General features: G+C 71.3%; 58 protein-coding genes (1 of these 58 cut by a window edge). 29 read left to right on the forward strand and 29 right to left on the reverse strand.

Translation table 11 applies throughout. The features are described from left to right. Window positions 1-99 precede the first annotated feature (99 nt). Window positions 100-948, reverse strand: a complete 849-nt coding sequence (locus ACGFYU_RS30425) for a helix-turn-helix transcriptional regulator (protein ID WP_393830522.1) — start codon at window positions 946-948, stop codon at window positions 100-102. 151 nt (window positions 949-1,099) lie between these two features. Between ACGFYU_RS30425 and ACGFYU_RS30430 the strand changes: the two genes are divergently transcribed. The 9 genes from ACGFYU_RS30430 (at window position 1,100) to ACGFYU_RS30470 (ending at window position 8,606) form a co-directional block, all read left to right on the forward strand. Continuing rightward, window positions 1,100-1,888: an alpha/beta fold hydrolase gene (locus ACGFYU_RS30430; RefSeq protein WP_393830523.1), complete on the forward strand. Its 789-nt coding sequence runs from the start codon at window positions 1,100-1,102 to the stop codon at window positions 1,886-1,888. A gap of 95 nt (window positions 1,889-1,983) precedes the next feature. After that, window positions 1,984-2,637: an HAD family hydrolase gene (locus ACGFYU_RS30435; RefSeq protein WP_393830524.1), complete on the forward strand. Its 654-nt coding sequence runs from the start codon at window positions 1,984-1,986 to the stop codon at window positions 2,635-2,637. A 43-nt stretch (window positions 2,638-2,680) separates the two neighbouring features. After that, window positions 2,681-3,889, forward strand: a complete 1,209-nt coding sequence (locus ACGFYU_RS30440) for an MFS transporter (protein ID WP_393830525.1) — start codon at window positions 2,681-2,683, stop codon at window positions 3,887-3,889. Next, a complete protein-coding gene (locus ACGFYU_RS30445; protein ID WP_393830526.1) occupies window positions 3,840-5,009 on the forward strand; it encodes an acetoin utilization protein AcuC in 1,170 nt (389 codons plus the stop codon). Before ACGFYU_RS30440 ends, ACGFYU_RS30445 begins: the two co-directional genes overlap by 50 nt. A gap of 64 nt (window positions 5,010-5,073) precedes the next feature. Further along, window positions 5,074-5,904, forward strand: coding sequence for a phosphatase (locus tag ACGFYU_RS30450; RefSeq protein ID WP_393830527.1), 831 nt, complete (start codon window positions 5,074-5,076; stop codon window positions 5,902-5,904). A gap of 114 nt (window positions 5,905-6,018) precedes the next feature. Continuing rightward, complete coding sequence (locus ACGFYU_RS30455) at window positions 6,019-6,228, forward strand: helix-turn-helix domain-containing protein (RefSeq protein ID WP_008738568.1); 210 nt, start codon at window positions 6,019-6,021, stop codon at window positions 6,226-6,228. Window positions 6,229-6,349: 121 nt separating this feature from the next. Next, window positions 6,350-6,448: a 30S ribosomal protein bS22 gene (locus ACGFYU_RS30460; protein ID WP_003948845.1), complete on the forward strand. Its 99-nt coding sequence runs from the start codon at window positions 6,350-6,352 to the stop codon at window positions 6,446-6,448. A gap of 95 nt (window positions 6,449-6,543) precedes the next feature. Then, the gene (locus ACGFYU_RS30465) at window positions 6,544-7,623 is read left to right on the forward strand and encodes an NAD-dependent epimerase/dehydratase family protein (protein WP_393830528.1); all 1,080 of its coding nucleotides are present in this window, start codon (window positions 6,544-6,546) and stop codon (window positions 7,621-7,623) included. Then, window positions 7,623-8,606, forward strand: a complete 984-nt coding sequence (locus tag ACGFYU_RS30470) for a lysophospholipid acyltransferase family protein (protein ID WP_393830529.1) — start codon at window positions 7,623-7,625, stop codon at window positions 8,604-8,606. Before ACGFYU_RS30465 ends, ACGFYU_RS30470 begins: the two co-directional genes overlap by 1 nt. Before the next feature lie 51 nt (window positions 8,607-8,657). Here the strand turns inward: ACGFYU_RS30470 and ACGFYU_RS30475 are convergent, their stop codons facing one another. The 3 genes from ACGFYU_RS30475 to ACGFYU_RS30485 all read right to left on the reverse strand — a co-directional run bounded on the left by ACGFYU_RS30475 (window position 8,658) and on the right by ACGFYU_RS30485 (window position 12,175). Beyond that, window positions 8,658-9,863, reverse strand: a complete 1,206-nt coding sequence (locus ACGFYU_RS30475) for a DUF5667 domain-containing protein (protein WP_393830530.1) — start codon at window positions 9,861-9,863, stop codon at window positions 8,658-8,660. A gap of 212 nt (window positions 9,864-10,075) precedes the next feature. After that, complete coding sequence (locus ACGFYU_RS30480; RefSeq protein WP_393830531.1) at window positions 10,076-10,891, reverse strand: ECF subfamily RNA polymerase sigma factor, BldN family; 816 nt, start codon at window positions 10,889-10,891, stop codon at window positions 10,076-10,078. Between the two features lie 318 nt (window positions 10,892-11,209). Next, complete coding sequence (locus ACGFYU_RS30485) at window positions 11,210-12,175, reverse strand: HAD family hydrolase (protein WP_393830532.1); 966 nt, start codon at window positions 12,173-12,175, stop codon at window positions 11,210-11,212. Between the two features lie 80 nt (window positions 12,176-12,255). On the opposite strand from ACGFYU_RS30485, the gene ACGFYU_RS30490 reads away from it, so the two are divergent. From ACGFYU_RS30490 to hemB, 6 genes are all read left to right on the forward strand, one after another. Next, window positions 12,256-12,534 (forward strand): glutaredoxin family protein, encoded by a 279-nt coding sequence (locus tag ACGFYU_RS30490; protein WP_393830533.1) that lies wholly within the window; start codon window positions 12,256-12,258, stop codon window positions 12,532-12,534. A gap of 273 nt (window positions 12,535-12,807) precedes the next feature. Beyond that, on the forward strand, window positions 12,808-13,617 hold the full coding sequence (locus tag ACGFYU_RS30495; protein ID WP_393830534.1) for a redox-sensing transcriptional repressor Rex: 810 nt from the start codon (window positions 12,808-12,810) through the stop codon (window positions 13,615-13,617). Further along, complete coding sequence (locus tag ACGFYU_RS30500; RefSeq protein ID WP_393830535.1) at window positions 13,614-15,371, forward strand: glutamyl-tRNA reductase; 1,758 nt, start codon at window positions 13,614-13,616, stop codon at window positions 15,369-15,371. Before ACGFYU_RS30495 ends, ACGFYU_RS30500 begins: the two co-directional genes overlap by 4 nt. Beyond that, window positions 15,368-16,333, forward strand: coding sequence for a hydroxymethylbilane synthase (hemC, locus tag ACGFYU_RS30505; protein ID WP_393830536.1), 966 nt, complete (start codon window positions 15,368-15,370; stop codon window positions 16,331-16,333). The genes ACGFYU_RS30500 and hemC overlap by 4 nt, the downstream gene beginning before the upstream one ends. Further along, window positions 16,330-17,997 carry a uroporphyrinogen-III synthase gene (locus ACGFYU_RS30510; RefSeq protein WP_393830537.1) on the forward strand — a complete coding sequence of 556 codons (1,668 nt, stop codon included), beginning with the start codon at window positions 16,330-16,332 and terminating at the stop codon, window positions 17,995-17,997. The genes hemC and ACGFYU_RS30510 overlap by 4 nt, the downstream gene beginning before the upstream one ends. A gap of 338 nt (window positions 17,998-18,335) precedes the next feature. Next, a complete protein-coding gene (gene hemB, locus ACGFYU_RS30515; protein ID WP_393830538.1) occupies window positions 18,336-19,337 on the forward strand; it encodes a porphobilinogen synthase in 1,002 nt (333 codons plus the stop codon). Here the strand turns inward: hemB and ACGFYU_RS30520 are convergent. Further along, window positions 19,288-20,193 carry a proline iminopeptidase-family hydrolase gene (locus tag ACGFYU_RS30520; RefSeq protein ID WP_393830539.1) on the reverse strand — a complete coding sequence of 302 codons (906 nt, stop codon included), beginning with the start codon at window positions 20,191-20,193 and terminating at the stop codon, window positions 19,288-19,290. The genes hemB and ACGFYU_RS30520 overlap by 50 nt on opposite strands. 103 nt (window positions 20,194-20,296) lie before the next feature. On the opposite strand from ACGFYU_RS30520, the gene ACGFYU_RS30525 reads away from it, so the two are divergent. Beyond that, on the forward strand, window positions 20,297-20,569 hold the full coding sequence (locus ACGFYU_RS30525; protein ID WP_393830540.1) for a DUF1876 domain-containing protein: 273 nt from the start codon (window positions 20,297-20,299) through the stop codon (window positions 20,567-20,569). A gap of 47 nt (window positions 20,570-20,616) precedes the next feature. Here the strand turns inward: ACGFYU_RS30525 and ACGFYU_RS30530 are convergent, their stop codons facing one another. Then, complete coding sequence (locus ACGFYU_RS30530; protein WP_393830541.1) at window positions 20,617-21,372, reverse strand: ABC transporter permease; 756 nt, start codon at window positions 21,370-21,372, stop codon at window positions 20,617-20,619. Further along, window positions 21,369-22,295, reverse strand: a complete 927-nt coding sequence (locus tag ACGFYU_RS30535; protein WP_393830542.1) for an ATP-binding cassette domain-containing protein — start codon at window positions 22,293-22,295, stop codon at window positions 21,369-21,371. The genes ACGFYU_RS30530 and ACGFYU_RS30535 overlap by 4 nt, the downstream gene beginning before the upstream one ends. 105 nt (window positions 22,296-22,400) lie before the next feature. Between ACGFYU_RS30535 and ACGFYU_RS30540 the strand changes: the two genes are divergently transcribed. Next, a complete protein-coding gene (locus tag ACGFYU_RS30540) occupies window positions 22,401-23,156 on the forward strand; it encodes a TetR/AcrR family transcriptional regulator (RefSeq protein ID WP_393830543.1) in 756 nt (251 codons plus the stop codon). Here the strand turns inward: ACGFYU_RS30540 and ACGFYU_RS30545 are convergent. Further along, complete coding sequence (locus tag ACGFYU_RS30545; protein WP_393830544.1) at window positions 23,140-23,385, reverse strand: DUF397 domain-containing protein; 246 nt, start codon at window positions 23,383-23,385, stop codon at window positions 23,140-23,142. The genes ACGFYU_RS30540 and ACGFYU_RS30545 overlap by 17 nt on opposite strands. After that, window positions 23,382-24,161 carry a Scr1 family TA system antitoxin-like transcriptional regulator gene (locus ACGFYU_RS30550; RefSeq protein ID WP_393830545.1) on the reverse strand — a complete coding sequence of 260 codons (780 nt, stop codon included), beginning with the start codon at window positions 24,159-24,161 and terminating at the stop codon, window positions 23,382-23,384. The genes ACGFYU_RS30545 and ACGFYU_RS30550 overlap by 4 nt, the downstream gene beginning before the upstream one ends. Before the next feature lie 158 nt (window positions 24,162-24,319). On the opposite strand from ACGFYU_RS30550, the gene ACGFYU_RS30555 reads away from it, so the two are divergent. Beyond that, on the forward strand, window positions 24,320-24,718 hold the full coding sequence (locus ACGFYU_RS30555; RefSeq protein ID WP_393830546.1) for an ATP-binding protein: 399 nt from the start codon (window positions 24,320-24,322) through the stop codon (window positions 24,716-24,718). Here the strand turns inward: ACGFYU_RS30555 and ACGFYU_RS30560 are convergent. From ACGFYU_RS30560 to ACGFYU_RS30570, 3 genes are all read right to left on the reverse strand, one after another. Next, on the reverse strand, window positions 24,715-25,497 hold the full coding sequence (locus ACGFYU_RS30560; RefSeq protein ID WP_393830547.1) for a hypothetical protein: 783 nt from the start codon (window positions 25,495-25,497) through the stop codon (window positions 24,715-24,717). The two genes, ACGFYU_RS30555 and ACGFYU_RS30560, sit on opposite strands and share 4 nt — an antisense overlap. An 88-nt stretch (window positions 25,498-25,585) precedes the next feature. Then, window positions 25,586-26,545, reverse strand: a complete 960-nt coding sequence (locus ACGFYU_RS30565; protein ID WP_393830548.1) for a hypothetical protein — start codon at window positions 26,543-26,545, stop codon at window positions 25,586-25,588. Between the two features lie 85 nt (window positions 26,546-26,630). Beyond that, window positions 26,631-27,026: a hypothetical protein gene (locus ACGFYU_RS30570; RefSeq protein ID WP_393830549.1), complete on the reverse strand. Its 396-nt coding sequence runs from the start codon at window positions 27,024-27,026 to the stop codon at window positions 26,631-26,633. A 187-nt stretch (window positions 27,027-27,213) separates the two neighbouring features. Here ACGFYU_RS30570 and ACGFYU_RS30575 point away from each other — a divergent pair, with 187 nt between their 5' ends. Then, on the forward strand, window positions 27,214-27,708 hold the full coding sequence (locus ACGFYU_RS30575) for a hypothetical protein (RefSeq protein WP_393830550.1): 495 nt from the start codon (window positions 27,214-27,216) through the stop codon (window positions 27,706-27,708). A gap of 65 nt (window positions 27,709-27,773) precedes the next feature. Here the strand turns inward: ACGFYU_RS30575 and ACGFYU_RS30580 are convergent, their stop codons facing one another. The 5 genes from ACGFYU_RS30580 to argS form a co-directional block, all read right to left on the reverse strand. Next, complete coding sequence (locus tag ACGFYU_RS30580) at window positions 27,774-28,571, reverse strand: VOC family protein (RefSeq protein WP_393830622.1); 798 nt, start codon at window positions 28,569-28,571, stop codon at window positions 27,774-27,776. Between the two features lie 53 nt (window positions 28,572-28,624). After that, window positions 28,625-29,101 (reverse strand): DUF3995 domain-containing protein, encoded by a 477-nt coding sequence (locus ACGFYU_RS30585; RefSeq protein WP_393830551.1) that lies wholly within the window; start codon window positions 29,099-29,101, stop codon window positions 28,625-28,627. Window positions 29,102-29,166: 65 nt separating this feature from the next. Beyond that, on the reverse strand, window positions 29,167-29,634 hold the full coding sequence (locus ACGFYU_RS30590) for a hypothetical protein (protein ID WP_393830552.1): 468 nt from the start codon (window positions 29,632-29,634) through the stop codon (window positions 29,167-29,169). A 518-nt stretch (window positions 29,635-30,152) separates the two neighbouring features. Next, complete coding sequence (locus ACGFYU_RS30595; RefSeq protein ID WP_393830553.1) at window positions 30,153-31,595, reverse strand: hypothetical protein; 1,443 nt, start codon at window positions 31,593-31,595, stop codon at window positions 30,153-30,155. A gap of 140 nt (window positions 31,596-31,735) precedes the next feature. Further along, complete coding sequence (gene argS, locus ACGFYU_RS30600; RefSeq protein ID WP_393830554.1) at window positions 31,736-33,505, reverse strand: arginine--tRNA ligase; 1,770 nt, start codon at window positions 33,503-33,505, stop codon at window positions 31,736-31,738. Between the two features lie 179 nt (window positions 33,506-33,684). On the opposite strand from argS, the gene lysS reads away from it, so the two are divergent. Further along, the gene (lysS, locus tag ACGFYU_RS30605; RefSeq protein WP_393830555.1) at window positions 33,685-35,424 is read left to right on the forward strand and encodes a lysine--tRNA ligase; all 1,740 of its coding nucleotides are present in this window, start codon (window positions 33,685-33,687) and stop codon (window positions 35,422-35,424) included. A 66-nt stretch (window positions 35,425-35,490) separates the two neighbouring features. On the opposite strand, the gene ACGFYU_RS30610 is transcribed toward lysS, so the two are convergent. The 3 genes from ACGFYU_RS30610 to ACGFYU_RS30620 form a co-directional block, all read right to left on the reverse strand. After that, window positions 35,491-36,816 (reverse strand): DUF2637 domain-containing protein, encoded by a 1,326-nt coding sequence (locus tag ACGFYU_RS30610; RefSeq protein WP_393830556.1) that lies wholly within the window; start codon window positions 36,814-36,816, stop codon window positions 35,491-35,493. 153 nt (window positions 36,817-36,969) lie between these two features. Next, a complete protein-coding gene (locus tag ACGFYU_RS30615) occupies window positions 36,970-37,698 on the reverse strand; it encodes a DUF3558 family protein (protein ID WP_393830557.1) in 729 nt (242 codons plus the stop codon). A 137-nt stretch (window positions 37,699-37,835) separates the two neighbouring features. Beyond that, window positions 37,836-38,696, reverse strand: coding sequence for a DUF3558 domain-containing protein (locus tag ACGFYU_RS30620; protein WP_393830558.1), 861 nt, complete (start codon window positions 38,694-38,696; stop codon window positions 37,836-37,838). A 166-nt stretch (window positions 38,697-38,862) separates the two neighbouring features. Here ACGFYU_RS30620 and ACGFYU_RS30625 point away from each other — a divergent pair, with 166 nt between their 5' ends. After that, on the forward strand, window positions 38,863-40,056 hold the full coding sequence (locus ACGFYU_RS30625; RefSeq protein ID WP_393830559.1) for an RtcB family protein: 1,194 nt from the start codon (window positions 38,863-38,865) through the stop codon (window positions 40,054-40,056). A gap of 64 nt (window positions 40,057-40,120) precedes the next feature. Here ACGFYU_RS30625 and ACGFYU_RS30630 read toward each other — a convergent pair whose 3' ends face one another. Continuing rightward, window positions 40,121-40,258 carry a hypothetical protein gene (locus ACGFYU_RS30630; protein WP_393830560.1) on the reverse strand — a complete coding sequence of 46 codons (138 nt, stop codon included), beginning with the start codon at window positions 40,256-40,258 and terminating at the stop codon, window positions 40,121-40,123. Between the two features lie 100 nt (window positions 40,259-40,358). Beyond that, on the reverse strand, window positions 40,359-41,105 hold the full coding sequence (locus ACGFYU_RS30635) for a hypothetical protein (RefSeq protein ID WP_393830561.1): 747 nt from the start codon (window positions 41,103-41,105) through the stop codon (window positions 40,359-40,361). A 207-nt stretch (window positions 41,106-41,312) separates the two neighbouring features. On the opposite strand from ACGFYU_RS30635, the gene ACGFYU_RS30640 reads away from it, so the two are divergent. Further along, window positions 41,313-42,401, forward strand: coding sequence for a hypothetical protein (locus tag ACGFYU_RS30640; protein ID WP_393830562.1), 1,089 nt, complete (start codon window positions 41,313-41,315; stop codon window positions 42,399-42,401). Between the two features lie 41 nt (window positions 42,402-42,442). Then, window positions 42,443-43,117: a polysaccharide deacetylase family protein gene (locus tag ACGFYU_RS30645; RefSeq protein WP_393830563.1), complete on the forward strand. Its 675-nt coding sequence runs from the start codon at window positions 42,443-42,445 to the stop codon at window positions 43,115-43,117. 109 nt (window positions 43,118-43,226) lie between these two features. Here ACGFYU_RS30645 and ACGFYU_RS30650 read toward each other — a convergent pair whose 3' ends face one another. Then, window positions 43,227-43,994 carry an SDR family NAD(P)-dependent oxidoreductase gene (locus ACGFYU_RS30650; protein ID WP_393830564.1) on the reverse strand — a complete coding sequence of 256 codons (768 nt, stop codon included), beginning with the start codon at window positions 43,992-43,994 and terminating at the stop codon, window positions 43,227-43,229. A gap of 61 nt (window positions 43,995-44,055) precedes the next feature. Continuing rightward, the gene (locus tag ACGFYU_RS30655) at window positions 44,056-44,391 is read right to left on the reverse strand and encodes a YnfA family protein (RefSeq protein WP_393830565.1); all 336 of its coding nucleotides are present in this window, start codon (window positions 44,389-44,391) and stop codon (window positions 44,056-44,058) included. Between the two features lie 126 nt (window positions 44,392-44,517). Here ACGFYU_RS30655 and ACGFYU_RS30660 point away from each other — a divergent pair, with 126 nt between their 5' ends. Then, on the forward strand, window positions 44,518-44,997 hold the full coding sequence (locus ACGFYU_RS30660) for a hypothetical protein (protein ID WP_393830566.1): 480 nt from the start codon (window positions 44,518-44,520) through the stop codon (window positions 44,995-44,997). A gap of 188 nt (window positions 44,998-45,185) precedes the next feature. Here the strand turns inward: ACGFYU_RS30660 and ACGFYU_RS30665 are convergent, their stop codons facing one another. Then, window positions 45,186-45,920 carry a Mut7-C RNAse domain-containing protein gene (locus tag ACGFYU_RS30665; RefSeq protein ID WP_393830567.1) on the reverse strand — a complete coding sequence of 245 codons (735 nt, stop codon included), beginning with the start codon at window positions 45,918-45,920 and terminating at the stop codon, window positions 45,186-45,188. A gap of 41 nt (window positions 45,921-45,961) precedes the next feature. Next, entirely contained in the window at window positions 45,962-46,378 is a 417-nt protein-coding gene (locus ACGFYU_RS30670; protein ID WP_393830568.1) for a winged helix-turn-helix transcriptional regulator, read from the reverse strand. Window positions 46,379-46,523: 145 nt separating this feature from the next. On the opposite strand from ACGFYU_RS30670, the gene ACGFYU_RS30675 reads away from it, so the two are divergent. Further along, window positions 46,524-47,420 (forward strand): NADP-dependent oxidoreductase, encoded by an 897-nt coding sequence (locus ACGFYU_RS30675; protein ID WP_393830623.1) that lies wholly within the window; start codon window positions 46,524-46,526, stop codon window positions 47,418-47,420. Between the two features lie 357 nt (window positions 47,421-47,777). On the opposite strand, the gene ACGFYU_RS30680 is transcribed toward ACGFYU_RS30675, so the two are convergent. The 3 genes from ACGFYU_RS30680 to ACGFYU_RS30690 form a co-directional block, all read right to left on the reverse strand. Beyond that, a complete protein-coding gene (locus ACGFYU_RS30680) occupies window positions 47,778-49,142 on the reverse strand; it encodes a chloride channel protein (protein ID WP_393830569.1) in 1,365 nt (454 codons plus the stop codon). Further along, entirely contained in the window at window positions 49,139-49,666 is a 528-nt protein-coding gene (locus ACGFYU_RS30685) for a potassium channel family protein (RefSeq protein WP_393830570.1), read from the reverse strand. The genes ACGFYU_RS30680 and ACGFYU_RS30685 overlap by 4 nt, the downstream gene beginning before the upstream one ends. 153 nt (window positions 49,667-49,819) lie before the next feature. Continuing rightward, entirely contained in the window at window positions 49,820-50,257 is a 438-nt protein-coding gene (locus ACGFYU_RS30690; protein WP_393830624.1) for a hypothetical protein, read from the reverse strand. A gap of 307 nt (window positions 50,258-50,564) precedes the next feature. On the opposite strand from ACGFYU_RS30690, the gene hemL reads away from it, so the two are divergent. The 4 genes from hemL to ACGFYU_RS30710 form a co-directional block, all read left to right on the forward strand. Then, window positions 50,565-51,887 (forward strand): glutamate-1-semialdehyde 2,1-aminomutase, encoded by a 1,323-nt coding sequence (hemL, locus tag ACGFYU_RS30695; protein ID WP_393830571.1) that lies wholly within the window; start codon window positions 50,565-50,567, stop codon window positions 51,885-51,887. After that, window positions 51,884-52,573, forward strand: a complete 690-nt coding sequence (locus ACGFYU_RS30700) for a histidine phosphatase family protein (RefSeq protein WP_393830572.1) — start codon at window positions 51,884-51,886, stop codon at window positions 52,571-52,573. The genes hemL and ACGFYU_RS30700 overlap by 4 nt, the downstream gene beginning before the upstream one ends. Before the next feature lie 159 nt (window positions 52,574-52,732). Next, window positions 52,733-53,956: a hypothetical protein gene (locus ACGFYU_RS30705; RefSeq protein WP_393830573.1), complete on the forward strand. Its 1,224-nt coding sequence runs from the start codon at window positions 52,733-52,735 to the stop codon at window positions 53,954-53,956. 77 nt (window positions 53,957-54,033) lie between these two features. Continuing rightward, window positions 54,034-54,649, forward strand: partial view of a TlpA family protein disulfide reductase gene (locus ACGFYU_RS30710; protein ID WP_393830574.1) — the 5' portion only. 20 nt of this gene lie beyond the right edge of the window; only the first 616 of its 636 coding nucleotides appear in the window; its start codon is at window positions 54,034-54,036; its stop codon lies off the right edge, out of view.

Raw genomic sequence — 54,649 nt, forward strand, 5'->3', positions numbered from 1 at the left:
GGGGACCCTGTGGGAGAGTAGGACGCCGCCGAACAATCATTGTGGGAAAGCCCCGCACCGGATCTCTGATCCTGGTGCGGGGCTTTTCTGCGTTCTGGGTCAGGAAGCCGCGAACTGGCCGTTGCCCACGACCTTGAGGAGGGCGAGGCGTTCGGCGGTGTCGCTGCCCACCGGTGGGGTGTACAGGACCACGCGCTGGTCGCCCTCCGGGGCCAGGAGGACCTGGCAGTCCAAGTCGACCGGGCCGATCAACGGGTGCAGGACGCGCATGCGGGAGGCCCGGAGTACGGCGACCTCGTGCAGCTCCCACAGGGCGGTGAATTCCGCGCTGGCCGCTTTCAGCCGCTCCACCAGCCGGGTCGCGGCGGTGTCGCCGGCGCGTCGGGCGACGGCCGCACGCAGGTCCGCCACGTGCAGTCGGCCGTAGTGGTCGTGCTCGGCGTCCGGGTAGGCGGTGCGCTGGGCCGGGTCGGTGAACCAGCGCCAGACCACGTTGCGCCCGTGCTCCGATACGGAGCACACCCCGCCCAGCAGGGCCTCGGCCATCGCGTTCTGGGCCAGGACGTCACCGAGGTCGCTGATGACCTGGACCGGGGTGGTCGGCAGCTGGTCCAGCAGGTGCAGGAGTCCGGGGCTGACGTGGTCGCCCGTCGTCCTGGCGGCGGGCGGGCGCCGGCCGGCGAGGAGGTGGAGGTGGTCGCGTTCGTCGTCGGAGAGGCGCAGGGCACGGGCCAGCGCCGTGAGCATCTCCGGTGAGGGCTGTGGGCCGCGGGCCTGTTCCAGGCGGATGTAGTAGTCGGCGGACATGCCGGCGAGTTGGGCGACTTCCTCGCGGCGCAGGCCGGGGGTGCGGCGGCGGGGGCCGACGGGCAGGCCCGCGTCCTGCGGGCGCACCCGGGCGCGGTAGCGGCGCAGGAAGTCGGCGAGTGCGTCACGGTCGATCTTCATGCGGTCATCCTGCCGGAGGGTCCGGGGCTCATCCAGGGACCGCCGATCCCAGGGTCGAGAGGGCTCTCCCCGGCGTTGCTCTCCGGCGGCACTGTGGGTCTGGCCGGAGCACGAACGTCCCGGTCACACCACATGAGCAGGGAGCATTTCCATGGCCACCATCACCGTCAACGGCGCCCAGGTCCACTACGAGAAGACCGGCTCGGGCCCCGCCCTCGTCCTGGTCCACGGCACAGGCTCGGCCGGTTCCGCCGTCAACTGGGGGCAGACCACACCGAGGTTCACCCCGCATCGCACGGTGATCACCCCCGACCTGTCCGGCACCGAGGCCACCCTCGACGACGGCGCGCCCCTGACCTCCGAGGGCCTCGCGGCCCAGGTGATCGCCGTCATCGAGGACGCCGCCGACGGGCCGGTGGACCTGCTGGGCTTCTCCATGGGCTCCACCGTCGCCGCCACCGTCGCCGCCCTGCGGCCCGACCTCGTACGCCGGCTGATCCTGGTCGCCGGCTGGGCCCACACCGACGGCGACGAGTACCTGCGCAGCCTCTTCACCCTCTGGCAGGACCTCGGCACCTCCGACCCCGCGTCCTTCGGCCGCGCCGTCGCCATGACCGGCTTCAGCCGCGGCTTCCTCAACTCTATCGGCCGCACCCAGTTCGAGGCCCTGATCCCCAACATGCCGCCCACCGCGGGCACTCTGCGCCACATCGCCTACGACCTCGGGGTGGACATCCGCCACCTGCTCCCGCGCATCGAGGCCCCCACGCTGGTGATCGGCGGCACCCAGGACATCACCGTCCCGGTCGAGCACAGCCGCGGCCTCCACGCCGCGATCGCCCACAGCTCCTACGCCGAGATCGACGCGGGCCACGTCATGTTCTTCGAACAGGAGGACGTCTTCGTCAAGCTCGTGACCGACTTCGTCGAAGCCCCCTGAGCCCCCTGCGCCCCCCTGAGAATCTTTCTCCGTTCGTCCGTTCACCAGCATCGGGTTGCCGTGGACCTGTGCTGACGGCTCGTAGGGTTGGGGGTATGGGCTATGACCTCGTCATCTTCGACAACGACGGCGTGCTGGTGGACAGTGAGCCACTCGCCAACAGCATCCTCGCCGCGTACCTGACCGAGCTGGGGCACCCGACCACCTACGAGGACTCGCTCCGCGACTACATGGGCGCCGCCGTGCACCGGGTGCACGACCTCGTGCTCGAGCGGACGGGGAAGCGGCTGCCGGACGACTTCGAGGAGCAGCTGAACGCGCGGACCTTCGCCGCGTTCGAGCAGGAGCTGCAGCCCGTGCCCGGGGTGGAGGAAGTGCTCGGGCTGTTGACGGCCCATGGTGTCGGCTACTGCCTGGCCTCCTCCGGGAGCCATGCGCGGATCCGGGTCGGGCATCGGGCGGCCGGCCTCGACGGGTGGTTCGAGGAGGAGTGGATCTTCAGCTCCGAGGACGTCGGGCAGGGGAAGCCGGCGCCCGATCTGTTCCTGCACGCGGCCCGGCAGATGGGTGTGGAGCCCTCGCGGTGCGTCGTCGTGGAGGACAGCCCGCGCGGGATCGAGGCCGCCCGCGCGGCGGGCATGGACGTGTACGCGTTCACCTCGATGATGCCCGCCGACCGGCTGCCGGGGGCCACCGGCTACTTCGGCGACATGAAGCAGCTCCCGGGGCTCCTGCAACTGCCCCTGTGATCTCTCTACCCACCGGTAGCCCCGGGGCCTACGCTGTGCCGCCATGACGGTTGATGTGCGGCTGCGGTACGGGCGTGGCGCTCTGGGGTTCAGCTTCTTCGCGCAGGGTGTCGCCTTCGCGCTGCTCGTGACGCGCATCCCGGCGATCCAGGACCGGTACGGGATATCCGACGGGCTGCTGCCCGCCTTCCTCGCGGCCGTGCCGATCCTCGCGGGGGTGTCGAGCGTCGCCACCGAGCACCTCGTGAAGCGGGTCGCGCCCAGTGCGGTGCTGCGGTGGGCGCAGCCGCTGGTGCTGCTGTCGCTGCTGGGGGTCGGGGCCGGCACGCAGATGTGGCACGTGGCGGTGGCCCTGGGGGCGTTCGGGCTGTCGGTGGGTGCGCTGGACGCCTCCATGAACATGCTCGGGGTCAGCCTCCAGCGGGCGTACGGGCGCAGCATCATGCTGGGTTTCCACGCGGCGTACAGCCTCGGCGGGATCCTGGGGGCCTCGGCCGCGTGGGCCGGGGCGCACTGGCACCTGGATCTCTTCGTGAGCTACCTGCCGGCGGTGGCGGTGCTGCTGCCGCTCGGGCTGGTGGGGAGCCGGCGCTACGTCGACGCGCCCGCCGAGGCGCACGAGAAGGGGCTGGGGGCCGGCGGGGGCAAGCTGCTGCTGCCGCTCTGCCTGGTGATGGCGTGCGCGTACATCGGGGACTCGACGGTGGCGAACTGGAGTGCCAAGTACCTCCAGGACGTGCTGGGGAGCTCCGAGCAGCTGGCGACCGTCCCGTACAACGTCTACATGGTGACCACCCTCCTCGGGCGGGCCGTCGGGGACCTGGGCGTGCGGCGCTTCGGGGCGGCGGCCGTGGTGCGGGGCGGGACGCTGGTCGCGGCGTCCGGTTTCGCCGTCGTGGCGGCTGCGCCCGGCGCGTGGGTGGGGATGCTCGGGTTCACGCTGCTGGGGATCGGGCTGTGCGTGATCGTGCCGCAGACCTTCGCGGCCGCGGGGAGGTTGTTCCCCGGGGCGTCCGATACGGCCATCGCGCGGCTGAACATCTTCAACTACGTGGGTTTCCTCATCGGGTCGCCGCTCGTCGGGGGGATCGGGGACGCGTGGAGCTACCGGGGGGCGATGCTCGTGCCGATGGTGCTCGTGCTGATCACGCTGTTCCACGCCCGCTCGTTCGGCTCCGACCGGGCCCGATACGGTGTCGGGCATGAGCGGCCGCGGGTTGTTGATGTGGGACGAGGCGGTAACGGGGTATGACTTCGGACCGAGCCATCCGATGGATCCGGTACGGCTGGAGCTGACCATGGGCCTGGTGCGCGCCTTCGGGCTGGACCGGGTGCTGGAGGTACGGGCGGCCCCCGCGGCCGGGGATTCCACGCTGCGGCTCGTCCACCGGGAGGACTACGTCGCCGCGGTGCGCGAGGTGTCCGCGGACCCGGGGATCGCCGACGGGTCGTACGGGCTGGGGACCATGGACGATCCGGCCTTCCACGGGATGCACGAGGCGTCCGCGCTGATCGCCGGGCAGTCGGTGGCGGGCGCGGAGGCGATCTGGCGCGGCGAGGCCGAGCACGCCGTGAACTTCGCCGGCGGGCTGCACCACGCGATGCCGGGCGGGGCGGCCGGATTCTGTGTGTACAACGACGCGGCGCTGGCCATCGCGCGGCTGCTGGAGCTGGGGGCCGAGCGGGTCGCGTACGTGGACGTCGACGTGCACCACGGGGACGGTGTGCAGGCGGCCTTCTGGGACGATCCGCGGGTGCTGACCGTGTCGCTGCACGAGCATCCGCGGACGCTGTTCCCGCAGACGGGGTGGCCCGAGGAGACCGGGGGGCCGGCCGCCGAGGGGTCGGCGGTGAACGTCGCGCTGCCGGCCGGGACCGGGGACGAGGGGTGGCTGCGGGCCTTCCACGCGACGGTGCCGGAGCTGTTGGCGGACTTCCGGCCGCAGGTGCTGGTGACCCAGCACGGGGCCGATACGCACTTCGAGGACCCCCTCGCCCATTTGGCGGTGTCCCTGGACGCGCAGCGGGCGGTGCAGGAGGCGTGCCACTCGCTGGCGCACGAGTACGCGGGCGGGCGGTGGCTGGCACTGGGGGGCGGCGGGTACGCGGTGGTGGACGTCGTACCGCGGTCGTGGACGCACCTGGTGGCCATCGCCGGGCATCGGCCGGTGGATCCGGAGACGGTGGTGCCGGCGGCCTGGCGGGACGCGGTGTACGCGCGGACCCGGGGGGTGGCGCCCGCGCGGATGACGGACGGGCGGAGCCCGGAGTGGCGGGACTGGGAGGCGGGGTACGACCCCGCGGACCGGACCGATCAGGCGGTGCTGGCCACGCGGCGGGCCGTGTTCCCGTTGCGGGGGATGCTGACCTGAGGCCGAGCCCCGCGGAACCCCGCGCCTCAAGCGTCGGTGAGGCTCGATGGGGGAGCATCGGAGGGTGTTGAGCACCGGCGCGTTGCGTGCGCATCTGCTGGCCGCCCGGTTGGCCGGGACCGTCGCTACCTCGCGGGAGGAGAGCCTGCGCAGTTACCGGCTGTTCGCGGCGCGCGATCCGCGGGTGTTACTGGGGCTGGATCCCGAGTGGGACTGGGGCGAGGGTGACCTGCTGAGGCTGATGGCGGACAGGTGCGGGGTGTCGGGGGATCCCGCGCACGTCAGCGGGCCGGACGTGATCGATCCGGAGCTGACGGTGGCCGCGCTGGAGGCGTTCGCGGGGCGGCTGCGGGCGGCGGTCGCGGCGCGCTCGCCGGTGTTGTTCGGGACGGGCCACCCGCACCGGCTCCTGGGGTTCTACGCCGCGTTGGCCGAGGCGATGTCGGCGGCGGGATGTGTTGTCCTCACTCCGGCGCAGGGGACGAGTGTCGACATGGCGACCCGGTTCGGCGTACGCCCGCACAGCATCGATTACGTAGGAGGGGTCGCACTGGTGCGGGAGCCCGGCGTGCGGCCGCCGGGGAGTGCCACCGGCGCACACACCCATTCGCCGCTGCCGGTTCGGATCGCGCTGGGGGCCCTCGCGGAGGCCGGCGGGCCCCTTCCGGAGCTCGTGGTGGGGGATCACGGGTGGGTCTGCGGCGCAGGTCAGTTGGGTGTGGAGGCCATCGGGCTGGCGGATACGGATGATCCCGCGCTGTTCGTGGGAGAGGCCGAGGGGCGGGTCTCGGTGGTCGTTCCGGTTGATGACGCGGTGCGTGCGGATTACTACCGACCGCTTATTCGCTACGTGCTCGGCCGGGCGCGCTTGCCGGACGGGCAGGAGTGGCTGTAGCTCCTCTTCCCCACTCGTATCACGCGCCCCTACTCTGGGGAGTGAGCGTGCGACGACGAGGAGTAACCGGAGGGGAAGCCGGTGCCCGTCATGCGCGGAAGGTCAAGGTGTGTCATGGCTGCTGGCGAGAGGCCTCTCAGTGAGGTTCAGTTCCTGACCGTGGCGGAGGTCGCCTCGGTGATGCGAGTGTCGAAGATGACCGTGTACCGCCTGGTGCACAACGGTCATCTGCCCGCAATCCGGGTGGGCCGGTCCTTCCGGGTCCCCGAGAACGCGGTCCACGAGTACCTCCGAGAGTCCTATGTGGGGGTGGAGTCGGCCTGAGAGTGACCCCGCGACACCTCTCGGATTACAAGCTCAGAGCTGGGGCGGGTAGGCTAGGCCGACGTAGGTCGTGTGGGCCCAGACGCCCCGCACCAGTGAAGAGAAGTGAGCGAGGGTAGTCGTGGGCTCTGTTATCAAGAAGCGGCGCAAGCGGATGGCTAAGAAGAAGCACCGCAAGCTGCTCAAGCGCACCCGCGTCCAGCGCCGTAACAAGAAGTAAACGGCAGCTGTACGTGTTCTCCGCAGCCCCTCCACCATCCTTGGTGGAGGGGCTGCGGTGCAGCCGGGGTACTTCTCGAGGGAGGCGCTGAACTCGTGGGGAAGGTCGTACTCGTCACCGGGGCTGCCCGGCAGCTGGGCGGCCGCTTCGTGCGCCGCATCCAGCGCGACCCGGAGGTCGAGCGGGTGATCGCGGTGGACGCGGTGACGCCGCCGCACCGGCTCGGATCGGCCGAGTTCGTCCGTACGGACATCAGGCAGTCGTCGATCGCCCGCGTGCTGGCCGAGCACGCCGTGGACACGGTGGTCCATCTGGCGGTCACCGGGGGCAGCGCGGGGACGGGCGGTGCGCACAGCACCGTGAAGGAAACGAACGTCATCGGGACGATGCAGCTCCTCGGGGCCTGCCAGAAGTCGCCTACGGTACGGCGGCTCGTGGTGAAGTCCAGTACCAGCGTGTACGGGGGCACCTCGCGGGATCCGGCCGTCTTCACCGAGACCACGGAGCCGAAGTCGCTGCCGGCGGGCGGCTTCGCCAAGGACGCCGCCGAGGTCGAGGGGTACGTACGGGGCTTCGCGCGCAGGCGGCCGGACGTCGCGGTGTGCGTGCTGCGGTTCGCGAACATCCTGGGGCCCTTCGCGGACTCGGCGCTCGCCGAGTACTTCTCGATCCCCGTGATGCCGACGGTGCTCGGCTACGACCCGCGGCTCCAGTTCGTCCACGAGGACGACGTGCTCGACGTGCTGCGGCTGGCGGCGCAGGAGCCGCGGCGGGGAACGCTGAACAGCGGGACCTTCAACATCGCGGGCGACGGGGTCCTGCTGCTGTCGCAGTGCGCGCGGCGGCTGGGGCGGCCGACGCTGCCGATGCTGCTGCCCGCGGTGACGTGGGTGGGGTCGGCGCTGCGGGCGGTCGGGGTCACCGATTTCTCGCCGGAGCAGATGAGGCTCCTGACGCACGGCCGGGTCGTGGAGACCACCCAGATGCGGGAGGTGCTCGGCTTCGAGCCGATGTACACGACCGTCGAGACCTTCGCGGACTTCGCGCGGAGCCGGGGGAGCGGGCTGCTGCCGCCCGAGCGGATGGGGCGGGCCGTGGAGCGGGTGGCGGCCCTGCTGGATGTCGACGCGGGTGCGTCCGCGGACGCGGATGCCGATGAAGGAGCGAAGCGATAGTGGCGGACGCCAAGGTCATTCCGTTCGACGAGGACCGGCCGAGACGGCGGTCGCCGCGCAGGGTGCGGGCGGTGTCCGCGCCCGAACCGGCGGTGGAGCCCGTGGAGCCGGCCGCTCCCGAGCCGGGCCCGGTCCGGCCCCGCGGCGGCTGGGACCGGCGGATCGCGGGCGGGCTGTCGTTCCTGCGGCGGCGGATCACCGGGGAGTACGAGGTCGACGAGTTCGGCTATGACAAGGAACTGACGGACCAGGTCCTGATGTCCCTGATGCGGCCGCTGTTCGACAAGTACTTCCGGGTCGAGGTGAAGGGGATCGAGAACATCCCAGCCGAGGGCGGGGCGCTGATCGTGGCGAACCACTCCGGGACGCTGCCGCTGGACGGCCTGATGATGCAGGTCGCGGTGCACGACCACCATCCGGCGCAGCGGCACCTGCGGCTGCTGGCGGCGGACCTGGTGTTCATGCTGCCGGTGGTGAACGAGCTGGCGCGGAAGGCCGGGCACACCCTCGCCTGCGCGGAGGACGCGCAGCGGCTGCTGGAGGCCGGGGAGCTGGTCGGGGTGATGCCGGAGGGCTTCAAGGGAATAGGGAAGCCGTTCGGAGACCGGTACAAGCTGCAGCGGTTCGGGCGGGGCGGGTTCGTGTCGACGGCGCTGCGGGCGGGGACGCCGATCGTGCCGTGCTCGATCGTGGGGGCGGAGGAGATCTACCCGATGGTCGGCAACGCGAAGACGGTGGCGCGGCTGCTGGGGATTCCGTACTTCCCGATCACGCCGACGTTCCCCTGGCTGGGGCCGTTGGGGGTGCTGCCCCTGCCGACGAAGTGGACGATCCAGTTCGGTGAGCCGATCGCCACCGCGGGGTACGCGGCTGAGGCGGCGGATGATCCGATGCTGATGTTCAACCTGACGGATGAGGTGCGGGAGCGGATCCAGCACTCGCTGTACAAGCTGCTCGTGCAGCGGCGGTCCGTGTTCTTCTGACCCGCACGTCGAACGCCGGCGAGGCCGAATGGCCTCGCCGGCGTTCGCGCACTACTCCGCGTCCTCCGCGTTGATGCCCAGGCCTGGGAGGAGGCCGGGGAGGAGGGGTGGGAGGGTGATGTCCGGCTTGGGCTGGTCCGGGGTGCCCGGAGAGGGCTGGGCGGACTGGCCCGTCGGCGGATTGAGGAGCTCGCCCGCGCCACCGATCAGGCCTCCGGGGGCCGGGGGCCTGCTGCTGCCCGAGGGGGACGGCGTGGGGCTGCCCGACGCGGTGCCGGCGGCGGGCGCCGACTGGTGCTTGGCGCCGGGGGCACCCGGTGTGGCCGAGGTGCCGGGCGAGCCGGAACCTCGGGTCTGCTCCGGTGGCTTGGGGAGCAGACCCTGGAGCGGCGCCACGTCTTGGTCTATGGCCTGGAACACCATCTCCACCTCGCCGCCCACGTCCGTGAGCTGCGGGGGAAGGTTCGACCGCAGCTGCCCCCACGTGTCGCGGTGGGAGCGGGAGAACGCGGACAGCGCCTTGATCGGGTCGAGCGAGCCGTCCCGTTCGTAGGCCGCCTGGAGGAGCCGGTGGCCCTCCTCGGCGTCGTGCTTCATGCCCGCCAGTGCTCGGCGGATGGCGCCCAGGGCCTCGTGGTCCAGGGTGTTTCCGCCCTTGCCGCGCTCCATCAGCCTGCGGGCTTCCGACAGGCGGTTCGAGGCCTGGTCGAGATAGAGCTCGCCCCGGTCCGAATCGTCGTCGGCCATCCCGAGCTTGATGTCCTCCATGCCCCGCTTGATCGGGTAGAGGGAGTCACCGGGCAGGGCGTCGGTGCTGGCAGCGGCCACTCCGCTGAATGCCCCTGCGGCCACACCCACGGTGAGTCCGCCCGCTGCGATGCCCTTGGACCAGCGGGAGCGGGGCCGCAATTTCCGGAGCGAGGTCGCCCGGTGGGCGCCGCGGCCGGTCCGCTGTTCGGGCACCTGAGGGTCCGATGCGGCACCGCCCCCGGCCCTCTCCTCGAGCACCATGGCCTCCATGGCGGCAACGAGCTGCGCTCGCTGCACCACTTTGACCTCGGGGTCCAGCACCGGGCGCGGCATACGTTCGCCGAGCACGCTCGCCAGGGCCAACAACCGGTCGTGGTCGGCAGGTTCGGCAGGTGCCTCGGACTGCTCGGCCGCCGGTTCCGGTTCCGAAAGGTCGGACGGGGTCCGATCCTCCAGGGCCTGGGCGAAGGCGTTCGCCCGCCGGTGCGGAGTCACGTTCGCGATCACTGGCGGCACCTCCTCTCGTCATGACGATCGACTCCCCAAGGTGTCCGGAAGGTTGCCTTCCTTGAGCACATCCACACTTTCGAGTGAGCGGCTTCGGGCAGGGCGTGTCCACAGGGAGCCTGCATTCCGCACAACGAGCGTCGCGGCACTTGGGTTACGGACGAAGGATGATCGGACCACAGCGTCATCGAGGGGTCACCGGGTGTGAGTGGTCAGCGGGCGTCTTCGGGGAGGAGGCGGGCCAGCGTGCGGACCGCCCGGTACTGGAGCGTCTTGATGGCGCCCTCGTTCTTCCCCATCACCCGGGCCGTCTCGGCGACCGAGAGGCCCTGCAGGAAGCGCAGGGTCACGCACTCCTGCTGCTGCGGATTGAGTTTCCGTACGGCCTCCAGCAGGGCCGCGTTGGAGAGGGACTCCAGGACGGAGTCCTCGGGGGACCGTTCCACCTCGTTCGCGTCCAGCATCTCGCCCGTGGTCACTTCCAGGCGGAAGCGGCTGGACTTGAAGTGGTCGGCGACCAGGTTGCGGGCGATCGTCACCAGCCAGGCGCCGAAGTCGCGGCCCTGCCAGGTGAAGGTGGAGATGCGGCGCAGTGCGCGCAGGAAGGTCTCGCTGGTGAGATCCTCCGCGGTCGCCTTGCCGCCGACGCGGTAGTAGATGTAGCGGTAGACCGTGTCGCTGTACTGGTCGTAGAGGCGGCCGAAGGCCTCGGCCTCGCCGGCCTGGGCGCGCTCGACCAGGTCCATCATGCGGGCCTGGTCGCTGTCCGCCGTGGGACGGCGGGGGGCGGCCTGCGTGCTCGTGCCGGTCGCCCCGGCCGAGCCCGCGGCCGTGCGACCTCGTCTGCCCACCGTCGCTCCGCCGTCCGTGAGGGCATAGCAAGGGCCGGCCGGGCCGAGACCGGCAGGGACCGCGGCGGCGAGGGCGGGGACGGCGTACGCGGTGGGGACGAAGCCGCGCAGGTGGTCGAGGACCGTTGCGCGCAGCGTAGCCAGGCCCGAGGCGTCAACCCCGACAGGTGGGTACACGGGACTCCCAGAGGCAGAGCTTCCATCACGTGCAGTGCGGGACCGTTCACCCGTCGTGGCGACAGATGGCCGGTGGCATGCGTTTGAGGAGAATAACGCTTAGTACAGGCAGTGCTACACCCAGTTGCTCAAATCACCGGTTCCGACACTTCTGTTGCGTGTCGAGTGCATATTCGGTCGCGATTGGTGATCGGTTGGTGATCACTTGGGTGCGCGGAATGGACGCTTCCATGGGGGCGCGCGACCGAGTCGCGCATGGCGGAGTGCCCTGCCCCATCCGGGGGTAGGGCTGGGGGAATGCCCCTCGGTGCGGCGTGGCTACTTGCGGCGGCGGTGCAGGGCGATGGCGGCGGCCGCGCCGCCCGCGATCGCGCCGACTCCGGCGGCCGCCGGGACGCCGACCTTCACGGCCTTGCGGCCGGTCCGATAGTCGCGCAGCCGCCAGTCGTTGGTGCGGGCATGCTTGCGCAGTTTTGTGTCGGGATTGATCGCGTACGGATGCCCGACCAGTGACAGCATCGGAATGTCGTTGTGCGAATCGCTGTACGCGGCGCAGCGCGCGAGGTCCAGGCCCTCGGCGGCGGCCAGGGCGCGGACGGCCTCGGCCTTGGCGGGGCCGTGCAGCGGCTCGCCGACCAGGCGGCCGGTGTAGACGCCGTCGACGGATTCGGCGACGGTGCCCAGGGCTCCGGTCAGGCCGAGCCTGCGGGCGATGATCGTGGCCGTCTCGACGGGGGCGGCCGTGACGAGCCAGACCTTCTGGCCGGCGTCGAGGTGGGCCTGGGCCAGGGCGCGGGTGCCCGGCCAGATCCGCTCCGCCATGTACTCGTCGTAGATCTCCTCGCCGATGGCCATCAGTTCGGAGACCTTGTGGCCCTTGACGATGGACAGGGCGCTGTCGCGGGCGTCCTGCATGTGGTCGGGGTCCTCGACCCCGGCGAGCCGGAACCAGGCCTGCTGCCAGGCGAAGCGGGCGAGTTCGCGGCGGCGGAAGAACTCGCGCTTGTACAGGCCGCGGCCGAAGTGGAAGATCGCGGCGCCCTGCATGACGGTGTTGTCGAGGTCGAAGAAGGCGGCGGCGAGATCGTCGCCGGCGACAGGGAACTCGGGCTCCTCCCCCTCTTCCGCGAGGGCCTCGAGGTCGGTGTCGAGGTCGGGCTCCGCGGGGTGTGGGGCTCCGGCCAGCGCGGTCTTCCGGGCGGCTTCGGCCGAGGCCTCGCCTGCCAGCACGCTCCGCGCGCTTGCGGAGCGTCTACGGGGGGTGAGCCATCCGAGAGCGGCCATGCGGCGAGCATAGCCACTGTGTTCGGAAGTTCTCGAACCGATGGGAAACGGAGGCGTTAACACTTCGGGAGAATGAGGTCATGAGCCCTTTGTTGCGCCGCAAGGAAAAGAAGGTCCCCGGGGAGCGGATGGTGACGCTCGTCGGGAAGCCGGGGTGCCATCTGTGTGATGACGCACAGGAGGTCATCGAGAAGGTCTGCGCGGAGACCGGTGCGCAGTGGGAGAAGAAGGACATCTCGCAGGACGAAGAGCTCTACAAGTTGTATTGGGAGCAGATTCCGGTGGTGCTGGTGGACGGCGAACAGCACACCTTCTGGAGGGTGAACCCGGACCGGCTGCGTCGGGCATTGGGGGGCTGACCCGCTTCCCGGTTACCATCATGGGCGATTTATGGGGACTCGGGGGCGTATCTGTGAGGAGTGTGTACGGTTTTGCCCCCTTCGGGAATTGAACGGGTTCGGCGTGCCGCCGGTTCCCTCCCCACCCGCCCCGGTTGCGTGACCCCGGTCACTTTGGTCGGACAAAGCGGACACAATCTTTGTGCACGCGTTCACAAAGGCATAGCCTGCTGTCGACGGGGCGGTCCTGGGACAAGTGGCCGCCTGCAGCCCCGCTCATCCCGCAGGAGCATCGTGGCAACTGGCCGAACTCACCGACCGGCGACCCGCAGCCGAGGTATTCCCGAGGCCACTGTCGCCCGGCTTCCGCTGTACTTGCGCGCGCTCACCGCGCTGTCCGAGCGATCGGTCCCCACGGTGTCCTCCGAGGAGCTCGCGGCCGCCGCCGGAGTCAACTCCGCGAAGCTGCGCAAGGACTTCTCGTACCTCGGTTCCTACGGGACCCGCGGCGTCGGCTACGACGTCGAGTACCTCGTCTACCAGATCTCCCGCGAGCTCGGCCTGACCCAGGACTGGCCGGTCGTCATCGTCGGCATCGGTAACCTCGGCGCCGCCCTGGCCAACTACGGCGGTTTCGCGTCGCGCGGTTTCCGCGTGGCCGCGCTGATCGACGCCGACCCGGCGATGGCCGGCAAGCCGGTGGCCGGGATGCCCGTGCAGCACACCGATGACCTGGAGAAGATCATCGAGGAGAACGGCGTCTCGATCGGTGTCATCGCGACGCCGGCCGGAGCCGCGCAGCAGGTCAGCGAGCGGCTGATCGCCGCCGGTGTCACCTCCATCCTGAACTTCGCGCCGACCGTGCTGTCCGTGCCGGACGGCGTCGACGTGCGCAAGGTCGACCTGTCGATCGAGCTGCAGATCCTCGCCTTCCACGAGCAGCGCAAGGCCGGCGAGGAAGCCGCCGCGGCCGCTGCCGAGAGCGGCTCCTCCGTGGGCGGCGCCGCCCCTGCCGCGGCCGTGGTGCCGCCGGCCGGGCGCGCGGCCGCCGAGGCGCGCAAGGGCAACCCCGAGGGCGACGTGCCGGCGGTGATGCCGGCATGAGTCTGCTCGTCGTCGGTCTGAGCCATCGCAGCGCGCCCGTGAGCGTGCTGGAGCGGGCCTCGCTGTCCGCTGACGCCAAGGTGAAGCTGCTGCACGACACGCTGGCCGCCGAGCCGGCGGTCGAGGCGGCGGTGCTGGCCACGTGCAACCGGATCGAGCTGTACGCGGACGTGGACAAGTTCCACGCCGGTGTGGCCGAGCTGTCCACGCTGCTGGCGCAGCACAGCGGTGTCGCGCTGGAGGAGCTCACCCCGTACCTGTACGTGCACTACGAGGACCGGGCCGTCCACCACCTCTTCTCGGTGGCGTGCGGGCTGGACTCCATGGTGGTCGGCGAGGGGCAGATCCTCGGGCAGATCAAGGACGCGCTGGCGCTGGGGCAGGAGCTGCACACCGCCGGGCGGCTGATCAACGACCTGTTCCAGCAGGCGCTGCGGGTCGGCAAGCGGGCGCACTCCGAGACCGGGATCGACCGGGCGGGGCAGTCGCTGGTGACCTTCGGGCTGGAGCAGCTGGCCGTTCACGCCCCGGTGGGGGAGTGGGCCGCCGGCAAGCGGGCGCTGGTGATCGGCGCCGGGTCGATGTCCTCGCTGGCGGCGGCGACGCTCGCTCGCGTCGGTGTCGCGGAGGTCGTGGTCGCCAACCGGACCGCTGAGCGGGCGGAACGCTTGGCGGAGATTCTGGTTGCCTCGGGCACCGGGGTCGCTGCGCTGGCCATCCCGATGAGTCGTGTCGCCGATGAGCTGGCGCGCGTCGATGTCGTCGTGTCCTGCACGGGTGCGACGGGTCTCGTGCTGACCGCCGAGGACGTGCTCGCCGCCGTGTCGCGGGGCTCTGCCCCGCACCCCGCTCCTCAAATGCCGGAGGGGCTGGATCTGGCTCCCGCCGGAGCCTCGGTTGCGGACGCCGGTGCGGTGCGGGTCACCGAACGGGGCTCCGCCCCGGACCCCGCGCCTCAAACGCCGGAGGGCCTGGAATTTGCTCCCGCCGCGGGGCTGGACCCCGAGGTCGTGGCGCGGCTTGCCGCTGCCGCGCAGGCCGGGGGTCGGCTGGCCGACGCCGGGGCCGCGCGGACCATTGCCGCTCCCGCGGAGGCGGACGGGTGCCCGGTGGGGCCCGATGGGCGGGCCGCGTTGACCGGGGTCGACGCCAACTCGCTTGAGCTGCACGGGACCTGGGCCGATCAGGGCGAGGCCGCCGCGCAGCGGCAGCCCCGGCGCACCACCCGTACGCACGCGGACGGCACCGCCGTACGGCTGGCGCTGCTGGACCTGGCCATGCCCAGGGACGTCGACGCCGCTGTGCACCGGATCCCGGGTGTGCGGCTCGTCGACATCGAGAGCCTGGCCGAGGCGAGCGCCGACGCGCCCATGGCGGCCGATGTGGATGCCGTGCGGGCGATCGTCACCGATGAGGTGGCCGCGTTCGGGGCCGCCCAGCGGGCCGCGCACATCACGCCCACCGTCGTCGCGCTGCGCGCCATGGCGGCCGAGGTCGTGGCCATGGAAGTGGCCCGGCTCGACGGGCGGGTGCCCGATCTCGACGAACGGCAGCGGGCCGAGGTCACCCAGACCGTGCGCCGCGTCGTCGACAAACTCCTCCACGCGCCGACCGTGCGCGTCAAGCAGCTCGCGAGCGAGCCCGGCGGCGCCGGGTACGCCGAGGCGCTGCGCGAACTTTTCGATCTCGACCCGCAGACGGTGGCCTCCGTCAGTCAGGCCGACAAGAACGACGATCCAGGACGGGCATCATGAACCCACGTCTCGACCAGCCCCTCCGGCTCGGCACGCGGCGAAGCAAGCTGGCCATGTCCCAGTCGGGCCATGTCGCCGAGGCCGTACGGGCCATCACCGGCCGCCCCGTGGAACTCGTGGAGATCACGACCTACGGCGACGTGTCGCGGGAGCACCTCGCGCAGATCGGCGGGACGGGCGTCTTCGTCACGGCCCTGCGTGACGCGCTGCTGCGCGGCGAGGTCGACTTCGCCGTGCACTCGCTGAAGGACCTGCCGACCGCGCAGCCCGACGACCTCGTGATCGCGGCCATGCCGCAGCGCGAGGACGCGCGGGACGCGCTCGTGGCGCGGGACGGTCTGACCTTCGAGCAGCTGCCCGACGGTGCGCGGATCGGTACCGGCTCGCCGCGGCGGATGGCCCAGCTGAACCACTACGCCCGTTCCCTCGGCAAGCGGATCGAGACCGTGCCGATCCGCGGGAACGTGGACACGCGGATCGGGTTCGTGCGCGACGGAGAGCTGGACGCCGTCGTGCTGGCCGCCGCCGGTCTGAACCGGATCGGGCGCAGTGACGAAGCGACCGATCTGCTGTCGGTCGACCACGTCCTGCCGGCCCCCGGCCAGGGCGCCCTGGCCGTGGAGTGCCTCGCGTCCGACACGGACCTCATCGCCGCGCTCGGCAAGCTCGACGACCCGCACACCCGGGCCGCCGTGACCGCCGAGCGTTCCCTGCTCGCCGCCCTGGAGGCCGGCTGCAGCGCGCCCGTGGGCGCGTTCGCCGACCTTTTGGCCGACGGGCAGATTGTCAATGAAATGCGCCTGCGCGGCGTCGTCGGGACACTCGACGGCTCGACGCTGGTGCAGCTGTCCACCACCGGTCCCGTGCCCCAGTCGTACGACGAGGCCATGGCGCTCGGCCGCGAACTCGCGGACGAGATGCTGGCCAAGGGCGCGGCCGGTCTTATGGGGGAGCGAGCGTGAGCCCCACAAGTCCGAACACCTCCGCTTTTCCGGGCGTCGCCGCCCACGGGCACGTCACCTTCCTCGGTGCCGGCCCGGGCGACCCGGGTCTGCTGACGCTGCGCGCCGTCGAGGCGCTGGCCGCGGCGGACGTACTGATCGCGGAGCCCGAGGTGCTCGACGTCGTACGGACGCATGCCCGGGCAGGTGTAGACACGCCGCAGCTGACGATCGCTGACGAAGTGTCAGCAGCCGCCGGGGTCCCGGTGATCCGCGATGCCGCCAATCTTGTCATGGAGGCCGCGCGGTCCGGCAGGCGGGTCGTCCGTGCCGTCACCGGCGACCCCGGGCTCGACGGGAACGCCGCCGAGGAGATGCTCGCCTGCGCCACCGAGGGGATCCCCTTCGAGGTGGTGCCGGGTGTCGCGACCGCCGTCGGCGTGCCCGCCTACGCGGGTGTGCCGCTGCGGGGCGAGCGGGGTGCGGACGTCCGGTTCGTCGACGCCCGCAACGCGTCGGCGCGCTGCTGGAGCGAGGTGGGTGCAAGCGACGGGATCCTCGTCGTCTCCGCGACGCTGGAGACGGTGTCGGCCGCGGCCGCCGAGCTGGTGGGCGCCGGGCGCAAGCCCGACACCCCGCTGACGGTGACGGTCGCCGGTACGACCACGCGGCAGCGGACCTGGTGCGCGACGCTGGGGACGATCGCCCAGGTGTTCAAGCAGGGCAAGGTGCTCCCGTCGCCCGAGGGCGCCCGCCCGGTCATAGCCGTGGTCGGTGAGCACAGCGCCGCCGCGCGGCGCGAGGACATGGCCTGGTTCGAGTCGAAGCCGCTGTTCGGCTGGCGGGTTCTCGTGCCGCGCACCAAGGAGCAGGCCGCCTCGCTCTCCGACCAGCTGCGTTCGTACGGCGCGGTGCCGCACGAGGTGCCGACCATCGCCGTGGAGCCGCCGCGGACCCCGCAGCAGATGGAGCGGGCCGTGAAGGGGCTCGTCACCGGGCGCTACGAGTGGATCGCCTTCACCTCGGTCAACGCGGTGAAGGCCGTACGCGAGAAGTTCGAGGAGTACGGGCTCGACGCGCGTGCCTTCGCGGGCATCAAGGTCGCCGCGGTGGGCGAGCAGACCGCGGCCGCGCTGGTGGAGTTCGGCGTGAAGCCGGACCTGGTGCCGAGCGGGGAGCAGTCCGCGGCCGGGCTGCTGGAGGACTGGCCGCCGTACGACCCGGTCTTCGACCCGATCGACCGCGTGTTCCTGCCGCGGGCCGACATCGCGACCGAGACGCTGGTCGCCGGGCTGATCGAACTCGGGTGGGAGGTCGACGACGTCACGGCCTACCGGACCGTGCGGGCGTCGCCGCCGCCGGCGGACACGCGTGAGGCGATCAAGGGCGGCGGCTTCGATGCCGTGCTCTTCACGTCGTCGTCGACGGTGCGGAACCTGGTCGGCATCGCCGGGAAGCCGCACAACGTGACCGTGATCGCGTGTATCGGGCCGGCTACGGCCAAGACCGCCGAGGAGCACGGGCTGCGGGTGGACGTGCTGTCGCCGGAGCCGTCGGTTTCGAAGCTGGCGGAGGCGCTCGCCGAGTACGGGGCCGCGCGCCGCGAGGCGGCCAAGGAGGCCGGGGAGTCGGTGTTCCGGCCGAGCGAGCGGAGGCCGGGGGCGCGGCGCCGCCGCACCACCTAGCGGGCCGGCGGTTACGGGGGCGGGGGGGGGGGGCGCGGGGGGGGCGGGCCGCCCCCCCCCCCCCCCCCGCCCGGGGGGGGGGGGCGCGGGCGGGGGCGGGGGGGGGGGGGGCGGGGCCCCCCCCCCCCCCGGGGGGGGGGGGGGGGGGGGGGGGGGGGCCGGGGCCCCGGGCGCGGGGCCCCCCGCCCCCCGTTCGCCCCTACCGGGGCCAGGCAGCGGCCTGCCGGCCGCCCTGGGGCTCCGCCGCAGACCCCGCGCCTCAAACGCGGGCGGGGCTGGTTGTGCGGCGGGCCCTACCCTTGGGGGGACTGTTCTCGAGGCTCGAAGAGGCGAATGACATGGGCACGTACGGATCCTTCCCCGGGTCGCGGCCGCGGCGGCTGCGGACCACCCCGGCCATGCGGCGGATGGTCGCGGAGAACCGGCTGCACCCCTCGGACCTGATCCTTCCGGCGTTCGTGCGGGAGGGCATCGCCGAGCCCCTCGCCATCTCGGCGATGCCGGGCGTGGTCCAGCACACGCGGGACACGCTGCGGAAGGCCGCCGTGGAGGCGGTCGAGGCGGGCGTCGCGGGGATCATGCTCTTCGGGGTCCCGGCGGACGAGAACAAGGACGCGCTGGGTACGGCGGGCACCGAGCCGGACGGGATCCTCCAGGTCGCCATTCGCGATGTGAAGGCCGAGGTCGGGGACGACCTGGTGATCATGTCCGACCTGTGCCTGGACGAGTACACCGACCACGGGCACTGCGGGGTGCTCGACGAGCACGGCCGCGTCGACAACGACGCGACGCTGGAGCGGTACGCCGAGATGGCTCAGGTGCAGGCCGACGCGGGCGTTCACGTGGTCGGGCCCAGCGGGATGATGGACGGCCAGGTCGGGGTCATCCGGGACGCGCTCGACGAGACCGGGCACGAGGACGTGTCGATCCTCGCGTACACGGCCAAGTACTCGTCGGCCTTCTACGGGCCCTTCCGCGAGGCCGTCGCGTCCTCCCTGCAGGGTGACCGCAAGACCTACCAGCAGGACCCGGCCAACGCCCGGGAGTCCCTGCGGGAGCTCGCCCTCGACCTGGAGGAGGGCGCCGACATGGTCATGGTCAAGCCGGCCGGCCCCTACCTCGACATCCTCTACCGGGTCGCGCAGGCGGTGGACGTGCCGGTGGCCGCGTACCAGATCAGCGGCGAGTTCGCGATGATCGAGGCGGCCGCGGAGAAGGGCTGGATCGAGCGCGACCGGGCCATCCTGGAGACCCTGCTCGGCATCAAGCGGGCCGGCGCCGACACGATCCTCACCTACTGGGCGACAGAGGTCGCGGGCTGGCTGCGCGAGGCCCGCTGACCGCCTCCGACCGGCGGAGGAAGGACGCGAGGACGGCCCGGTAGTGCTCGGGTTCCTCCACGAACGGCAGGTGCGCGCTCTCCTCGAAGAGGACCCATTCCGCGCCCGGGACGGCCTCGGCGAGGGGGCGCACCAGCGCGGGGGTCGTGAGGTCGTGGCGGCCCGAGGTGACCAGGACCGGGAGATCGGGGTCCAGCCCGCCCAGGCGGTCCATGACCGTCCAGCCCTTCAGGTTGCCCGTCAGCTCCCATTCGTGGCCGCCCCACATGGTCCCGTACACGTCGCGGCTCATGCCCGTGAAGGCCTCCACGACGTACTCGGGCCAGGGGTCGAGGCGGCACAGCCACCGCCGGTAGAAGGCCATGTCGGCCCCCGGCTCCCGGCGGCCGATGGCGGTGCGCTCCTCCGGGGGCAGGGACTCCATGAGGCGGCGTGCCTCGGCCTCGTACGCGGGGGCGTCCGCGATCGGCCCGGCCAGGGTCAGCGTGGCCAGGCCCGGCGGGCGGGTCAGGACGTACTCCAGGGCCACCTGGGCGCCGAACGAGTGACCCAGCAGGTGCACCCGGTCGAGGCCGAGGGCCGTGCGGACGGCGGCGAGCTCCCGGACGAAGGTGTCGATGACCCACAGGCCGGGGTCGTCGGGATGGTCGGAGCGGCCGCATCCGAGCTGGTCGTAGAAGATCAGGGCCCGCCCGTCCTCGGCGGCCAGTGCCTCCAGGTCCGCCATGTAGTCGTGGGGACAGCCCGGGCCGCCGTTGACCACGAGCAGCGGCAGCTTGTCGCCGGCGGAGTCGCCCACGATCTTGTACCAGGTGCGGAATCCCTGGAACGACGCGTAGCCCTCGGTCACCGTCATGTCTCCATCATGGGCGCCCCGGCACCTCCGCGCCCGGTTCGCGTACGGGGCTGCGGGGGCGCACCCTGGAAGTCAAAAGGGTGACCCCTGGAGGTGATGCGCCATGACCACGCTGGTCGGGTGGCACGTGGAGCTGGAGTTCACCGAGGAAGGCCACCGCACGAGTGCGGCGGCCATGGTCAGGCTCGGTGACGGCACTGAGGTGAAGGCGCGCGGCTACGCCCTGCGTCACCCCTCCGACCCGGAGCAGCTGAGGGTCGGAGAAGAGATCGCGGGAGCGCGTGCGCTCATGGATCTGTCGTCCCAGCTGCTGACGAAGGCACACGGTGAGATCGACGAGGTGACGGGCCGGCACTCCTACCCGCTGACCCACTGATCCACCTCCGCGGCAGGGCGGTCCGGGCCGAGCGTCCGGTCCGCCCGCTACCGTGTCCGCCTCGTGAAGAGGACGGTCGTCAGGGTGACCGCGAGGACGGTGATGGCCGCGCACCAGGTCAGGGCGATGACCGGGGTGTTCCCCGCGGGCTGGTCCAGGAGCAGGGCCCGGAGGGATTCGATCACCGGGGTGAGGGGCTGGTGGTCGGCGAAGCCGTGGAGCCAGCTCGGCATGGTGTCGATGGGGACGAACGCGCTGGACGGGTAGGGCAGGAACATCATCAGGAAGGTGAACCCGCCCGCTCCTTCGGGGGAGTTGGCGAGCAGGCCGAGGGCCGCGGCCAGCCAGGAGATCGCCGTGATGTAGGCGATGAGGAGCCCGGCGGCGGCGAGGAAGGCGGGGGCGCCCGCCTGGGGGCGGAAGCCGATGGCGAGGGCGACGGCGAGGACCAGGGCGGTGGAGAGCAGGTTGCGCGCGACCGAGGCCGCGACGTGCCCGGTCAGGATCGGGATGCCGCCGATGTCCAGGGAGCGGAAACGGTCGATGACCCCGTTCCGCATGTCGTCGGCGACGCTGACGGCGGTGCTCGCCGCGCCGAAGCCCGCGCACAGCAGCATGGCGCCCGGGACGACGTAGGTGACGTACGCGGTGCCGGTGTCGATGGCCCCGCCGAAGAAGTAGACGAAGATCAGCATCAGCATGACGGGCAGCATCAGCGCGGTGATCAGGGCGTCGGGCCGGCGGCTGCTGATGCGCAGGCCGCGGCCGGCCAGGGTGAGCGCGTTCAGGGGCATGGCGGTCATCGGTCGGCTCCCGTCAGAGCGAGGAACACGTCGTCGAGGGTGGCGCTGCGGACGGCGAAGCGGTCGACGGCGGTGCGGTCGGGGTCGAGTTCGTCGAGCAGGGAGCGGACGTCGGCGGCCGTGCCGTCGGTGGGCAGGCCGAGCGTGAGCTCGTCGGGGTCGTGGTGGACGGCGTGCGGGGCGAGCGCCTCGTAGGCGGTCCGGGTGGTGAGGGTCAGGTCGAGCCGGTGCCCGGCGACGCGGGACTTGAGCTCGGCGGGGGTGCCTTCGGCGGCGATCCGCCCGTCGGCGAGGACGGCGACGCGGTCGGCGAGCCGGTCGGCCTCCTCCAGGTACTGGGTGGTGAGCAGCACGGTCGTGCCGTCGGCGCGCAGTTCCCGTACGAGGTCCCACAGGTCCTGGCGGCTGCGCGGGTCGAGCCCGGTGGTGGGCTCGTCGAGGAAGAGCACCTCGGGTCGGGCGACCAGGCTCGCGGCGAGGTCGAGGCGCCGGCGCATGCCGCCCGAGTACGTCTTCGCGGTGCGGTTCGCCGTGTCGGCCAGCCCGAAGCGATCCAGCAGCTCGTCGGCGCGGGCGCGGGCGGCGCGCGGATTGAGCCCGGCCAGGCGGCCCATCATGCGGAGGGTCTCGGCGCCGGTCTGGAGCTCGTCGACGGCCGCGAACTGGCCGGTGAGGCTGATGCGTTCGCGGACGCGCGACCGGTCGGCGGCGATGTCGTGACCGGCGACGCGGGCGGCGCCGGAGTCGGGGGCGGTGAGGGTGGCCAGGATCCGGACGGCGGTGGTCTTGCCCGCGCCGTTGGGGCCGAGGAGGGCGAGGACGCTGCCGCACGGGACGGCCAGGTCGATGCCGTGGAGGACGCGGAGGTCGCCGTAGGACTTGGTGAGTCCGGTGGCGTGGATACCGAGGTCGTACGTGGCCATATCCGGGACCACGCTCCCTTCTGCGTATGGGTTACGCGCTTCTGTGTAAGTAATACACAGAACTAGGATGTGGGTCAATCGAGTAGGGCGGAGGGAGGGACGGCCATGGCGGACGAAGAGAGTGGCACCGGGCTCCCCGCGAGCCTGGAAATGGCCTGGGGTCTGCGCGAACGCCCCGGCAAGGGACCGCGCCCCACGCTGACGCTGCCGCGGATCGTGGATGCGGCGGTCGCCCTCGCCGCCACCGAGGGCATGGACGCCGTCTCCATGGGCCGGGTCGCCAAGGAGCTGGGCGTCTCGACGATGTCCCTCTACCGGTACGTCACGGCGAAGGAAGAGCTCTACATCCTGATGTCGGACGCGGGCGTCGGCGCGCCGCCGGCGTCCTCCTGCGGGGAGGGGGCGGACTGGCGGGAGCTGCTGTCGGAGTGGGCGTACGCGCAGCGGGCCGTCCTGATGGCCAACCCCTGGATCCTGCGCATCCCGATCACGGCCCCGCCCGCCACCCCGAACCAGCTGGCCTGGATGGAACGGGGCCTCGCGGCGCTGGCGGACACGGGCCTGGAGGAGAGCGAGAAGCTCTCGACGATCATCCTGATCGGGGGCCTGGTGCGGAACGAGGCGACGATGGCGGCCGACATGATGGACGCCATCGTGAAGTCCGGCGTCTCACCGGACCAGGTGGTGGGCCAGTACGTACGCACGCTGCGGCTGCTGACCGCCCCGGACAGCCACCCGGCCGTGACGCGGCTGCTGGAGTCCTCGGCGTTCACGGGCTCCGACGAGCCGGATTTTCAGTTCCGGTTCGGCCTGGGCCGCCTGTTGGACGGCCTGGCCGAGTTGATCAGCGGCCGTCGCTGATCCAGCCGGTGAGTCCCGCCCAGGCGGCGGGGGCCAGGTCCAGGACGGGGCCGTCGCTGACCTTGCTGTCCCGGACGTGGATCTGGGTCGGGCAGGCGGCGACCTCGACGCAGTTGCCGCCTTCGCTGCCGCTGTAGCTGGACTTCCGCCAGGCGACGGCCACTTCCAGGCAGTTGCCGCCGTCGCTGCCGCTGTAGCTGGACTTGAACCAGGCGAGTTGGGTGCTCATGGATCTCCTAGCAGCCGTTTCAACAGGTCCCTGGTCTCATCGGGGTTGAGGGCCTGTGTTCGCAGCATCGCATACCTCTGGGCGAGGATGCTTATCTCGTCGAGGTTGGAGACGACCAGGCTGCCGCGTTGGCTCTCGATGTACGCGATGTGCTGGTACTCCGGGGTCTCCAGCAGGACGAAGGGGCCGTCCAGCGCCGGGTGGAGGGTGCGGTCCAGTGGCAGGACCTGGATGGACACGCCGGCCAGTTCGGAGCAGGTCAGCAGGTAGCGGAGCTGCTCCCGCAGAACCTCCTGGCCACCGAGGGGGCTGGAGAGGACCGGCTCCCAGATGACGAAGCTGGCGAGCATCGGCTGCTCGCGGCTTAGGTTGGTCTGGCGCTTGAGGCGGGCCGTTGTCTGGTCCATGAGCTCCTCGGCGCTGTAGATCGGGAGACGGCTGTGGAAGACCGCCTCGGCGTACGCCTTGGTCTGGAGCAGGCCCGGAACGACCTGGTTCTCGTACGAGGAAATGGCGGCTGCCTTCTGCTCCATGTTGATCAGCGGCTCCGCCCACGGTGGGATCACGTCGATCTTCGGCATCTCGTTGGCGGCCACGGTCAGCACGCCCGGCAGGCCCAGATGGAGGTCCATCAGTTCGGCGACGTTCGGCATGAGGGTGCGACGGCCCTGCTCGATGGAGCCGACGCTCTCTTCGTCCAGATTGACCAGTTCGGCGAGCTGCTTCTGGGTCAGGCCCTTGGCAACCCTACCGGCGGCTACCTGCCTGCCGACCATCTTCATGGTCGTGGCATTGGGGCGTGGGCGTTTCCTTGGTGGCATGGCGATGAACTCCCCGCCGTCCGGCGCGAATTATCCTTCGCCGACCCGTACTCATCACAGAGTACGGGTCGGCACACGGTGACACGGTAGTCACTCCACGCGACGATCGTCCGGTGAATCTCAATACTCAGGCGGCCCTCGTGCGCGAGCGGCTCTACCCCCGGTCGCCCCAAAGCATCGCGGCTGCACGCCAGTTCACACGTGACACCGCACAGGCATGGGGGCTGGTCGACCGCCACGACGACATGTCGCTCTGCGTGAGCGAGCTGGCCACCAACGCGCTGCGTCACGGCGTCCCGCCAGGCCGCGGCTACCTGCTGCGCCTGCTCACCTTCGACGGCACGGTACGGATCGAGGTGCACGACAGTGGCCCCGGGCTGTCGCGGATCCTCGGCCGCCCGCCGGGCATGGGGCTGACGCTCGTAGGGGCGGTCGCCGACGACTGGGGGGTGCTCGCCCGGACCCCCGGCAAGGTGGTGTGGTGCGAGGTCCGGGTCGGACCGCCGGTCTAGAGGGGCGCGGGCCTCAGCTGTGCGTCCTGGAGGAGGGAGATCTGCTGGGCGATCAGGGCGGGCTGGAAGGCGCGTTCGTCGAGGCCGGCGGTCGACTGTCTGGTGAACGTGGCGACGACGCTGCCGGTGCGGATCACCGTGTACTGGGTCACGTGCAGGCCGAGTTCGGTCGGGGCGGTGACCTCGAACTGCACCGCTTCGTTCCCGAGCCGCGGGGCAGGGCCGACGGTGACCGTGCCCTTGTAGGTCATGGTCGGGGCCGGGGCCGGGGCCGGGGCCGGGGCCGGGCTCTCGTAGTAGCGGCAGGTGCTCAGCCCCTCGGTGATCAGCCTGAAGGCATCCTGCGCGCCGGTGGCCCCGTACGAGGCGAGGGTGGAGTGGCTGCTGCCGAGGTCGTTCCTCCAGTTGAACGACTGCTCGGCCACGACCGGGGTCGGGCGGGACACGTGCCGGGCATGGGCGGCCGCGAGCAGCTGCGCGCAGGCGGGGTCGGACGGCTCGGACTTCGGGCCGCCCGCCCGGGACTTGCGGACGGAGACCGGGTGCCCGTACGCGTCCGGGGTCTCCTCGGCCGGCAGCGCGGCCGCCACCAGCTCCGCGGCGGTCAGCGGGCGCGTCGCGGGAGGAGGCGAGGCGGAGGGGGACTCGGAGGCGAGCACGGGGGAGGAGGGCTCAGGCGCCGGTTTCCCGGGAGCCGCCTCGCAGCCGGTGATGGCCAGTACGGCGACGGCTGCCAGGGCCGGCAGGCCGGAAGCCCGCCGGACAACGGGTATCGGCATGTCGGTCCCCCGGAACGGTGTGGATGATCAGGCGGAGGCTACCCGGCCGTGTCCCGCCGTCGCCACGGTGTTCCGCCTGTCGGTCGGCCTAGCCGGCGGCGGTCAGGGTGGCGGCGAGGCGCATGCGCTCGTCCAGTTGCTTCTTCACCCGGTCCAAGGTTTCCGCGTTCTGCTCCACCAGCCGCTTCTGGTAGGCGACTTCGACCGTGTACCAGGTGCCCACGAGATTCGTCTGGTTCTTGCAGTCCACGTCCTGCTTGGCGATGGCGATCGCCTGCGGGCTGCCGATGTTGGAGTCGTTGATGCCGGGCGGCTGGTCCAGCGGGCTGTTCATCGTGTGGCCGTGCTTGCCCATGCACGCGCTCCAGGACTTCGTGGCCTCGCGGACCCGGCTGTCGTCGCGGGAGCGGGCGAAGCCCTCGAAGCCGAAGTTCTGCGGGACCATCATGTCCACGGTGTCCTTGGACGGGTTGTAGAGCTTGAGCGCGCTCTCGCGCAGGCAGCCGCCCGCCGGGACCTTCTGGCCGCCGACGACCGTGGTCGCCTCGTCGGACTTCTCCGCCTCCTCCTGGCTCATCGGGACCGGCTTGGAGGGGTCGACCTCCAGCCCGTGCAGCACCAGTTTCTCGTTGGGGCCGAGGGACGGCTGCGGCGGCCGCTGTCCGCCCCTCGCCGCCGGGTTCTCGTAGCCGGTGCGCTCGGCCTCGGCGGCGTCGGAGACCCCGTAGCGCCGGTTGTTGTCGTTCTTGGCGGCCGGGTCGGCCTGGCGCCGCTGCTGGTAGCGGAAGCCGTAGCGCTGCATGCACTGGTCGACGAGTACGTCCTGCGCCTGGTCGAGCTGCCCGCGCTGCCGGGCGTCCGGGAGGTAGGGGTCGAGGGGGTAGGCGAGGTCCCGGCTTTCGAGCAGCTGCGGTACGGCGCCGATCGCGGGTTCCTTGCCGGAGTCGCCGGTGGCGCCGCCGTCCGATACCGAGCAGCCGGCCAGCAGGAGCGTCAGTACGACTGCGGAGGCCGTCAGGGCGGGCAGTGCGGGACGCGGCGGGTGCATGGTGACTCCGTGGGGCGGGGGTGGTCGGGGTGGGGGGCAGCAGTTCCGCCGGGACGGCGAGGGCGGAACTGCCGGTCGTGCGCTCCTAGAAGTAGAAGGCCGAGGAGATCGTGTTGGTGAAGGTCGAGTTGGTGTTGCCGCGCGCGCCGGCCGGGATGGTGGCCGTATAGCCCTGGCCCCCGAAGCCGGTGTAGATCTTCCAGTCGTACGTGTCCCTGTTCAGATAGGACTCGGTGTAGTTGTCGACGAGCTGGTTGGCACAGCTCTGGGTGCCCTTGAAGAAGTCGTCGCCGAAGTTGATGTCGTTGCCGTAGAGGTCGAAGACCGAGTCCGTCTGGTTCTTGTAGCAGAAGAGGCCGAACTCCCCGGCGGTGAGCCAGCCGTCCTTCTCGACGGCGGCGGCGGAGCCGGCGCCTATGCCCATCGTGACGAGGATCAGGCTTGCGGCGGCAGCGGCGCGCAGCGAATTGCGAAGCTTCATCGGGAATGCCCTTCATTCATTTCGGCCATGGCGGGGGCTCGGGAACTGACCGCCGAGAAGTCGATCACGCTGGGGCGGTCGCCGCAACTATCCCTGAGTACAAGGTCCTTGGGGTCCTTTTGGCCTATGGTGCGATGACATGAAGGCGCCTAGGAGGCCTGCTGTGCCCAGTCTGTGGATCCGGTCCGTGGCCGCTCCCGCCCTGCTCTCCCTCCCGCTCCTCCTGTCCGGCTGTTCCGGTGGGGACTCCGCTTCGGCCTCGGCACCGTCCTCCGCGCCGCCCTCCGTCTCGTCGCCGGTCCCGTCGGTGTCCGGTGAGCCGCCCAAGCGCCCCAAAGGCGAGGTCCTCCCCGAGATGGCGCCCTTTTTCCAGTGCCTGAAAGAGAAGGGGCTGCCGATGAAGGACACCCCTTCGGGGATTCCGGTCGTGGATGATTCCAAGGCGGATCCGGAGAAGACCAGGGAAGCGGAACGTGCCTGCGAGAGTCTCGTGCCGGCGACGCCCGTGAGCGCGGAACAGCACGCGAAGGCGAAGGAGTTCACCGCCTGTATGCGCGCCCACGGCATTGCGGAGTTTCCGGATCCCGATCCGAAGACGGCGAGGCACGACTACGAGGGCATGGGCCTGAAGGGCACGAAGGAGGGGGACGAGGCCCTCAGGGCGTGCGCCTGGGTCAGGTGAAGTCGGGTGTGAAGGCCGGGGCCCTGCCCCGGCCCCCCGGTGGACGGGACCTGCTGACGGGGTCGTTATGCGGACTGGTCGACGGCCCGGGGCGTGATGACCGAGAAGACGCCGCCCTGCGGGTCCGCCAGGACGGCCATGCGGCCCGCCACCATGTCGAAGGCCGGGGCCATGACACTGCCTCCGGCCCGTTCGGCGGCGGCCTGGATCTCGTCGACGCTGTCCACGCGGAAGTACGCCATCCAGTGCGGCGGCACCCCGGCGGGCAGCTGGGCCAGGTCCATCATCCCGGCCACCGCGCGGCCGTCCACCTTGTACTCGGTGTAGAACTCGGCACCGGGGATGGTGGAGCGGGCCGTGGTGACGGGCAGGACGGCGGTGTAGAAGGCGGCTGCGGCGGGGACGTCGCCGGTGTTCAGCTCGTTCCAGTTGAGCGCGCCGTGCTCGTTGACGATGCCCGCGCCGTCGAAGGTGCCGGGCTGCCACAGGCCGAAGGTGGCGCCGGTCGGGTCGGCGATGAAGGCCATCCGGCCCAGGTCCATGACGTCGGCCGGGCCCATCACGACCGTGCCGCCGGCGTCGGTGACGGCCTTGAGGGTGCCGTCCAGGTTGTCGGTGGTCAGGTACGTGTTCCACACGGTCGGCGGCATCGGGTCGGGCACGCTGCCGTCCGGGTTGGACGCCTTCATGATCCCGGCGACCGGCTTGCCCTTGAGGTGGCATACGGAGTACCCGCCGGTCTCCGGGGGGCCGATCTCGCCCTGCCAGCCGAAGAGGTCGCAGTAGAAGTCCAGGGCCGCCTGCTGGTCGGGGACCATCAGGTCGATCCAGCAGGGGGTGCCGGGCTTGTAGGGGCCGTTCATGTCGGGCACGGATGCCTCCGGGGTGGCGTGGCGCGGGCTGAACGGGGCGTCCCCTACCCGGCCCGCCGGGCCCGAATCCGCCCGTACGGGTGAGGCCCGGTGCGCGCGAGCGCGAGGCGGGCGGCGGCCCAGCCGAAGCCGAGGCAGGCCGGGGTGTAGAGCGCGAGGTTGAGCGCGTAGAAGGCGCTGCCGGCCGGGCTGTCGAGCACCCCGGCGACCCACCCCAGCCCCGCGAGGGCCCGTACGCCCATCCCGGCGGCCACGGCACCGGTGACGGCCCGGGTGACCAGCCCGCCGCGCCCGCGGGAGTGGGCGAGCACGGCGGCGGCCCCGGCGAGCGTGAGCGCGGCCAGCGGCAGGACGGTGGCGGGCGCGAAGGAGGTCTCGATGCCGAGCACGGCGAGCGAGAGCGCCCGCGCATCGGCGGCGGGCCAGGTGGCCCCGGTGGCCCAGTACAGGTGCACCAGCCCGTCGGCGGCGAGGAGTCCGGCGAGCGCGAGGCCGGTGCGGTGTCGTGTGGTGGTCTGCATGTCCGAAGAGAGGGGCCCGGCAGGGGAAACATTCCCTGTGGCCCCCGTCACATGGGATGCGAGGATCAGCGCAGCACACGCTTGCCGGCGAGGAACGCGGGCAGGTCCGCCACGTCCAGCACGCGGACCGATTCCGCGGCGTCGGGGAGGACGTCCCGGTAGGCGGTGATGTCGCGCGGGTCCGAGGTGACGATCACCGAGCTGTAGTGCCGCGCCGCGATCACCACGGCCAGACCGTCCACGGCATCGGGGCGCTTGCCCTCAGGGATCGCGGCGGTGGCCAGGATCCGGCCGGCGCGCTTGGCATCGTCTTCGATGTGCCCGGACAGGCACACCCCGCAGGACGGCGGGGCCGAGGAGCGCACACCGAAGACGGTGCACTCGGGAACGGCTCGCGTGACGGGAGTCCACCGGCCGGGCCGCCAAGCCTGGGCCAGGACGGGCAACGGGATCACCGGAGGGTGGTCCCGCTCCGTCAGGTACCGGTGGAGAAGCCGTGGGCTCTGCTCCGCGCGGTCCAAGGCGATCAACATGCCGGTGTCGTAAACGAAGACGGGGATGCTCACGCGATCCAGTCCCGCGACCCGGGAGTGAGCGCCTGGGCGATGCCTGCCCGCGCGGCGTCGAGTTCGGCCTCGTCGAAGTCGTCGTCCAGGTTGGCGGGGGCCGCATCGCCTCGGTCGCCGCGATGTCCGCGTCGACGACCACGAACCCCGGGCAGGCGGGGTTCACCGGGTACCAGCTGGTCCGCAGCGACCCCATCACCATCGGCGGGCTCGGTATTGATGTGGTAACGGTCCCCTGCCCCGCCGGAAAGAGGGTCCTCGGCGGCGGACTGACCGTGGACTCCGGAGTCCAGTCGGACGTCACCTTGAACACGTCTGGTCCCAATCCGGCGGGCACCGCTTGGGTAGTGGGATACACAGCAAACGTGGGCGCTCATCCGCCGGTTACGTTCCACGTCTACGCGACCTGCGCGAACGTCGGCAGCTGACGAAACGGCCCCGCCCTCGGCAGCGAATCCTGCCGGGGGCGGGGCCGTTCAATGCGCTCAGGCGGTGGGGCGACGGCGGCGGCCCGTGCCCGCCACCAGGGCGGCGCCCATGGCCAGGGCCACGCCCGCGCCGCCGAGGGCCCAGGTGGTGGCCGCGTCGGCGCCGGTGGCGGCGAGTTCGCCGCCGGTGTGGCCGCCGGGGGTGGTGTCGTTGATCGGCTTGGAACCGCCGTTGGGCTTCGGCTCGTTGCCGTTCCCGCCCTTGTCGCCCTTGTCGTCGCCGGTCTCCGGCGTGGCGGCGACGAGCTTCGTCAGCTGCGGCTTGGAGTGCGACTGGACGATCCCGTCCTCGGGGTCGTCGCCCACCGGGCCCATGCCGAAGCTGCGGATGGACAGGTCACCCTTCGGGGCGTTGGCGGTGAACTTGACGCGCACCTGGACGTCGAAGCTCTGGCCGGCCTTGACGGGACCGCTGGCGAGGTCGAAGCCCAGCCACACGCCCTCCTCGGTCAGCAGCTCTGCCTCGTGCCAGCCGGCCTTGCCGTCCATGCCCTTGCTCAGGACCTCGACCTTGATCTGGTCCGCCTGCATCGACACCCAGTCCGGGCGGGCCATGACCATGCCGAGGTAGAAGTCGTCCAGCGCCTTCTTGCCCGAGTTGTCGACGTGGACGGAGAAGGTGGTCCAGTCGCCGCCCACCGCGATGCTGTCGGGTACGCCGTTCACCGTCAGCTCGGGGCCGTCGACGAACACCGGGTCCTCGTGGCCGTCCGCCGCGCCGCTGATCTTCGTCGAGTACCAGGAGGCGGGGGAGTGGTCGGTGCCCTTGGCGGTGCGGCTCTCGCCGTCCGAGTACATCTCGAAGGGGAGGACCGGGGTGCCCGCCGCGAAGCTGATCCGCACGTCGAGGGTGTAGACCTTGCCGGTGGCGACGTTCGGAGTGGTCCCCAGGCCGTACTGCAGGGCGGGGCCCAGCTCCTCGCCCTGGGCGAGCTTGCCCGACTGCCAGGAGCCGTCGGCGCCGCGCCACTCGACCTTGACCTGGGAGGGCTTGAACTTCCCGTCCTCTTGGAAGACGGCCAGGTGCGGCGTGTAGTTGGGCACCGCGATGTGACCGGAGTTGTCGACCGTCACCTTCAGCGGGGTCCAGCTGCCGTCGGCCTTGAAACCGTCCTTGGGGATGCCCGCCACGGTGACCTCGGGGCCCATGAGGATCCCGTCGGACTCGGCGTCCTGCTTGTCCTCGGAGGGCTTGGCGTCCTTCGAGGGCTGCTCGGTCTTCGGCGTGGTGGGCGCGGGCGTCGGCGCCGCGGGCTTCTCCGCTACCGGCGTGGGCGCGGGCGTCTCGACGACCGGAGCGGGTGCGGCGTCGTCCTTCGGCGCGGTGTCCGGGACGATCACGGCCGGCTGCTCGGCGGCCATCGCGGGCGTGGACAGCAGGGCCGTCGGACCGGCCACGGCGACCGCCGCCACGGCGGCGATGCGCTTGATCTTCTTCACTTGGCTCCCCCAGGGCTTTTTTGAACGCGATCAGGCTAAGGGCGTTTGGCCGATTTCAAACGGCTGGGAGATTACGAATCGCCAACGGCCCCGGCAGCAGCTGCCGGGGCCGTTGGCGATATGCGCGGGTTGCGGAGATGTCAGAGCTTCTCGGGGGTCCGGATGCCGAGGAGGGACATGCCCTTGGTGAGGGTGGCGGCCGTCAGGTCGCACAGGAACAGACGGTTCTCGACCTGCTGGGGGGTGTCGGCCTTGAGGACCGGGCACTCCGCGTAGAAGGTCGTGTAGAGCGACGCCAGCTGGTACAGGTACGCGGCCAGCTTGTGCGGGGCGTACTCGGCCGCCGCCTCCGCGATCAGCTCGCCGAAGCCGTCCAAGTGCAGGCCCAGCGCCCGCTCCGAAGCCGTGAGCTCCAGCTCCGGGTGGGCGGCCGGCCTGGCCTCGCCCGACTTGCGCAGGATCGACTGGATACGGGCGTACGCGTACTGGAGGTACACCGACGTGTCACCGGTCAGCGAGACCATCTGGTCCAGGTCGAACTTGTAGTCGCGGGAAGCGGACGTCGACAGGTCGGCGTACTTCACCGCGCCGATGCCCACCTGGGCGCCACGCTCGGCGATCTCCTCCTCCGTGAGGTCCTGGGCCTTCTCCCGGACCACGGCGGAGGCCCGCTCGACCGCCTCGTCCAGCAGGTCCACCAGCCGGACCGTCTCACCCTCACGCGTCTTGAACGGCTTGCCGTCCTTGCCGAGGACCGTGCCGAAGGCCAGCTGCACGGCCTTGGTGTCCTCGTTCAGCCAGCCCGCCCGGCGCGCCGTCTCGAACACCATCTTGAAGTGGAGCGACTGACGCGCGTCCACCACGTAGATGATGCTGTTCGCCTTCAGGTTGGCCACGCGGTCGCGGATCGCCGACAGGTCGGTCGCGGCGTAGCCGAAGCCGCCGTCCGACTTCTGCACGATCAGCGGCGTCGGGTTGCCGTCCGGGCCCTTGTACTCGTCGAAGAACACGCACAGCGCGCCGTTGGAGCGGACGGCCACGCCCGACTCCTCCAGCAGCTTGCAGGTCTCCACCAGCATGTCGTTGTAGCCGGACTCGCCGACGATGTCCGGGTCCTGGATGTCCATGTCCAGCTTGTTGAAGACCGAGTAGAAGTAGATCTTCGACTCGTCCACGAACCGCTGCCACAGCGCCAGGGTCTCCGGGTCGCCCGCCTGCAGGTCCACCACCCGGGCCCGGGCCCGCGTCTTGAACTCCTCGTCGGAGTCGAAGAGCGCGCGCGAGGCCTTGTACAGGCGGTTGAGGTTGGACATCGCCTCCTCGCCCGAGGCCTGCGCGTCCGACTCGGCGGCCTTGTGGTCCAGCTCGTGCGGGTGCTCCAGCAGGTACTGGATGAGCATGCCGAACTGGGTGCCCCAGTCGCCGATGTGGTGGCGACGGACCACCTTCTCGCCCGTGAACTCCAGGATCTCCACCATGGCCGCGCCGATCACGGCAGAGCGCAGGTGGCCGACGTGCATCTCCTTGGCGACGTTCGGCTGGGCGTAGTCGATCACCGTGGTGCCGGCGTTCGCGTTGACCGGCACGCCGAGGCGGTCATCGGCGGCGCGGGCGGCGAGCGTCTTGATGATCGCCTCGTCGGTGATCGTGATGTTGAGGAAGCCGGGGCCCGAGACCTCGATCTCCTTGATCACCCCGCCCTTGTCCAGGCCGTCGAGGACGGTCGTCGCCAGCTCCCGCGGGTTGGCCTTGGCCTTCTTCGCGAGCGCCAGGATGCCGTTGGCCTGGAAGTCGGCCCGGTCGCTTCGTCGCAGCAGCGGGTCGGCCGCACCGGCCTCCGGCAGGGCGGAGGTGAGGGCGGCGGCGACGCGCTGATTGACGGACGAAGCGAGCGAAGGGACCGAGGCCATGAGCTGCCGTTCCTGTGAGGTGCGTACGGAGGTCGTACTTGGGTGTTCCGACAAGTGCCGAGTATCCCACGCGGAGGCTGCTCACTTCTCGGCATATCACTGGGCGGAAGCAACCTCGGAGTGGCCCATTCCGTCTGGGAGAATGGCTGAAGCCAGCATTCGAGATAGAAGGACGTGTCGTGGCTCAGAGCGCGCAGAGCAGCACAGAGACCGACTGGGTCTCCCGTTTCGCGGACGAGGTCATCGCCGAGGCGGAGCGCCGAGCCCCCGGCAAAGCGATCGTCGTCGCGTCCGGACTCTCCCCCTCCGGCCCGATCCACCTGGGCAACCTCCGCGAGGTCATGACCCCGCACCTGGTCGCGGACGAGATCCGCCGCCGGGGCCACGAGGTCCGCCACCTCATCTCCTGGGACGACTACGACCGGTACCGCAAGGTCCCCAAGGGCATCCCGGGCGTCACCGAGGAGTCCCACGCCCAGCACATCGGCCGCCCGCTGACCGCGGTGCCCGCCCCCGAGGGCTCCGCCTACCCGAACTGGGCCGAGCACTTCAAGGCCGCCATGGTCGAGGCGCTGGCCGAGCTGGGCGTCGAGTACGACCCCATCAGCCAGACCGAGCAGTACACGAAGGGCACCTACCGCGAGCAGGTCCTGCACGCGATGAAGCACCGCGGCGACATCGACGCCGTCCTCGACCAGTACCGCACCAAGCAGAAGCCGGGCGGCAAGAAGCCCCAGCAGAAGCCGGTCGACGAGGCCGAGCTGGAGGCCGCCGAGGGCTCCGGCGCCGCCGCCGAGGACGACGGCAGCACCGGCGAGGGCGGGTACTTCCCGTACAAGCCGTACTGCGGCGAGTGCGGCAAGGACTTCACCAAGGTCACCTCGTACGACGACGAGACGACCGAGATGACCTACGTCTGCACCGAGGACGAGTTCACCGAGACGGTCAAGCTCAGCGAGTTCAACCGCGGCAAGCTCGTCTGGAAGGTCGACTGGCCGATGCGCTGGGCCTACGAGGGCGTGACCTTCGAGCCCTCCGGCGTCGACCACTCCTCGCCCGGCTCCTCCTTCCAGGTCGGCGGGCAGATCGTGCACATCTTCGGCGGCGAGCAGCCGATCGGACCGATGTACGCGTTCGTCGGCATCAGCGGCATGGCGAAGATGTCCTCCAGCAAGGGCGGGGTCCCCACCCCCGGCGACGCGCTGAAGATCATGGAGCCGCAGCTGCTGCGCTGGCTGTACGCCCGCCGCCGCCCGAACCAGTCCTTCAAGATCGCCTTCGACCAGGAGATCCAGCGGCTCTACGACGAGTGGGACAAGCTGGAGGCCAAGGTCGCCGACGGCACCGTGCTCCCCGCCGACGCCGCCGCTCACAGCCGCGCCGTGCGCACCGCCGCCGGCGAGCTGCCGCGCACCCCGCGTCCGATGCCGTACCGGACGCTCGCGTCCGTCGTCGACATCACCGCCGGGCACGACGAGCAGACCCTGCGCATCCTGACCGACCTGGACCCGTCGCAGCCGCTGACCTCGCTCGACGAGGTGCGGCCGCGCCTGGACCGCGCGGAGAACTGGATCACCACCCAGGTCCCCGCCGACCAGCGGACCCTCGTACGCGAAGAGGCCGACGTAGAGCTGCTGTCCTCGCTCGACGACGAGGGACGCGAGTCCCTGCGGCTGCTGCTGGAGGGACTGGACTCGCACTGGTCGCTCGACGGGCTGACCACGCTGGTCTACGGAGTCCCGAAGGTCATGGCCGGCCTGTCGCCCGACGCCAAGCCGACGCCCGAGCTCAAGATCGCGCAGCGGACCTTCTTCGCGCTGCTGTACCGGCTGCTCGTGACCCGCGAGACCGGGCCGCGCCTGCCCACGCTGCTGCTCGCGGTGGGGGCGGACCGGGTGCGCAAGCTGCTCGCCGTCTGAGCCGTGTGACATGTGGAAGGGCCCGCACCCCTCGGGGTGCGGGCCCTTCCGCGTACGTGCCTATTACTAGGCGATGTGTTCGTTTTCCAGCTCGGTCTGGTAGCGCTGCTTGAGCTGCGGGAAGATCTTGCGGATCAGCGAGGCGCTGCGCGGGTGCACCATCCCGTACCGGTCGGCCAGCAGTATGTCGAGCTGCTCCGCGGTCAGGACCTCGCCGTTCTCCTCCAGGTGCGAGCGGAAGACCTCGTACGCCGCCTCGGCGAACTTCACCGTCTCCTCGTCCGAGGAGTCCAGTACGTACTCCTCCTGGCGCGGGGCCGGAATCGGGAACTCCCGCTGTTGCTGCTGCTGGAGCAGCTCCTCCGGCTCCGGACCGGTCGGCGGCATCACCGGGGTCGGCTCCAGGCCCTCCACCACGTGCGGGTTGTAGCCGCCCTCGTACGCCGCCTGCGGGGCCCGCGGCGCGGCGAACCAGGCGCTGTTGTGCGCGGCGGGCATCGCGGTCGGGTCCACCGCGAAGGGGGCGGGGGCGGGGACCGCGGCGTTCGCCTCCCCGGCCGAAGCCGGCTGCCCGGCGGGCAGCAGCTCCGGCTCCGAGCCCGCGGGCAGCGCTGGGCCGGCGCCGGCGCCGGCGCCGGCGAGACCGGCCGCCCCGCCCGCGGGCCCGGCCGGGACCGCCTCCTGAGCGGGCGGCAGCAGCGCCGGGCTGATCCCCGCCGCCGCCAGCCCCTCCGGGGCCGTCTGCGCGAGCGGGACACCGATCCGGGCCAGCTTCAGCGGCATCAGCGCCTCCACCGGGGCCTTCCGCCGCCAGGAGCGCCCGTAGCGCGCCTGGAGCCGCGCCTGGTAGATCAGCCGGTCCTGCTCCATGCCGACCGCCTGCTCGTAGGAGCGCAGCTCCCACAGCTTCATCCGGCGCCACAGCTTGAAGGTCGGGACGGGGGAGAGGAGCCAGCGCGTGATGCGGACCCCCTCCATGTGCCGGTCCGCGGTGATGTCCGCGATCCGGCCCACCGCGTGCCGGGCCGCCTCCACCGTGACCACGAACAGGATCGGGATCACGGCGTGCATGCCCACACCCAGCGGGTCCGGCCAGGCCGCCGCGCCGTTGAAGGCGATCGTGGCCGCCGTCAGCAGCCACGCCGTCTGGCGCAGCAGCGGGAAGGGGATCCGGATCCACGTCAGCAGCAGGTCCAGCGCCAGCAGGACGCAGATGCCCGCGTCGATGCCGATCGGGAACACCAGCGAGAAGTTGCCGAAGCCTTTCTGCAGGGCGAGGGCGCGCACCGCGGCGTACGAGCCCGCGAAGCCGATGCCCGCGATGACGACGGCTCCGGCGACCACGACGCCGATGAGTATTCGGTGCGTACGAGTCAGCTGCATCGCGGCCACCCGCGATCCCCTCCCCTTGTCGAGCACATGCCGAGCACTAGCAGAGCACTTACCGAGCCTTTGCCAAGCTCCGGCAGGCACAGCGTACGGGTGACCGGGAGTCAACGCTTCCGCAGGCTCCGCCTACTCGCTGGTCGCTCTCCTCCGGCTCCCCTACTGCTTGTTGGCGGCGTCGACCGAGGCGACGGCCTCCTTCGCCGCCGCGATGGCGTCCTGCAGCAGCTTCGCCTGGTCCGGAGCGCCGGCACCCTCGTACGCGGCACCGTTGTAGTCGAGGGTCACGACCACGTTCTGCGTGCGCGCCACGATCGTCGTGTTGAAGAAGTCCACGTCCTTCTTCACGGTGTAGACGACCGACGTGCCCTGGTCGCCGATGCCGCCCGCCGCCTCCGCCTTCACGTTCTGCGCGCCCTCGGTCACCTTCGCCGACTCGACCTGCTTGTTGTACTGCTCCTCCGCGCGCTTGTTGGCGCTGCCGAGGGAGGCATGCGAGTCGTAGCGGAAGAGGGAGATGGACAGCCAGCGGTACTGCGAACCCTTCAGACCGTCCTCGTCGAGGCCGTTCCAGGAGCAGCTCGCGCGGCTGGCCAGGTCGTTCGACTTGGTCGCCGTGCCGTTCTTGTCCTTCGCCTCCGGCACGAGGGAGTCGATCGTGCCGGTCACGACCGTCTTGCACGGGTCGGGCAGCGTCGCGTACGCCGCCTTCTCCAGGGTGGCGGACGGCTTCGCGCTGGCCTTGGCGGACGAGGAGGAATCGGACTTCTTGCCGCCGTCCGAGCCCGAGCCCTTGCCCGAATCGGACGAGCACCCGGCGACGGTGAGGATCACCGGGACGGCTGCGCAGGCGAGAACGCGGGTGAGGCGCGAGGCTGATCGGTGCATGGTTCCTTCAGTACGTTGTGGGTCTTCTTCGGACGCGGAACGGCCGCGCGAACGGCCGCGCGGACCCGAGCAACGGTAGCCCGATCGGGTGGCGGCCTGCTGTGCGCGCCGTCACCCCGGGGCCCGGCGCGCCCCGCTCACTCGTTGAAACGCTCGACCAGAGCCTGCGCCAACTGCCGTGCCTTGTCCTGGATTTCGGCGCTCGGAGGGACCGTGCCGGGCAGCGCGGGCTGCACGCTGTACTCGAGCGTGACGATGACATTCGAGGTGCGGAACACAATCCGCACGGTGCGCGCCTGCGCCGCGGTGGCCCCGGCGGGGCTCAGCTTGTCCTCCAGGAACGCCTCGTTCCCGAGACCCTCCAGCACGCGGGAGCCGAGCTCGGGGGGCGGGGCGGAGGGGGAGCCGGCGGGGGATCCGGCGGGGGATTCGGAGGGGGCGCCGGCGGGCGGGGTCGGGGTCGGTGCCGCCGGGGGCGGTGCGCTCTGGCTCTGCCCGGGGGCCGGGGTGGTGACCGGGCCGGGGAAGGGCAGCTTCGCGTCGGTGAGCCGGCGCACGTACACCTGGCGCGCCTTGTCGTCGTCGCTGGCGGTGGCCCGGTCGTAGGAGACCACGCGCTCGAAGCCGACCGACAGCAGCCGGGTCTCCTCGGGCGTCTGCGCGGTCCAGCGGCAGCCGACGTGCCGGTCGCCGTCGTACGAGGCGTCCGCGACGCCGGCGTAGAGCTGGTCGCGCTGCTCGGGCGTGAGCGAGTCGCCGGCCGGGAGCATGCCCTTGAGCCGCTTGCTGTCGACGCCGGCCTTGCAGGGGGCGGGCAGGCTGCGGTACTTCCCCGGCTGCGCGGGCGCGGCCTGGCTGCCGCCGGCCTTCGAGTCGCTGGTGTCGCCGCCGGTGCCGCCGCTGCTGCACCCGGCGACGCCGGCCACGAGCGCGCTCAGGACCGCGATGGCCGGCAGGGCCCGCCGTACTCGCCGTACCGCCTGGTGCTGCACGTCCACTGGCTGCTCCCCTCCGGAAAATGCGTTGCCGCGGTTCCGACGCGGATGGACACAATGTCTATCGCACACGCTGGTGCTGGCGCCGGTCCTCTGTCGTATTTGGGACCAAGAGCGAGGCTTTTTGCGTATTGAGATTTTTCCGTGGTTTTCGGGGGATTGATTCCATATGTCGTATGTAGAGGTACCCGGGGCGAAGGTCCCGATCCGGATGTGGACGGACCCGGCGTCGGTCGAGGACGGCGCGATGCAGCAGCTCCGCAACGTCGCCACCCTCCCGTGGATCAAGGGCCTGGCCGTCATGCCGGACGTCCACTACGGCAAGGGGGCCACGGTCGGCTCGGTGATCGCGATGAAGGACGCGGTCTGCCCGGCGGCGGTGGGCGTGGACATCGGCTGCGGCATGTCGGCGGTCAAGACCTCCCTGACGGCGAACGACCTGCCGGGGGACCTGTCGAAGCTGAGGTCGCTGATCGAGCAGGCGATTCCGGTGGGCATGGGCCTGCACAAGGAGGCGGTGGACCCGTCGCGCCTGTACGGCTTCTCGGAGGCGGGGTACGAGGACCTTTGGAGGCGCTTCGACTACCTCACCGATGCGGTCAAATTCCGTCAGGAACGCGCCATAAAGCAGATTGGAACGCTCGGAAGCGGCAACCACTTCATCGAATTCTGTCTTGATGAGACAGGTTCGGTCTGGCTGATGCTGCACTCCGGCTCCCGGAACATCGGCAACGAGCTCGCCGCGCACCACATCGGCGTGGCCCGGGGTCTGGCCCACAACCAGAACCTGGTCGACCGGGACCTGGCGGTGTTCCTCGCCGAGACCCCTGAGATGGAGGCGTACCGCAGCGACCTCTTCTGGGCGCAGGAGTACGCCAAGTACAACCGTGCGGCGATGATGGCCCTGTTCAAGGAGGTCGTCCGCAAGGAGTTCCGGAAGGCGAAGGTCTCCTTCGAGCGGGAGATCAGCTGCCACCACAACTACGTGGCGGAGGAGCGGTACGACGGCATGGACCTGCTGGTCACGCGGAAGGGCGCGATCCGCGCCGGCAGCGGGGACTACGGGATCATCCCGGGCTCGATGGGTACGGGCTCGTACATCGTGAAGGGGCTCGGCAACGAGAAGTCCTTCAACTCGGCCTCGCACGGAGCGGGCCGGAAGATGAGCCGGACGGCGGCGAAGAAGCGGTTTACGGCGCGCGACCTGGCGGAACAGACGCGAGGCGTGGAGTGCCGTAAGGACTCCGGCGTCGTGGACGAGATCCCGGGCGCGTACAAGTCGATCGAGCAGGTCATCGACCAGCAGACGGACCTGGTGCAGGTGGTGGCCAAGCTGAAACAGGTCATCTGCATCAAGGGCTGAACTGCGGAGGGGCCCGGACCGTGATTGGTCCGGGCCCCTCCGCGATCTGGCGAGGTAGTGTCAGCTACCTGGGCCAAGGGCCGCAGCCCGTCCGCAGGCGGGTGAGGCGCTGCTTGCACCCTGACTCGGAGCGGCCCAGCTCGATGGACGCGGCGACCGGGTCGCCGAGGTCGAGCAGCCTGAATTCGGGCGGCACGTACATGTGCCGTACCCGGGGGTTCCGGGCACGGCACAGGGTTTTTGCTCAGCGGGGTCCCGGTCGTGACGGGGCCAGGGGGCCGCTGGGTGCTCTATGAGACGTCCTACTCGGCCACGAACGGTCCGGTGGCAGGAACCGGGTTGATGACGAGCAGGTTCCAGCGGTTCGGGGCCGTGGGGCTGCCGCAGTTGAGGTTCGCCGTGGCGACGGTGCCGACGCTGCACGTGAGCTCGTAGACGGTCCCGCTCGTGGTCTGGACCTTGAAGTTCACCCGCTCGCGCTGGCCCGAGACGGTGGCGGCGCAGACGCTGTCCTTGTCGGGGTAGCCGGGATTCTGCGTCGTAGTGGTGAGGTCCTGGCGGAGGTAGGGCACCGTCGCGGTTTGGCTGTGCCGGTGACCCCCGTACGCGACCCCGTCGATCAGGAAGACGGTGACTTCATGGTTTTCGTTCGGGAGGACGGAGTCGATGTCGTTGCCGCACGCGCTGGCTCCAGGAGGGCCAGGTAGGCCGTTCTGGCCGTTCTGGCCGTTCTGGCCGTTCTGCCCGTTCTGGCCGTTGGCGCCGGGGCGACCGGCCTTGCCGTCGCACTTGTCGGGGTGCTTGGCGCCGATCCGGGCTTCGGGGCCGCCGAGGCCGTCCTCGGGGTAGTAGTCATCCTCGCACTCGTCACCGCCCGGCGGGTTCGCCTTCGCCGACGCGGCCGGCTGCGGCTTCTCAGGGGCCGCCTGGGCGGGGGTGGCGAAGCCGAGGGTGGCGATGGCCATCGTGGCCACCGCACCGCCGGCGAGCCATCTGCCCTGTCGGGGCAGCGGGCCCATACGGGACGGTGTCCTTTGCTCAGGACTCATGTGTGTTGCTCCTCGTGGAACCGGTTGGTCTGGCCTTGGGGCGCGATCGGCGATCGGCCTCGACCGGCATCTTTCGGCCGCCGAGAGCCCTACGAGGGGAGGCGCGAGGCCCGATCATCACATCGGGCGTCATATTGCGAGCTGATCAGACGAATGGCCTGTCCGTGGCAGACCTTGTGGTGGGGGGAACGTTCGGTGGTTGGTGACGTGGCCGGTCGGTGGCGAGTGCGGGTGGACGTGGCTGCGGTGGCGGTGGGGTGTGTCGTCGGGCTGGTCGGTTGTTCGCCGGAGAAGGGCGAGGCGGAGGCGGCCAGTGCGTCGGCCGCGCCGGTGGTGCCGATGGTGATCGGCACGGAGGAGGCCGAGAACGTCTTCAACCGGTACCTGTCGGAGCGGATGGCTTCGCTCGACCGGCGTGACGGTGCCGGGTTGGCCGCTGTGGAGACCGGCGAGCTGCTGAAGGAGAGCCTCGCGCGCATTGAGGTGGCGAAGCTCCGGGGGGTCGATGCGCCGGAGTTTTCCTTCGGCCGGCCGGAGTTCTTCGTGCCCGCGGAGCGGGATCAGCAGGGATATCCCCGTTCCTTCGTCGTGCTGAGCAGGGAGCGCTCCGACGAGACCAACGCGGTGCGGGATGCCGCCGTGCACTACTTCCTACAGGAGGCGCCCGGCGGCAGCTGGAAGGCAGCTGCCAGGTCCTGGGTGAACGACAAGCCGGTCGTGGGCGGAAAGAACGAGTCGAACATGTACCACATCTTCGACTACGAGGTGCGGGACCAGGAGATCGCCGCGATCGGGCGCGACACGGCGGGCGCGGTGACGCTGTCGCCCACTGCGGACCGGGAGGTGTGCGGCCGCTATGCGGAGTACATGAGCTTCACCGCGCCCAACGGGGAGCCGGAGAGCGGGTACTTCGTGCCCGGGGAGCTGACCAGCGAGGTCGTCAAGGCGTACAACGTCATGAAGGAGGACTTGGAGCTCGTCAGGAAGCAGTACGCCTTCGAGGTGGTGGGTGCCCACTTGCCGGTGCTGCGGCTGGCGGACGGGAAGTCCTTGGTCACCTGCTCGTTCGTGCGGACCGATAACTGGGCGGGCAAGAGCGCGACGTTCAAGTACGGGAACGGTGATTACGGGGGCGTCGACGCGCTGCTCGGCGGTGGGTACAAGTGGTGGCGGGACACCACCGTGCGGCGCGGTGTGACCGTGTCGTTCGAGGTGCCGCCGACCGGACCGGCCGACGTGGTCGGGAGCAACGCGCTTGAAGCGACCCCGCTTTCGGCCGAAGGAACTCCGAAGTAGGGGATTGACGCGGGCAGTTGGTCTAGACCAAGGTGTGCGACATGTGGAGATCTCGCGTGCTTGTCGCCGCGCTCGCGTCGTTGTCGCTCGCCCTCGGGGCCGCCGGGTCCGCGCAGGCGGGGGTCGGGCTGCCGCCCGTCGTGTCGCATGTGCCGACCTCGGAGAAGGTCGTCTTCATTACGATTGACGACGGCTGGAATCATGATCCCGAGGCCGCCCGGATCCTGCTGGAGAAGCGGGTGCCGGTCTCGTTGTTCCTGCTGCCGGGGGCGACCTCGTACGACACCGGGTACTTCACGGACCTCGTCGAGCAGGGGCGGGCCACCGTGGAGAACCACACCGTGAACCACCCGGACCTCACCACGCTCGACGCCGCCGGCAAGGACGCCGAGGTGTGCGGGGCCGGGGAGCAGCTCCAGGCCGCCTTCGGGCGGGCGCCGAAGCTGCTGCGGCCGCCCTACGGGGCCGTGAACGACGATGTGCGGGTCGCGGCCAAGGCGTGCGGGGTGAAGGCCCTGGTGACCTGGACGTACGACTTCACCACCTGGAGCCAGACGCCGCCGACGCCCGAGCTGAAGGCCGGGGACATCGTGCTGCTGCATTTCACGCCGACGCTGGCCGCGGACCTGGAGCGGGCGCTGGGTGCGGCGAAGGCCGCGGGGCTCAAGCCCGCGCCCCTCATGCCGCACCTGAAGACGGCCGGGCTGGTCCCGTAGCCGAGGCCTCAGCCTGTACCGGCGGCGGCCGACTGCTGTCGCCGGTACCGGTCGAACTGCCAGGCCGTGAAGGCCGGGAACGGCACGGCGACCGCGGGTACGGCCGGGGTTAAAGGTCGCGATGGACCTTCGTGTTCGAGGCCTGGGCGCGGGGGCGGACCACCAGGAGGTCGATGTTGACGTGGCTGGGGCGGGTCACCGCCCAGGTGATGGTGTCGGCCACGTCGTCGGCGGAGAGGGGTTCGGCGACGCCGGCGTAGACCTTCTCGGCCTTGTCGGCGTCGCCGCGGAAGCGGGTCTTCGCGAACTCCTCGGTCTTGACCATGCCGGGGGCGATCTCGATGACGCGGACCGGCTGGCCGACGATCTCCAGGCGGAGGGTCTCGGCGAGGACGCGGGCGCCGTTCTTGGCGGCGACGTAGCCGGCTCCGCCCTCGTACGTGGCGTGGCCGGCAGTGGAGGACAGGACGACGACCGTGCCGTCGCCGGAGGCGGTGATCGCCGGGAGCAGGGCCTGGGTGACGTTGAGGGTGCCGATGACGTTGACCTCGTACATCGTGCGCCAGTCGGCCGGGTCGCCGGTGGCGACGGGCTCGGCTCCGATGGCGCCGCCCGCGTTGTTGACCAGCACGTCGCACCGGCTCAGCGAGGCCGCGAAGGCGTCGACGGCGGCGCGGTCGGTGACGTCGAGGGCGTGGGCGGTCGCGGAGTGGCCCGCCTCGGTGATCTCGGCGGCGAGGGCTTCGACGCGGTCCTTGCGGCGCGCGGTGAGGACGACGTGGAAGCCGGCCGCGGCGAGCTGCCGGGCGGTGGCCGCGCCGATGCCGCTGCTCGCTCCGGTGACTACGGCGGTTCGGGTGGCGGCGGCCGTGCTCATGTGCGGGCTCCTCGGTCGTCGGTCGTTCGTACGGGCGATTCCCCGCCAGCATAGGCGCGGCTCAGCGGCCGCGCGGGGCGTACATGATCACGGCCATGCCCGCGAGGCAGACGAGGGCGCCGGCGATGTCCCAGCGGTCGGGGCGGTAGCCGTCGGCGACGACGCCCCAGGCGAGGGATCCGGCGACGAAGACCCCGCCGTAGGCGGCGAGGACGCGGGCGAAGTCGCCTTGGGGCTGGAGGGTGGCGACGAAGCCGTAGAGGCCGAGGGCGATGACCCCGGCGCCGATCCAGGCCCAGCCCTTGTGGTCGCGGACGCCTTGCCAGACGAGCCAGGCGCCGCCGATCTCCAGGACGGCGGCGAGGGCGAAGAGGGCGGCGGACCGGGCGATGAGCATGGCCGAAAGCCTACGCAGGTCACGCGGGGGGCACGGCGAATGGCGGATCGGCCCGCCCTCATTCGTGTGATGGTCCGACCGGATGGGGGCGGTGGTGGTTAACGTCCGCGCGTGGAGGTGGTGGCGATGCGCCGTGTTGCCGTACGGAGTGTGGTGCTGGCCGGGCTGCTGGTGCTCACCGGGGGGTTGCCCGCGGGAGCCCATACGGGGGAGGACCCAGGGGCGGAGGCCGACGTGGCGTATCACGGGCGGGTCTCCCTGACCGGGGCGCGGCTGCGGATCTGGCTGGTCCCGGAGAACGAGGGTCCGGCGGCGCTGCCGAACGCGACGGTGCGGGTGAGGCTGTCGGCGGAGCTGGCCGACCGGCAGGAGCTGTCGGAGGGGTGCGCGCGGGCGGGGATGCGCGAGGTGGTGTGCGAGACGGGTCCGCTGCCGATGCACGGGCTGGGGCGGCACATCGGGCTGGTGCTGGGGCTGCGGGAGCGCGCGCCGGAGGTGGTGGTGCGGGTGGACACGTGGTGGAACGGCGGGGCGACGGACCGGAACCTCGCGAACAACGAGCATGTGGTGCTGGCGCTGGATACGGGGGACATGTACGCGTTCTAGCGTCCCGCCCCGGAGGGTGTGCCGCTGGGGTGGGGGCCCGCAGGAGGGTCCCCGCAGGACGAGCGCGCAACCACCCTTGCGTGGCGAAGCGCGCCTTGGTGCGCGAGCCGAGGAGACACTCCGGAGGGACCCCGCCCCACCTGTCCGCTCCCGCCCCGGGGGCCCGGCCGGCCAGGCGGCCCCGCCGACTACGCCGACGCGGTGCCGAATTCGACCAGGGCCTCGTCCACGATGCGTTCGAGACGGGCGTGGTGGGCGCCGCGCCAGTAGACGCGCTCGCAGTCGGTGCACTGGGCGAAGACGTCGTAGGAGCGGTGCGTGCCGTGCTCCAGGCGGTCGCCGACGCTGTCCTTGTCGGCTTCGTGCAGCGGCCCGTTGCACGCGGTGCAGCGCGTCCACGGCGCGAGCTCGGGCGCGAACCGGCTGAGGACGTCGCGGAGTTGGTCGTCGGGGTTGTCGCTGTAGACGTACGCCCCGGCGAACAGCTCGCGGCGGCGCAGCAGTCCGCGGTCGCGGGAGAGCAGCACGCGCTGCTCCGCAGCGGAGCGGGTGGCGAGGGCCGGGTCGCCGATGTCCTCGTTCTCGTACGCGGCGTCGACGCCGAGCAGGCGCAATCGGCGGGCGAGGGTGCCGAGGTGGACGTCGAGGAGGAAGCGGAGCGGGGCGCCGTCGACGCGTTGGGGCCGTACGACGCCGAACACCTCCACGGACTGCCCGTCTTGGGGCACGTACGAGACCGGCACCTCGCGCCCGTCGACGAGGAGGCGCCCGACCTCGGTGAGCGGGACCCCCGCCGATTCGACGACGTGGCCGAGGCTGGATGCGCCGTCGGTGGCGGTCGGTACGCGTTCGGCGCGCCGGCTGGGGGCGGCGAACAGGCGCAGTTCGGGGGCGAGGGTGAGCTGAATGCCGGGTCCGTTCACCCTGTCAGCATGCCACTGCCGGGGCGCTGGGCGCGGCTCAATTACGAGGTCGCGGCGGTCTGGTCGTAGGTGTCGCGGTTGGTGCTGACCTCGTCGAAGTGGTTCTCGGCCCACCGTTTCACGGAGGAGAGCAGGCAGCCGAGGCTGCTGCCGAGGTCGGTGAGCCGGTAGTCGACGCGGACGGGGACGGTGGGGGTGACGGTGCGGGAGACGATGCCGTCCCGTTCGAGGGAGCGGAGGGTCTGGGTCAGCATCTTCTGGCTGACGCCGGGGATCTTGCGGCCGAGGTCGCTGTAGCGCATGGAGCGGTCCTCAGCCTCGCCGAGCGCGCTGACGATGAGGCTGACCCACTTGTCGCTGATCCGGGACAGGAGCTGGCTGGTGGGGCATTCGGCGAGGAAGGCGTCGTAGGCGGAACGGGCCTCTTCGCGGATCGCTGCGGCGGTGCGGGTGGCCATGGGTGCCCCACTTCCGGGTCGGGTACGCACCTTCAAGTGCGTACTTACGAAAAGAGAGTACCTCTCCCTAGGTTAGTGCTCACCGCGAACGAGCGAACAAGCGAACGAATCGAATGGGGAGATGGCGATGAGCGAGCAGGCGACGATGCTGGCGGCAGTGGTGAACGAGTTCGGCGGTCCCGAGCGGATCGAGCTGGCGGAGGTGCCCGTGCCGGGCGCCGGGGCCGGGCAGGTCCGGATACGGGTCCGGGCCGCCGGGGTCAACCCGGTCGACGGCGGGGTCCGCGCCGGGGTCTTCGGCGGCGCCGGGCAGCGGATCGGTCTCGGCTGGGACGTGGCCGGGGAGATCGACGCGATCGGCGCCGGGGTGAGTGGATGGAGCCGCGGCGACCGGGTCGTGGGGCTGCACTACGGGGCCGTGAAGCCGCTGGGAACGCACGCGGAGTACGTGGTCCTCGACGCCTCCGCGGTGGCGGCCGCGCCGGCCGCGGTGGACACCGTCGCCGCGGCGGCGCTGCCGCTGGGCGGGCTGACCGCGGCGCGGGCGCTCGACCAGCTGGGGCTCGGAGCCGGTGCGTCGGTCCTGGTCACGGGGGCGGCGGGGGTGGTCGGCGGCCTCGCGGTGCAGCTGGCGGCGCGGGCCGGGCTGGTGGTGACGGCCCTGGCGGGCGCGGAGGACGAGGCGCTCGTACGGTCGCTGGGCGCGGCGGCCTTCGTTCCGCGGGGGGAGGCTCCGGCCGAGCCGGTGGACGGGGTCCTGGACGCGGCCGTCCTGGGCGGGGCGGCGCTGGCCTGGGTCCGCGACGGCGGGGTCTACGTGGGGGTGATCCCCGGGGCCGCCCCGGCGGCGGAGCGCGGCATCCGGGTCGAGGAGCAGGAGGTCGCGGCGGACGGGGAGCTGCTGGGGCGGCTGGTGGCGCTGGTCGAGGCGGGGGCGCTCACGCTCCGCGTGTCGGACACGTTCCCGCTGGCGGACGCCGCGAAGGCGCACGAGCGCCTCGGGACGCCGGGGGTGCGGGGGCGGGTCGTCCTGACCGCGTGACGCGTCCCTGCGGGGGCTCGGCCGATCCCTGGCGGGGGCTTCGTGGGGGTCGGGGCGGGGGCGGGGGTGGGGTGTCGTCCGGGACGGGCTTCGATGTTCGGCGCCTGTTCCGGGTCGGCTTTGTCGGGCGGGAGCGTGCGCCGAATTCATCTCGTTTTAGTCCCGGCCGACACCCCACCCCGTCCCCGTCCCCGACCTCGGCACCACCATCCAGCCCACCTGGCACCTTCCAGCCCGGGCCGGCACATTCAGCCTCGCCGGCGTTTGAGGCGCGGGGTGCGGGGCGGAGCCCCGGTCTTTGGGCCGCACCTGCAGGTGAGCCGGGCGCATTCAGCCTCGCCGGCGTTTGAGGCGCGGCTACCCGGTCTCCGGAGCCCGCTTGCGCCACGGCAGCGGGAGCAGGGGGAGCAGTTCGCCCGTGATGAAGGCGGTCACCGCTGCCAGGATCACCGCCGGGGTCATGGCGGGGGCGCCGAGGAGGATCACCACCAGGACGACGCAGCTGACCGGCAGCCGCAGCAGCGTGGTGGACGCGGCGGCCATGCCGGCGGCGACCGCCGGGGCGAAGCCGAGTCCGGGCAGGGGGGCGATGAGGGCGCCCACCGCGGCCCCGAGGAAGAGGGCCGGGAAGACCGGGCCGCCGCGCAGGCTCCCCAGGCACAGGGCGTACGCGATCCCCTTCAGGAGGAGCAGGCCGATCAGTGCGCCGACCCCCCAGGTGTGCGGGTGTGAGACGAGCTCCGGCAGCAGGGCCTGGCCGGAGGAGGCGACTTCGGTCGGGGGGCGGTCGGTGAGCAGGGCGTACAGGGCAGCGCAGATTCCCGCGCCGAGGGCGCAGAGGAGGGTGCGGACAGCGATGCCCCGTGGCTCGTGCGCCGCCGGCGAAACGTAGGCGGCGGTGCGCCGGCCCGCGGCGAGCACCCCGTGCATCGCGGTCGCGACGAGCACGGCGATGAGCAGCGTCCACGCGATGTCCCCGGCGTGGAGCGGCGGTACCGGCTCGGGCAGCTTCGCCGACAGCCCGCCGGTCTTCAGGCCGGTCCAGCTGCCGAATCCGGTGAAAACGAGGGCGCCCAGCCCGCTGGAGAGCAGCGCGGGCAGCATGACGGCGAACAGCCGCGGTCCGCCGAGCCCGACGACCTCGATCAGCAGGACCGCGGCGATCAGCGGACTGCCGAAGATGGCCGCCATGCCCGCGGCCGATCCGGCGACGGCCACCAGTGCGGTGGCCTGCGGGGTGGTGGGGCCCCGGGTGAGGTCGCGCAGGAGCAGCGCGAGCCCGCCGCCCAGTGCGATCAGCGGCCCCTCGGGGCCCAGGACGGCGCCGAAGGGCAGGCTGGCGGTGGCGGCGATCAGCACGCCGGGGAGAGCGGCGGTGGAGGCTCCGCCGGGCTGGAGCCCGTCCGCCGGGACGTGGCCGCCGGCCCCGGGCAGCCGGGCGACGACGATGCCCACGACGGCTCCCGCGATCGCGAGCAGCGGCAGCGGCCACCACCAGGGCGGGGTGTCCCGGCCGAGCAGGGCGTGCGGCAGGTCGTCCCAGAGCGCGCGCTCCAGGGCGTGCAGCCCGGCGAGGAACCAGAACGCGACGAGCGACACCGGGATGCCGATCACGGCGCACAGGACGAGGACCCGCATGTAGCCGGGGGAGAGGAGGATGTCCCGTAGGACCTGCGGCTCCCCCTGCGCCGTGTCGGGTTGCGGTTGCGGTCGGCCGGTCATCGGGGCTCCTCCCGGGACGGCGCCTGCTGCCGGCGCAGGCCGATCCGTACGGCTTCCACCAGGACCTTGACGATCAGGTCCACGACCATCTGCACGGTGGTGAGCGCGCGGGCGGTCGCCGAGACGGGTGCGATGTCCCCGAACCCCACGGTCGCGAAGACGGCGACGGCGAAGTAGAGGGCGTCCGTGCGGTCCAGGATCTCGTTGAAGGACCGAGGGTGCTCGCGGGCGAGCACGAAGTACGCGGCGGAGAACAGCAGCAGGAACAGCGGTACGGCGGTGGCCAGCGCCTCCACGGCGCGCAGCCGCGGATAGGCCGCATGGGTGATCCGTGAGACCTGCCAGGCGATGAGCGGAGCGCCCAGGAACAGCGCGGCGAGCAGTACCGCGATGGCGGTCGCGGCGGTCCACTGATCCAGCGGGGCCAGGAAGTACACCGTGGTCAGCACGGCTGTGCACGTGATCGCGCGCAGCAGGTGCCAGGCCAGCAGGAGCCCTGGCCTCCGGGGGATCGGGGGGCTCATGGGCCCATCGTCACGACGGGTCGCGAGGGGCCGCAACGGGAGCCCGCTCCACCTGCCACCACCTCAGGCCGGAGGGACCCCACGCCGCATACGGCCGCCCCAGGCCGGGGGCCCCGGCCCCGCGGCCCCCGAACCCCGCCGCAGCCGACCCGCCTACGGCCAGACCAGGCAGTACGCCTGGTGGCCGTTCTCGTGGAGGCGGTGGGAGAAGTCCTGCCACTCGTGGAGCAGCTGGTAGACGTTGAAGGCGTCGCTCGGGCCGCCGCGGTCCGGGACCGTGGACCAGATGAAGGCGGCCGCGCCGACCGCTTCCTCGCCGATGCCGCGCAGCGGGTCGACCACCGTCATCGGGAGCTTGACCACCGCGTAGTCGGGGTGGAGGACGACCAGCTCCAGCGGGGGCACCTTGTGCAGGGGTATGCCCTCGATGCCGGTGAGGACCATCGCGGCCATCGTCTCCGGCTTGATCTTGGTGAAGAGGCCGCCCATGCCGAGCTCGTCGCCGCCGAGCTCCTCGGGTCGCATCGTGACCGGGACCCGGGCCGCGGTGGCGCCGTCCGGGGCGCCGAAGTACTTGTACGTCACTCCCATGCCCCGGCCCTTGGGGAGCTCGTCGGACGACGGCAGCGCGGGCCCCGCGGCGGCGTCGGCCGCCTCCGTGGAGCGGCGGCGGTGCTTGCCCCGGCGGCGGGCCTCGCGGGCTTCGCGGGCGCGCTGCGGATCGAGGCCGTCCGTACCCTCGCCCGGTCCACCACCGCGTTGCATATCTCCACCCGACTGGTCTTGCTTGCCCCGGCCCCGCGGCCCCCGCCACGCAGCCTGATCATCATGGCAGTGACCTCCCCCGCGGCGGCGCGGTGAAACGCCCGCCCGCAAGTCTGTCGCGGCCTCTGAGACCATGGCTGGTGTGAGCTACCCGTACCCGTATGAAGCCCCAGTTTCGCAGACGCTCTTCGAGCGCGCCTCCCTCGTGACTCCCGGCGGCGTGAACTCTCCGGTCCGCGCCTTCCGTGCCGTGGGCGGTACGCCCCGGTTCATGGTGTCCGGCGCCGGTCCGTACCTGACGGACGCCGACGGCCGTGAGTACGTCGACCTCGTGTGCTCGTGGGGTCCGATGATCCTCGGCCACTCCCACCCCGAGGTGATCGAGGCCGTCCAGGCCGCCGTCGCCCGCGGCACCTCCTTCGGCACGCCCGGCGAGGGCGAGGTCGCGCTCGCCGAGGAGATCGTCGCCCGGATCGAGCCGGTCGAGCAGGTCCGGTTGGTTTCGTCCGGTACCGAGGCCACGATGTCGGCGATCCGCCTCGCGCGCGGGTTCACCGGCCGGGCCAAGGTCGTGAAGTTCGCCGGCTGCTACCACGGCCACGTGGACGCGCTGCTGGCCGCCGCCGGTTCCGGGCTCGCGACCTTCGCGCTGCCGGACACCCCCGGTGTCACGGGCGCGCAGGCCGGCGACACGATCGTCCTCCCGTACAACGACCTCGACGCGGTGCGGGCGGCCTTCGCCGCGCACCCCGGCGAGATCGCCTGCGTGATCACCGAGGCCGCGCCCGGCAACATGGGTGTCGTCACCCCGCTCGACGGCTTCAACCAGGGACTGGCCGACCTCTGCCGCGAGAACGGCGCTCTGTACATCTCCGACGAGGTCATGACGGGCTTCCGTACGAGCCGCGCCGGCTGGTACGGCGTCGACGGCGTCAAGCCCGACCTGATGACCTTCGGCAAGGTCATGGGCGGCGGCTTCCCGGCGGCGGCCTTCGGCGGCCGGGCCGACGTGATGGGCCACCTCGCGCCGGCCGGCCCGGTCTACCAGGCCGGCACGCTCTCCGGTAACCCGATCGCGACGGCCGCCGGCCTGGCGCAGCTGCGGCTGCTGGACGAGGCCGCGTACGAGAAGGTGAACGCGGTCTCGAAGGAGATCCAGGGGCTGGTCACGGCGGCGCTGAGCAAGGAGGGCGTGGCGCACCGGCTGCAGACCGCGTCGAACATGTTCTCCGTCTTCTTCACCGAGGACGAGGTCCGCAACTACGACGACGCCAAGAAGCAGGAGGGCTTCCGCTTTAACGGTTTCTTCCACTCGATGCTGGCGCAGGGCGTCTACCTGCCGCCGTCCGCCTTCGAGTCCTGGTTCGTTTCCACCGCCCACGACGAGCAGGCGATCGAGCGGATCGCGGCCGCCCTGCCGGCCGCCGCCCGGGCCGCCGCGGAGGCCACCGCATGAGTGACGAAGTCCGTCCCGACATCACCGTCGTGCACCTGGTGCGCCACGGCGAGGTGCACAACCCGGACGGGGTCCTGTACGGGCGCCGCTCGGGCTACCACCTCTCCGAGCTGGGCCGGCAGATGGCCGACCGGGTCGCCGAGCACCTGAGGGGCCGGGACGTCACCTACGTGGTGTCCTCCCCGCTGGAGCGGGCGCAGGAGACGGCGGAGCCGATCGCCAAGACCCACGGCCTGGACCTGGCGACCGACGCGCGGCTGCTGGAGGCGGAGAACGTCTTCGAGGGCAAGACCTTCGGCGTCGGCGACGGCGCGCTGCGCAAGCCCGGCAACTGGAAGCACCTGACGAACCCGTTCAAGCCCTCCTGGGGCGAGCCGTACGTCGACCAGGTGGTCCGGATGATGAGCGCTATCGAGTCGGCGCGCGACGCGGCCCGCGGCCACGAGGCGGTGGCGGTCAGCCACCAGCTGCCGATCTGGATCGTGCGCAGCTTCGCGGAGAAGCGCCGGCTGTGGCACGACCCGCGGCGCCGCCAGTGCACGCTCGCCTCGCTGACGTCCTTCACGTACCAGGGCGACAGACTGGTGTCGGTGGGCTACAGCGAGCCGGCCCGGGACCTGGTCCCGGCGCATCTGCTGGCCGGAGCGAAGCCGGTGAAGGGCGCGTCCAAGGCCTTCGGAGCCTGATCAGGGTTTGATCGACAGGCTGTTACGAACCGTTACAGCTTTACCTAAATAAATATAAGTTGCGCCGGGAATCACCGTTCCAGTGCCGCAAGTCCTGACGAATTGTCCGTTTATCTGGGCAATGGCATCAGCTGTGCGAGTGACGACGGGGACGGTGACATGCGCGACTTCAGCCGAAGGGGAGTGCTGGGACTGGGACTTGGAGCTGCCGCGATGGGCATCGCGGGCTGCGGCTCACCGGACAAGTCCGATCCCGGCGCCCCCGGGCCTATCAAGAACCCCAAACCCGGTGAGAAGCCGGCGGCCAAGGCCATCGGCGACGGCTCCACCGCCGACACCGGCCCGCAGCCCAACCAGCCGGACAAGCCCGTGCCCCTCCAGCCGGGCGAGACGCCGCCGCAGTTCGTCGTCTTCAGCTGGGACGGGGCGGGGGAGATCGGCAACGGCCTCTTCCCGCGCTTCCTCAAGCTCGCCAAGGACCACGGCGCGGGCATGACCTTCTTCCTCTCCGGCCTCTACCTGCTGCCCGAGTCGAAGAAGGGCCTCTACCAGCCGCCGAACAACCCCGCCGGGGCCTCGGACATCGGCTACCTCAAGGACGAGAACGTCCGCTCCACCCTGAAGTACGTCCGCGAGGCGTGGCTCGACGGGCACGAGATAGGCACCCACTTCAACGGCCACTTCTGCGGGGGCTCCGGCTCCGTCGCCCGGTGGACCCCGGAGGACTGGCGGAGCGAGATCGACCAGGCCGTGTCCTTCGTCACCAACTGGCGTACGAACACCGGCTTCACCGACCTCGAACCCCTGCCCTTCGACTACCGCAGGGAGCTGGTCGGCGCCCGCACCCCCTGCCTCCTCGGCCAGGACAACCTGCTGCCCACCGCCCAGAAGCTGGGCTGGCGCTACGACTCCAGCTCGCCCGGCGGCCTCCAGGTCTGGCCGGTGAAGAAGTCGGGGATATGGGACCTGCCGCTCCAGTCCCTGCCCTTCCCCGGGCACTCCTTCGAGGTGCTGTCCATGGACTACAACATCCTCGCCAACCAGTCCAAGAACACCACCAGGGGCGTCCCGGCCAACTACCCGGGCTGGCGCACCCAGGCCACCGCCACCTACCTCGGCGGCTTCAGGAGGGCCTACGAGACCAACCGCGCGCCCCTCTTCATCGGCAACCACTTCGAGGAGTGGAACGGCGGCATCTACATGGACGCCGTCGAGGAAGCCCTCAAGGGCATGGCGGACAAAAGGGATGTACGGCTCGTATCCTTCCGGCAGTTCACCGACTGGCTGGACGTCCAGGACCCCAAGCTGCTCGCCAGGCTCCGCGGGCTGGGCCCGGGCCAGGCGCCGGCCGGGGGCTGGGCGGCGTACATGACCGGCGCCTGACCGCCACCTGACCAGCGCATTGACACCCCTCCGGGGGGTGCGGCAAATCCGCAAATCGCTCATGCGAAACTTTTCACATGAGCCTTAGCCGCGCCCCCCGACGCCGCCGCTCGACCAGCGGCCGCGCCATCCTGCTGACCGCGGTGACCCTCGCGGGCGTCGTGACCCTGACGTCCTGCGGCGGTTCGGACGGCGGCAGCAAGTCCACCCGCAGCTCCGGCGGCAACTACGTCACGGGTGAGGGCGGCATCTCCCGGGTCGCCAGGGGAGAGCGCGTCGAGGCCCCCAGGCTCGACGGTGCGACCGTCGACGGCAAGACCCTGGACACCACCACCCTCAAGGGCAAGGTCGTCGTCCTCAACGTGTGGGGCTCCTGGTGCCCGCCGTGCCGGGCCGAGGCCCCGTACTTCGCGAAGGTCTCCAAGGAGCTCGCCGACGCCGGAGCGGACGTCGCGTTCGTCGGGATCAACACCCGGGACAACAGCGAGCAGAACGCCGTCAATTTCGAGCAGAACTACGGGATCACCTACCCGAGCCTCTACGACCCCAACGGGAAGTTGGTGCTCCGCTTCCCGAAGGACACCCTGAACCCGTCGGCCATCCCCTCCACGGTCGTCCTCGACAAGGAGGGCAAGATCGCCGCCCGCACCCTCGTCGCGGTCAACGAGCAGCAGCTGCGCTCCATGATCGACC

Source organism: Streptomyces sp. NPDC048337 (genome assembly GCF_043201175.1).
Lineage (GTDB): Bacteria > Actinomycetota > Actinomycetes > Streptomycetales > Streptomycetaceae > Streptomyces.

Coding starts and splice junctions, on each gene's coding strand:
- ACGFYU_RS30655 (WP_393830565.1), bottom strand. CDS start 44,391: ATGCTCATCGCCCGGTCCGCCGCCCTCTTCGCCCTCGCCGCCGTCCTG.
- ACGFYU_RS30570 (WP_393830549.1), bottom strand. CDS start 27,026: ATGAAGCTTCGCAATTCGCTGCGCGCCGCTGCCGCCGCAAGCCTGATC.
- ACGFYU_RS30430 (WP_393830523.1), top strand. CDS start 1,100: ATGGCCACCATCACCGTCAACGGCGCCCAGGTCCACTACGAGAAGACC.
- ACGFYU_RS30700 (WP_393830572.1), top strand. CDS start 51,884: ATGAGTGACGAAGTCCGTCCCGACATCACCGTCGTGCACCTGGTGCGC.
- ACGFYU_RS30425 (WP_393830522.1), bottom strand. CDS start 948: ATGAAGATCGACCGTGACGCACTCGCCGACTTCCTGCGCCGCTACCGC.
- ACGFYU_RS30590 (WP_393830552.1), bottom strand. CDS start 29,634: ATGTTGATCGCCTTGGACCGCGCGGAGCAGAGCCCACGGCTTCTCCAC.
- ACGFYU_RS30530 (WP_393830541.1), bottom strand. CDS start 21,372: ATGACCGCCATGCCCCTGAACGCGCTCACCCTGGCCGGCCGCGGCCTG.
- ACGFYU_RS30520 (WP_393830539.1), bottom strand. CDS start 20,193: ATGACGGTGACCGAGGGCTACGCGTCGTTCCAGGGATTCCGCACCTGG.
- hemB (WP_393830538.1), top strand. CDS start 18,336: ATGGGCACGTACGGATCCTTCCCCGGGTCGCGGCCGCGGCGGCTGCGG.
- ACGFYU_RS30435 (WP_393830524.1), top strand. CDS start 1,984: ATGGGCTATGACCTCGTCATCTTCGACAACGACGGCGTGCTGGTGGAC.
- ACGFYU_RS30660 (WP_393830566.1), top strand. CDS start 44,518: ATGCGCCGTGTTGCCGTACGGAGTGTGGTGCTGGCCGGGCTGCTGGTG.
- ACGFYU_RS30680 (WP_393830569.1), bottom strand. CDS start 49,142: ATGACCGGCCGACCGCAACCGCAACCCGACACGGCGCAGGGGGAGCCG.
- ACGFYU_RS30685 (WP_393830570.1), bottom strand. CDS start 49,666: ATGAGCCCCCCGATCCCCCGGAGGCCAGGGCTCCTGCTGGCCTGGCAC.
- ACGFYU_RS30445 (WP_393830526.1), top strand. CDS start 3,840: ATGAGCGGCCGCGGGTTGTTGATGTGGGACGAGGCGGTAACGGGGTAT.
- ACGFYU_RS30585 (WP_393830551.1), bottom strand. CDS start 29,101: ATGCAGACCACCACACGACACCGCACCGGCCTCGCGCTCGCCGGACTC.
- ACGFYU_RS30560 (WP_393830547.1), bottom strand. CDS start 25,497: ATGCCGATACCCGTTGTCCGGCGGGCTTCCGGCCTGCCGGCCCTGGCA.
- ACGFYU_RS30500 (WP_393830535.1), top strand. CDS start 13,614: ATGAGTCTGCTCGTCGTCGGTCTGAGCCATCGCAGCGCGCCCGTGAGC.
- hemC (WP_393830536.1), top strand. CDS start 15,368: ATGAACCCACGTCTCGACCAGCCCCTCCGGCTCGGCACGCGGCGAAGC.
- ACGFYU_RS30580 (WP_393830622.1), bottom strand. CDS start 28,571: ATGAACGGCCCCTACAAGCCCGGCACCCCCTGCTGGATCGACCTGATG.
- ACGFYU_RS30645 (WP_393830563.1), top strand. CDS start 42,443: ATGTGGAGATCTCGCGTGCTTGTCGCCGCGCTCGCGTCGTTGTCGCTC.
- ACGFYU_RS30490 (WP_393830533.1), top strand. CDS start 12,256: ATGAGCCCTTTGTTGCGCCGCAAGGAAAAGAAGGTCCCCGGGGAGCGG.
- hemL (WP_393830571.1), top strand. CDS start 50,565: ATGGCTGGTGTGAGCTACCCGTACCCGTATGAAGCCCCAGTTTCGCAG.
- ACGFYU_RS30540 (WP_393830543.1), top strand. CDS start 22,401: ATGGCGGACGAAGAGAGTGGCACCGGGCTCCCCGCGAGCCTGGAAATG.
- argS (WP_393830554.1), bottom strand. CDS start 33,505: ATGGCCTCGGTCCCTTCGCTCGCTTCGTCCGTCAATCAGCGCGTCGCC.
- ACGFYU_RS30440 (WP_393830525.1), top strand. CDS start 2,681: ATGACGGTTGATGTGCGGCTGCGGTACGGGCGTGGCGCTCTGGGGTTC.
- ACGFYU_RS30550 (WP_393830545.1), bottom strand. CDS start 24,161: ATGGTCGGCAGGCAGGTAGCCGCCGGTAGGGTTGCCAAGGGCCTGACC.
- ACGFYU_RS30625 (WP_393830559.1), top strand. CDS start 38,863: ATGTCGTATGTAGAGGTACCCGGGGCGAAGGTCCCGATCCGGATGTGG.
- ACGFYU_RS30675 (WP_393830623.1), top strand. CDS start 46,524: ATGCTGGCGGCAGTGGTGAACGAGTTCGGCGGTCCCGAGCGGATCGAG.
- ACGFYU_RS30525 (WP_393830540.1), top strand. CDS start 20,297: ATGACCACGCTGGTCGGGTGGCACGTGGAGCTGGAGTTCACCGAGGAA.
- ACGFYU_RS30690 (WP_393830624.1), bottom strand. CDS start 50,257: ATGGGAGTGACGTACAAGTACTTCGGCGCCCCGGACGGCGCCACCGCG.
- ACGFYU_RS30455 (WP_008738568.1), top strand. CDS start 6,019: ATGGCTGCTGGCGAGAGGCCTCTCAGTGAGGTTCAGTTCCTGACCGTG.
- ACGFYU_RS30485 (WP_393830532.1), bottom strand. CDS start 12,175: ATGGCCGCTCTCGGATGGCTCACCCCCCGTAGACGCTCCGCAAGCGCG.
- ACGFYU_RS30670 (WP_393830568.1), bottom strand. CDS start 46,378: ATGGCCACCCGCACCGCCGCAGCGATCCGCGAAGAGGCCCGTTCCGCC.
- ACGFYU_RS30535 (WP_393830542.1), bottom strand. CDS start 22,295: ATGGCCACGTACGACCTCGGTATCCACGCCACCGGACTCACCAAGTCC.
- ACGFYU_RS30565 (WP_393830548.1), bottom strand. CDS start 26,545: ATGCACCCGCCGCGTCCCGCACTGCCCGCCCTGACGGCCTCCGCAGTC.
- ACGFYU_RS30705 (WP_393830573.1), top strand. CDS start 52,733: ATGCGCGACTTCAGCCGAAGGGGAGTGCTGGGACTGGGACTTGGAGCT.
- ACGFYU_RS30615 (WP_393830557.1), bottom strand. CDS start 37,698: ATGCACCGATCAGCCTCGCGCCTCACCCGCGTTCTCGCCTGCGCAGCC.
- ACGFYU_RS30635 (WP_393830561.1), bottom strand. CDS start 41,105: ATGAGTCCTGAGCAAAGGACACCGTCCCGTATGGGCCCGCTGCCCCGA.
- ACGFYU_RS30630 (WP_393830560.1), bottom strand. CDS start 40,258: ATGTACGTGCCGCCCGAATTCAGGCTGCTCGACCTCGGCGACCCGGTC.
- ACGFYU_RS30545 (WP_393830544.1), bottom strand. CDS start 23,385: ATGAGCACCCAACTCGCCTGGTTCAAGTCCAGCTACAGCGGCAGCGAC.
- ACGFYU_RS30650 (WP_393830564.1), bottom strand. CDS start 43,994: ATGAGCACGGCCGCCGCCACCCGAACCGCCGTAGTCACCGGAGCGAGC.